Origin of the sequence: Citreicoccus inhibens, from assembly GCF_019039035.1 — a bacterium.
GTDB lineage: Bacteria > Myxococcota > Myxococcia > Myxococcales > Myxococcaceae > Citreicoccus > Citreicoccus inhibens.
Genome location: NZ_JAHNZT010000033.1, coordinates 1 through 57,671 on the forward strand (window position 1 = coordinate 1; position 57,671 = coordinate 57,671).

Consider the following 57,671-nt stretch of genomic DNA (forward strand, 5'->3'; position numbering starts at 1 on the left):
ATCGTCCACGACGGGAACTCCTCGGCTCCCCTGCCAGGGGGAGACCGTCTCGGTTGGTTTCTCCGAGGAGCTTCCCTCTTTCCCGCTCACCTCTGTTCGCCGACTACACACTTATAGGGACACGACCAAGATGGGCTTGGGGCCGTCGAAAGAGATCCCGACATGGCCGGTGTATACGAGGCATTCCCGTTCAGTCGGACCTGGGCTCTCATTGCTTCGGCTCAATTCCAACTTTGATTCGAACATACCTAGATAAGCCCTGTCCCGGTTGCCACGGAAGGCTTGCAGGTAGATTCGTTTGGGGTTGGGTGGTTCCTCTTCCAGTTCGATGATGTCGCCAAGCTGGGCAGCATGAATGTCTTACTGGCTACGAAGGCATCTGCACTGAGCGGATAGGCGCATCGGCGCCCTCAGTGTATGGGGCGGGATGACGCCGTTCTATCACTCCGAGGAGGTATGGCTTGGCTCAATCCTGTAGCGGGATGTTGCTCCCGTGCCCATCGCTCCCATTCCGTGCGCGGGTGATATCGCGCAGGTCCGCCATCGTCAGTATCTGGTCAACGAGGTCATTGCTCCTTCGGATGTCCGGGAGCAGCACACCCTCGTTCGTCTCACGTGTCTCGATGATGACTCACAGGGGCGCCCCCTGTCGGTCTTGTGGGAGCGTGAGCTTGCCGCTCGGGTCATCCGACCTGAACAGGGTGGACTGGGAACGCCGGAGCGTTTCGACGAGCCCCGTCACTTCGCCGCGTATCTGCACGCGCTCAAGTGGAGCTCCGTCACCGCCACCGACGCCCGGCTCTTCCAGGCGCCGTTCCGCGCGGGCATCCACTTGATGAATCACCAGCTCACGCCTCTCAAGAAGGCGCTTGAGCTGCCTCGGGTGAATCTCTTTATCGCCGATGACGTAGGTCTCGGAAAGACCATCGAGGCGGGGTTGGTGTTGCAGGAACTCATCCTCCGCCAGCGTGTGGACCGTGTCCTCATCGTCTGCCCGGCGTCAGTGACGCTCCAGTGGCGCGATGAGATGGAGAAGCGCTTCGGTCTGCGCTTCGAAATCTTCAACAGCGAGTTTGTCTCCCGCCGCCGTCAGGAGCGCGGCTTCCAGGTCCCAGTCTGGGCCACGCACTCACGCTTCATCGTGTCGTACCAGACGCTGCGGCGCAGCGAGTACTTCGAACCGCTGAAGACACTCCTGGAGGAGAAGGGGTACCACAAGTCCTTGTTGGTGCTCGACGAGGCGCACGTTGTCGCGCCCGCCTCGGCCAGCCGCTACGCCATCGACACGGAGACCACTCGCAGCATCCGCTCACTGGCGGAGCGCTTCGAGCACCGGCTCTTCCTCTCCGCTACGCCGCACAACGGCCACTCGAACAGTTTCTCCGCGCTGTTGGAGATGTTGGACCCACAGCGCTTCACGCGGGGCACCCGCGTCCGCGAATCACAGCTGGCTCCCGTCATGGTGCGCCGGCTCAAGGGCGACCTTCGCGCCTTGGGCAGTTCACAGCGCTACCCCGAGCGGCTCGTGGTGGGCGTGCGGCTAACGCATGAATTGGGACGCTGGCACGCCGAGTGGCTCGCCCCGGATGGACAGACCGCCGAGCAGCGTGTCGACCTGGGCGAGGCCGCCGCCCCGGAACTGGAGCTGTCCCAGAAGCTCGCTCGCTACACGGAGCTCATGGCGCCCGGCACGAAGCAGGGGCGTCTGGTCTTCATCAACCTCCAGAAGCGCCTCCTCTCGAGCATCGAGGCGTTCCATCGCACTCTCTCCATTCATGCGGCGGCCTTCGGCGCGGGGACGCTTGCTCCCGATGGCGGAGCGCTCACCGGCGACATGGCTCCTGAGTCCGAGGAGCATGGCGAAACGGACGAGGCGCTCGAGCTGTCGTTCGCGGAGAGCATCCGCGAGCACAGTGAGCATCTGTCCGCCAGCGTCCAGGCGCGCAAGCTCCTGGATGACATGCTCCAGTTGAGCGCCCGGTACCGCGCTGCCCGGGATGCGAAGCTGCGGGCCCTGCTTCACTGGATTCGCGAGCATCAATGCCCGCTTACCCGAGGCGCCGCGTGGATGCCCCGTCGGGTCATCCTTTTCACTGAGTATGGCGACACGCTCCGCTACCTCAAGGAGCAGCTCTCCTCCGCCTTCGAGGGGACCCAACGAGGGGATGAGCGCATCCTCACGCTGACGGGCGGCATCGATGACGTGAAGCGCGCGGAAGTGCAGGCCGCCTTCAACGGCTCGATGGAGGAGTTCCCCGTGCGGGTCCTCCTCGCGACCGACGCCGCGCGCGAAGGCATCAATCTGCAAGGTCACTGCGCGGACCTCTTCCACATCGACGTTCCGTGGAATCCCTCCCGCATGGAGCAGCGCAACGGTCGCATCGACCGTGCCCTGCAACCCGAGTCCACCGTGCGCTGTGGCTACTTCGTCTACGGCCAGCGCGCCGAGGATGCGGTGCTCGACACCCTCGCTCGCAAGGTCGAGACCATCACGCGTGAGTTGGGCAGCCTGGGTTGTGTGCTGATGGACCAGATGCACGATGCCCTCGCCTCGGGCATCACGAAGAGCACACTGGAGAGCCTCTCCCGTGCCGCGACCTCGACTCGTACGGAGGTGGCGAAGCGGGAACTGGAGTCCCAGCGCACGCTCCAATCCCTGCGCAAGGAACTGGATGCGATTGGAGAACTCCGCGAGCGCAGCGGCAAGGTCATGGACTTCAATCCCGTCCTGCTGCGCGATGCGCTGGACGTGGGGTTCGAATTGGCCGGCGCGGGCCGGTTGGAGCGGGAGGCCATCACGGAAGAGGGCCGGACGCTGGAGGCCTGGAAGGTCCCCGTCCTTCCCGCTTCGTGGAGCACGACCCTGGATTCCATTCGTCCGCGCCGGGAACACGACGAGGCCGCGTGGGAGTGGCGCAAGCGCCCCCTGTCTCCCGTCGTCTTCGAGGCGCCGCCGGGCGTTTCCAGCAAGCTCGTCCACCTGCATCTGTCCCATCCGCTCGTCCAGCGGGTGCTCCAGCGGTTCCTGGCGCAGGGGTTCTCCGCGAACGACCTGAGCCGTGTCACGGTGGTCCAGACCCAACGCGACGCAGTGGCGCGCGTCATTGTCTTCGGCCGGTTGTCTCTCTTTGGCGAGGGTGCCGCGCGGCTTCATGACGAGGTGGTCTCTGTTTCTGCAAGGTGGCTGGATGGCGGCGGCCGCGGGCACCTGAAGCCCTTCGCGGACGACGCGGACCGCAAGGCGATCGACCAACTGGAGACCACGCTGGCAGAGGCTCCCGCGCTCTCCGCGATCCCCAAAGCCGTCCAGAAGCGGTTGTTGGCCAGCGCCGAGTCCGACTTCTCGAAGCTCTGGTCCGCCGTCGAGGAACAGGCGTCGGTGCGAGAGCAGGGGGCTCGCAAGAAGCTGGCGGCGCGAGGGGCGGCCGAAGCCAAGGCGCTGACAGCAATTCTCCTGACACAGCAGGAGGCCATCCAGGAGGCACTGGGCGCGCAGCTCGAGCTCAAGCTCGACGCCCGAGTGGAGCAGGACCAATGGAGGAGGGACAAGGTCCATCTTGAACAGCGATTGACCGCGCTCGGAAGAGAGCTTGTCGAACAACCTGAATCCTTGAAGGCCACCTACGCCGTGCGGGTCGCCCGACTGGTTCCCGTGGGCATGGTCTATCTGTGGCCGGGGGCACGCTGATGAACGGGCAGAACTTTGGCGGGGACGTCGAGCGTCGCTATCACCAGACCTGGATGGGGATGGCTCAGCCCATCGAAGGCTTGGTGGTCTCCATTCCGGTCCTCGAGGACGCGCAGTGCATGCAGCGTCTGCCGGTGTCCGCGCAGTCGCGGTTTGTCCTGCTGACGGGCCGGGAGTCGCCTCGCGTGACGGATGTCCCGCGCTTCCTCCGGGAGGTGCTGGGCTACACCGAGGACGATTTCACCACGAGGTTTCCGGAGGACCTCCAGCTCGATATCGCGGAGGGGCACCAGACGCTCACGCCCACGCGGGGGCTGTTGCGACGAGGGCCTCCTCCCACGAAGCCGGAAGGACTGCCGGATGATTCCACGCCCATCAGCCGCGCCGCGGAAGGCTTCGCGCTCCTGACGTGGGAGTTGCCGGTCGGGTTGGACCTGGACAAGAAGGAGGACACCACGGGCGCATGGTTCTACGAGCCCACCGCCAAGTTCGAGCGCCTGCTACGCGCGGCCCGTGTCCCCATCGGTCTGCTGTTCAACGGGGACTCCGTGCGCCTCGTCTATGCGCCCCACGGAGAGACGTCAGGGCACATCACCTTCCGGTTCAAGGACCTCGTCACCGCCAGCGGCCGTCCGCTGTTCGACGCGATGGTGATGCTCCTGCATGCGCGCCGCTTCTTCGGCGTGCTGCCCGAGCATCAGCTTCCCGCGCTCCTGGAGCAGTCACGCCGCCGGCAGGCGGATGTCACCGACGAACTGGCCGACCAGGTCCTGGAGGCGCTCGGCATCCTTCTCACGGGTTTCGAGACGGCCGCTGAACGGGATGGCTCCCGGGCCTTGGCCGAGGCGTTCTCGCGAGGTGAGGACCACGTTTATGGCGGGCTCCTCTCCACGCTCTTGCGGCTCGTCTTCATCCTCTACGCGGAGGACCAGGGTCTGCTTCCCGTCGACCAGGAGCCCTACCGCGATGATTTGTCGGTGAAGGCACTTCACGCGCAGCTCGTCGAGGACTCCAGCCAATACCCCGATTCGATGAACCGGCGGTTCGGTGCGTGGCCACGGTTGTTGGCGCTCTTCCGGTGCATCTACTTAGGCGCCTCGCATGACAAGCTGCGAATGCCGGCACGGCGTGGACAGCTCTTCGACCCTGACGCGTTCCCCTTCCTGGGAGGTGCGAGTTCCGCCGAGGTGGGCACGGATGTGCGGGTGCCTCCCATTGATGACGAGACGGTCCTCCAGGTCCTGGAACGGCTCATCTTTCTCAAGGGACAGCGCCTGAGCTTCAAGTCGCTCGACGTGGAGCAGATTGGCTCCGTGTACGAGGGCCTGATGGGCTTCCACGTGAAGCGCCTGAGTGGCGCTGGAATCTGCCTCAAGCCTTCACGGGTATGGGTCTCGGTGCCCGAGGTGCTGGCCCAGCCCGCGAAGCGGCGTGCGGCATGGCTGGAAGGGGAGGTGGGCCTCGATGCGAAGGCGGTGAAAGCCCTGTCGAAGACGTTGGAGCAGGCTACGACGCAGCAGTTGGTCCTGGCCGCGCTGGAGCCGTACCGCGTGAAGGGGACCGAGACACGGCGAGACCAGTGGGTACTCCAGCCTGGCGACGAGCGGCGACGGACCAGCAGTCACTACACGCCTCGTAGTCTGTCAGCGCCCATCGTCCGTCGGGCTCTGGAGCCTTTGCTCAAGACGATGGGGCCGCAGCCGTCTTCAGAGAGACTCCTCAACCTGAAGATCTGCGACCCGGCCATGGGGTCGGGTGCGTTCCTGGTGGAGTCCTGCCGTTTTCTCGCGGACCAGGTTGTCGCCGCTTGGACACGTGAGGGCGTGCTGAAGCGTGACAAGCATGAGGACGAGGTGATGCGGGCACGCAGGCTGGTGGCTCAGCGATGCCTGTACGGCGTGGACAAGAATCCATGGGCCGTGAAGCTCGCGAAGCTGTCGCTGTGGCTCGTGACGTTGGCGAAGACGGAGCCCTTCACCTTCCTGGACCATGCACTCAAGTGTGGGGATTCACTGGTCGGGCTCGATCTGGATCAGCTTCAATCATTTCACTGGGCCCCGACCCGCAAGAAGCAGTCGGAGCTGTCCTGGGCGTTCATCTCGAAGGCGCTGAAGAGCTCGCTGGAGAAGCGCGAGAAGATCCTCCAACTCGCGCTCGACCTGGAAGGACCGGAGCGCAAGCCGCTGCAACTGGACTTGGAGCCCGGCCGGGTGAAGGAGGGGCTTCTGCGCGACGCGGACGTGGCGTTGGAGGACATCAAGCGGATCGCCAATGCGTGCGTCGGGGCGTTCTTCGCGCATGGCTCGGACAAGGAGCGGGAGAAGGAGCGCGTCCGCCGGTTGGACCTGATTGGGGTGTGGTTGTCCAAGGCGAAGAATGGTGTTCCGCCGCCCATGCCTGCGGACATCGCGGAGTTCTCCGCGCCGTCGTGGACGTTCCACTGGCCGCTGGAGTTCCCGGAGGTTTTCCACGGGAGCCGGCCGGATCCGCTCGACAACGAGCAGCCCAACAAGGCTGCATGGGTGGATGGGTTCGTGGGGAACCCTCCGTTCGCGGGAAAGAACGCCATCATTGAGGCGGGCGGAGCGAGCTATCTCCCTTGGCTCCAGGCGATTCATGAGGGGGCGCATGGCAACGCGGATCTCTCCGCGCACTTCTTCCGCCGTGCGTTTCATCTGTTGGGCGAACACGGTAGCTTCGGATTCATCGCAACGAACACCATCGCGCAGGGGGACACGAGGGCCACGGGGCTGAAGCACTTGGTGGACCATGGTGGCCACCTCTACGACGCTGTGCGCTCCATGAAATGGCCGGTGGCTGGCGCCAACGTCTCGGTGTCCGTGGTGCATTTGGCGAAGGGCCACGTCTCCGACCTGCAGTTGGAGCCGCGGCTGGACCATCTGCCCGTAACTCACCTGAACTCTCGACTGAGAGGAAAACCCGAGCGATCAGATCCAGAGATACTCACCGCCAATGCGGGGAAGAGCTTCCAGGGATGCATCGTCCTTGGGATGGGGTTCGTTCTCAGCTCCGAGCAGCGATCAGCGCTCGTCGCGAAATCACCGAGGAACGTGGAACGCATCTTTCGCTATGTGGGCGGAGAAGAAATCAACTCCGACCCGAGTCCCGAACTCGAAAGGCACGTCATCAACTTCGGGCAGATGGAATTACAGAAGGCGGAGCACTGGTCGGAACTCATTCGTATCGTACGGGAGTTGGTGAAACCTGAGCGAGACAAGAACAATAGGGAAAGCTACCGCAAGTGGTGGTGGCAGTTTGGCGAGAAGCGCATTGAACTACAGGAAGCACTTCGCCCCGTCGCTCGTTGCCTCACGACCTCTCGAGTCTCGAAGCACTTGATGTTCTCATGGCAGCCGTCGTCCGTTGTCTTCAGCGAGCAAGTCATTGTCATCCCCGTAGAGCAGGACTGCTGGCAGACGGTGCTTCAATCGCGAGTTCATGAGGTCTGGGCCCGGCTTCTGTCGTCATCTCTCGAGGACCGCCTTCGTTACGCACCAAGCGACTGCTTCGAGACATTCCCCTTTCCTGACTTCGGGAATGCATCGGCGCTCGACCGCATCGGCGAGCGGCTCCACTTTGAGCGCAGCCAGTACATGCAGGCCCACAACATCGGTCTGACGACGACTTACAACCGGCTCAAGGACAAGTCCGTCACCGACACCGCGACGCAGTGCCTGCGGGACCTGCACGTGGCCGTAGACCAGTCCGTCCTGGACGCCTACGGATGGAAGGACATCCACGTCCCTTTGTACTGCGGCGCCACTCCCAAACAGCTCGAAGTCTTCGAAGACGAAGTGCTCGACCGCCTCTTCGACCTGAACGCCCAGCGCGCACACGAGGAAGCCCATCCCACCGCCCGCCATCCCTCGAAATCCCGCGCCCAGACCGCGTGAGGCTTCCCATGCATGCTGCTGACACGGGAGCGGTCCGCTCCCACCTCATCGATGCGCTCGAAGCGGACCTCGTCGGTCCGTTCCACAAGCCTCCAGGTGCTGCCGTCTCGGACACCCCGGAAGTGCTCCGCACGCCACCGTCTCGCTGGTACCTGACGGGCTTCCTCGTTCCGCTCGACCAGGGTGTCATCGAGGATGACCCTGACGACGAGGAAGACGACCTGGCCGCGGGCAATGACGAGGACCACGAGGACGCCTCCCGACCTGATCCGACCGCCAAGAAGGTGCGCCGCCTGCCCGCATCCATGGGCCTGTCCGTCTTCGTCCCCGCGGGCGCATCCCAGCTCGCCGCCCATGTCTGTTGGGCGGACTATCAGCGCATCGAAGCAGAGGGTCGCAAGCACTGGAGCCGCACCTTCCACCAACGCACCGTCACCCTGTCACTGAACGACGCGACACTGCGGGAAGGCATGTACCTCCAGGACGGTCGGGGCCTGCGCCTGGAAGGCCACGTGGAGAAGACGCGCGAAGGCGAGCTCGCGGTCGCCATCTTCCTCGTCAACGCGCGTCCGCCCACCAGCACCGCCGCCGACCGGGACGAGGCCTATGCCTTCCAGACCCACCTCGCCCTGGAATGCGAGCAAGGCTTCGTCAGCCGACAGGACTCCAGCGACGCCATGAGCGAGGACGACGACGACCGCGTCAACGACCTCCAGTTCCGCGACCGCCAGCGGTGGGCCGTGGGTCATGGCATCTCCGTGCGCATCCCATCAGTCTCCGTCCCCGTCATCCGCGTGGAAACGGATTGGCTGCCACGCGTCGAGGTGCTCCCTGTCGAAGCGCGGCAGATTCACGAAGTCACGGTCGGCATGGAGCTGCTCGCCGCGTTCGCAACCCCCGCAGAGGCCGTTGCGGCCCTGCTCCCTCTGGTCCGGACCTACCGTGAATGGGTGGCCACCCAGGCCACTCTCGCTGTCGGCAGTGAACGCCGCGAGGAGACACGGGATGAGCTCATCCGCAGGGCTCGACGCGCGGCTGATCGCATCGAGGAGGGTATCCAACTCCTGACTCGGGAGCCTCTCGCCTTCGACGCCTTCCGCTGGATGAACAGCGTCATGGCCCAGGCGGAGCGAAAGGTGCGGCAGGGAGAAGCGCCCCAATGGCGTCTCTTCCAGCTCGCCTTCATCCTGCTCAACCTCCCCTCCGTTGAGCACGAAGGCCACGCGGACCGTGAGCTCGTGGAGCTCATCTTCTTCCCCACCGGAGGCGGAAAGACGCAGGCCTACCTGGGGCTGATTGCCTTCACCTTGCTCCTGCGCCGTCTCCGCGGTCAGGCCTACCTCCACGGCGGCCTGGGTGTGGCCGTGCTGCTGCGCTACACGCTGCGGTTGCTCACTCTCGACCAACTGGGGCGCGCCGCGACACTCATCTGTGCGCTCGAAGTGCTCCGCCAACAAGAGCCGAAGCGCCTGGGCGCAGTGCGCTTCTCCATCGGCCTGTGGGTCGGCCGCTCCGCGACTGCCAACACGCTGGAGCAGGCATCCACGCAGATTACCGAGTACAAGAATGACAACAGCCCCCGCGCGCAATCGCCGTTCCCGCTCGCCACCTGCCCCTGGTGCGCCACACCGTTCGAACGGGAGTGCTTCATCCTCCGGCCGTCCAAGTCCAGACCCGAGGAAGTGCTCGTCGGCTGCGCCAACATCGCGTGCGCCTTCAACCTCGGCCGCAACCCGGAAGGGCTCCCCGTCCTCTTCGTCGACGAGCAGATCTACCGCGAGCTGCCGTGCTTCCTCGTCGCCACCGTGGACAAGTTCGCCATGCTGCCGTGGCGTGGAGAGACGGGATTGCTCTTCGGTCGCGTCTTGGGGCGCACCGGAAAGCGCTTCGTCGGCCCGTGCAACGCTGCCGCGGACGTGAAGGCGGCGCTCGTGACGCTCCCGAAGGGGCTGCCTCCTCCCGAGCTCATCGTCCAGGACGAACTGCACCTCATCTCCGGCCCATTGGGCTCCATGGTGGGCCTCTACGAAGGCGCCGTCCTGACGCTCGCGCCTCGGGCGAAGTTGGTGGCCTCCACCGCCACCGTCCGCCGCTCCCGGCAACAGGTGAGTCGCCTCTATGGGCGGGACGTCGCGCTCTTCCCTCCGCCAGGGGTGGATGCCTCCGAGACGTTCTTCGCCTCCGTGGGCAAGAAGGGCGCGCGCCAATACGTGGGCGTGGCGGCACCGGGGCGGCCCATGAAGGCCATCCTGCTGCGCGTCTATGTCAGCCTGCTCGCCGCCGCCTCGCGCGGCGAGCAGCTTCACGGCGCCGTGAGCGCGGACCCGTACCTGACGCTCGTCGGCTACTTCAACAGCTTGCGCGAACTGGGCGGCATGCGCCGGCTGGTCGAGGACGAGGTTCGCCGACTGGTGATGGACCGCGTTCGCCGTCGTCCAGAGGACTTCGGCAGAGAGGCCGAGCATCCCTGGTATCGGGGCAGGACCATCCGCGGCGAGCCCATCGAGCTGACCAGCCGGGAGAAGACCGCTGACATCAAGGCCTCGAAGAGCCGCCTGGAGCTCACGCACGGCCAGCCCCAGAGCATCGACGTCGTGCTCGCCAGCAACATGATCTCCGTCGGCGTGGACATCGACAGGTTGGGACTCATGGTCGTGGCGGGACAGCCCAAGACGACCAGCGAGTACATCCAGGCGTCCAGCCGCGTGGGCCGCAAGATGAACAAGCCCGGCCTCGTGGTGACGTGCCTCAACGCGGCCAAGCCCCGCGACCGCAGCCACTACGAGCGCTTCGGGACGTATCACGAGTCGTTCTATCGCTTCGTCGAAGCCACCTCGGTGACACCCTTCTCGGCTCCGGCGCTCGACCGGGGGCTCGCGGGCGTGGTGGTGGCGCTGGGCCGGCTGCTGGACACCGCCATGACCGCGCCCCTGGAGTGGAAGTCCCTTCAGGCACACCGCGACGCGCTGGAGCAGGCGCTCGAAACCCTGGCGAAGCGCGCTGGCCGCGGGCTGCCCAAGGCGGAGTCCGAGCGGGCCAGCGGCATCGTGATGCAGCGAGCGCGAAGCCTGCTCGACTCGTGGCGCAACATCATCGAGCAGGCGAAGAAGGACGCCGCGCAGCGCGCGTACTCGCCCTACGACCCGGAGGGAAAGGGGCTCAAGCCCCTGCTGCGCGGCTTCCTGGACCCCACTGACAACCTCACCCAGGACGAACTCAAGTTCGAGGCGCCGACGTCCATGCGTGACGTGGAGTCCTCGGTACACCTGTGGATTTCACGTCAACCCCTGGGCGGCTACCGCGCCCCGAAGGCCGCGACGGAGGAGGTAGCGCATGACGAATCGTAGGAAGTGGACCAAGGCCCGCTCGACGCGGCCGCCGGATGGGCGCGTGCGCCAGAGCCAAGTGGTCTCCACCTTCGGTCCGGGCAGCATGCTGGACCTGCTGAACGACGCAGTTCTCGTGGGCGGTCTGGACTTCTGGCGGCTCAAGGGCCAGGGCGAGGTGGTCAACGAGCCACGGCTGCTGGAGATCGTCGAACCGCTCTACCATCGCAACAAGTGGCCGCTCAGCAAGGAAGCCCCCTTCCGCAAGCCCCCTGCTGGGGATGAGCGAGAGCCGACCGAGTCCTGCGGCATCCAGGTGTATGAGTTTCCGCGCTGGTTTGTCTGCCAGAACCCCCACTGCCGCACGCTGGTGCGGGCCAACAGCTTGGAGCGCGTGAACCAGGAGTACCGCCATCGCTGTGCGGGGGTGGACGCGAAGCCCGAGCGCTGTGTGCCAGTGCGCTTCGTCGCGGCCTGTCCCCGGGGGCACCTGTCGGACATCGACTGGAGCTGGTGGATGCACGAGCGCAAACCTTGCGACGCCCCACAGCTCAAGCTCGAGGAGGGCGTGAGCGGTGACTTCAGTGACATCGAGGTCGCGTGCTCGACGTGCGGCAAGCGCAGGCGCCTCATCGACATGACCCACAAGGAGCAGCAGGACCGCTGCGAAGGGGAGCGGCCCTGGCTGGGATTGGAGGCGCGGGAGCGCTGCGACGAGAAGCAGCGACTGCTGGTCCGCACCGCCAGCAACGGCTACTTCGCGCAGACCACCAGCGCCATCACCATCCCTGAACCGGAGTCGCTCCGTCGCAAGGTGCAGTCCGCGTGGAGCATCCTCCAATCCGCCACCGCGGAGACCCTGCCGGCCTTCCGGACCATTGCCCAGGTGCAGGCGGCGCTCGGCTCCGCCTCCAACGCGGAGGTGCTGGGGGCCATCACCGCGGAGCGCGAGCACACGCCCGAAGTCGTCCCGGAGATCCGCACCGCGGAGTGGCTCCAGTTCCTCTCCCAGCCACAGGAGAAGCCTGGCGAGATGCCCCGGGACCGCACCGAGGTCTTCTGGGCCCGGCGCATCGCTCGGCCCCAGGGGCTGCCCTCGCTGGTCGAACGCGTGGTGCTGGCGCGACGGCTGCGGGAGGTCCAGGCCCAGGTCGGCTTCACGCGGCTGGAGCCCCTGTCGAAGGACCTCCAGGGCCGCTACGACCTGGACGTGGCGCTCGCGCCGATGTCGCTCCACCGGGACTGGATACCCGTCACGGAGATGCAGGGCGAGGGCATGCTGCTGGTGCTCGACGAGCAGCAGGTGCATGCGTGGGAGATGTCCGAGCCCGTGCTGCGGCGCGAGGAGGTTCTGAGGGCTGGGTATGAACGCTGGAAGCAGGGCTCCGGCTCGAAGCTCCTCTTCCCGGGCGTGCGGCTCTACCTGCTCCATTCGCTGGCGCACCTGTTGATGACGGAGGTGGCGTTGGAGTGTGGCTATCCCGCGAGCTCCATCCGCGAGCGGCTCTACTGCGCGCCGCACAGCGACGCGGTCCCCATGGCGGGCATGCTGTTGATGACGGGCACCACGGGCGCGGAAGGCACCCTGGGCGGACTGGTGGAGGAGGGGAGGCGACTGGGGCAGCACCTTGCCCGGGCGCTGGAAGACGCGCGCCTCTGCTCCAACGACCCCGTCTGCGCGCATCACGAACCCACGGGCCGTGACGACCGAGACCTGGAGGGCGCCGCGTGCCACGGGTGCCTCTTCCTCCCCGAGTGCTCCTGCGAGCGCTTCAATCAGTACCTCGATCGCGCGCTCGTCGTGCCCACGCTGGGCCACGAGGACGTCGCCTTCCTGAAGACGCCGTGGACCTGAGCGGCGTGGCGACGTTGGACCTGGAGCGGCTGATGGCCGTGGTGCGCACGCGGCGGCTCGGGTTTCCGTTGTCCCGACTGGCGCTCCAGGGAGAGGGGTTGGAGTGGCTGGCGGGGGAGGTCGCGGCGTTGAACGCGCTGGGACGAGAGGGAACGCTGGTGCTGCTGGACACGGTGCTCGTGGAACGGCGCGCGGGTGCCCGGCGGCCAGAGTTGGTCTGGACGGGACCCGAGGCCCGCTGGAGCGGCGCTCGCGACACGGCGGTGGTGCTGGCGGACCTGTTCCACAAGGCCACGAGCACGGTGCTGGTGGCCGGGTTCACGTTCGACCACGCGGCGGACGTGTTGGGGCCGCTGCACACAGCCCTCCAGCGAGGCGTGAGTGGCAGGCTCTATGCGAGCGCCTCGGTGGCCACGGCGTTCCTGCGAGAGCACTGGCCCTTCGGTCCCCCCTTTCCGGAGTGCCACGGCTTCTCACCCGGGAGGGAGGTCTTCGCCAGCCTGCATGCGAAATGTGTCGTGGTGGACGCACGTTGGGTCTTCGTGACGTCCGCGAACTTCACGAACCGAGGACAGACACGGAACATCGAAGTGGGCGTACTGCTGGAGGACACGCATCTGGCCGCGGTGCTGGAGGCCCAGTTCTCCACGGGGGAGTGGTTCTCACGGGTCGCCTGATCCGGCGTTGCGCCGGTGCGTAGCGGCAGTGGCCACTGCCAACGCGTCCTGTGCAGTCTGCTCCAGGCGGTCCGGCGGCCCACCGAGCGCATTCATTCGGGTTGTCCGCTCCTTCTGCGAGGCCGCATCGGGTCCATCATGTCCTGCTGGCTTCCTTTGGGGGCGTCGATGCGCCCATCTCTGACTTTCGTTCGCTCTCCTCGCTATGCTTTTGCGATGACCGGACCCCATTTCGTTGTTCGACACGTCCCCTCCTTGTTGGTGGGACGGCGTGGGGTGCTGGGCTGGTTGGCGCTGCTCGTGTCCGCCGCCTGTGGCCGGGATGGCCATACCGCTCGAATCAAGTCTGTCGAAGCCTCGGGCTGGCGTGGGTTGTTGTACCTCCGTCAAGAACGCCCTGGGGCCCCTCGAGACCTCTGGGTCCAATCGCTGGATGGAGCGCGTCGCGTCGCGCTTACGGACAGTGGCCTGGTAGCCGCCTGGGAGCGCCCCCGGGTCGAGGGCGCCATCAACGGAGCGGTGATCTCTCCGGATGGCGCGCGCGTGGCCTACGCGGAGCGTCATCCCGTCGCAGTGAAGGAGGGGGCGTCTGCTCCCGCGCAGGCGTGGAATGTCTTATTCGTGGTGAACGCCGACGGCACGGGCCGGCGAAAGCTGGTGGACCTGCGCGAGCCTCCGTTCTCGCCGGCCGCCGTGCGGGCCGGTAGCTTCATCTGGTCCTCGGACGGAGCGCGGCTGGCCTATGTCCTTGAGACCCTCGAGGGCGGCTGTGCGCGCGTGAGCCTTCACCAGGTGGAGGTCGATTCCGCCAGGGGGACCTCCCTTCCTCTTGACGTTCCCCTCGGGGACACCCAGTTGCTCGTCTGGGACACTTCTCGGGATGTGCTCTCATTCGCGAGTCTTTGCGGTGTGACGGAGGAGCAGCGGCTGGGGGGCCTGCGGATGTCCACGGGAGCCCTGTGGACCCTCCCCGCCGAGAGGCCCTCCGTCTCGCCTGATGGCGTGCGCGCTTTCGTGCCAGCCTCGGTGCTTCCCAGCGGAAAGGCAGCGTGGCTGACCTTCGATTCACAGGGCGATGGCTTCACGCGGGAGCCCGTGCTGGAAGCGCCCTCCTGGGGGCGGTTCAATTGGTACCAGACGCACGCCGGGGGGCTCTTCACGGCGGTGACGCCCGAGCGTCAATCCCTGGAGTGCACGGGCGTCACACCTCAGCCACAGCGCCTCTATCGTTGGGATGCCAATGCGCGTGCCCTCCAACTGGTACGCCACGACGCGACGGCGTTCTCGACGCTGGCCTTCTCTCCTGATGACACGCAGGCACTGGTGAGCATTCTGGTCGGACGGGATGCCTCCCTCCCCGGCTTCTGTGGTGACGGCTGGCTCCGGCAGCTCTACCTCGTCCCAAGGGAGGCGCTGGAGAGCGAGCTTCCCCCCGAGCAACTTCTCGCGCGGAGCATCGCCTTGGAGCCCCCGACGATGTGGCCAGGAGCCTCGAGCTTCCACTTCATCGGTTGGCTGCGATGACGCTGGCCGTCGTGGGCCCTGTCCGCCTCGGCCAGTCTCCTCACCTCGCCCCGGCAATGTAGGAGCTGAAGCGTGTCGGCTGAATCCTCTCACGCGACAACGACCTTGACGCTCATCGAAGTCAAGGATGGTCCCGAGGACCTGGGCTGAGAATGCCCCATCGCTGGGGTATTCTTAACCCCTCACTTCGCTCCCGAATCCACCCAATGGGTATTCCTGGCAGTGTCCTGACTCGCGTATGCCCTTCATGCCGGCATTCCGGGTAGGCGCAAAATTCAGCTTATGCGTACCTTGACATGAAGTTGCGGGACGTTTAGAAGGCGACACGTCATCACCAATCGGCCGGGATGGTGTGCAGATTGACTGCGCATTGGCACGGGTGCGCGACGTTTGCGCCCTGTTGATGTGCGGTGGGTGGAGCAGTGACGGGGGATTGCCGTAAGGCAGCCTGCCCCGGGCGTAGCAGTCGGCAGAGGGGGAGCATCTCGTGATTCTTGGGGCGGCAGGACTCGTTCCGTTGCGGGCGCCAGATGCGGCGGACGGTTCGTTTGCCCCGTGGTTTCTCTTCTCCTCTCCGTTGCTCCCGATGCGCCACGATTCCCCCTCAGCCGAGTGGGCACGTCGGGTCTTGCTCTATCCGAAGTGGATTCCCGTAGCACCGAACAGGGGTTCCCGCCATGAGCAACACCAATCTTCCCATTGCATACGACTTCCACGGTGACGTCGCGTTCAACGTTCCCTTTGATCAGATCAAGCCGGAAGATATCCATATCTACCTGGACCTCGATACCAAGGTAGGCAAGACGACCTGTGGCCAGAACTGTAGCCACTGTTGGTTCGTCAATTACGAGCAGGCCTTCGACAAAGCGTTCGACATGAAGGAGGGCGTGCTGATCAAGGAGTCGCTCGAGAAGGCGGGCTACAAGATCTACCCGCGCTACGTCGACAGCTTCGCCTATAGCGGTGACTTCATGCGCCTCTATGGCCCGGCGCACAACCGAGAGTTCCGGCAGGAGTCCGACCACAAGCCCACGGAGACCATGCACAAGGGCGATGCGTGGACCAGCGGTCGCCCCTTGATGGGGGACAACTATGTCGAACTGCTGAACCTCGCCCGAGACAGCGGCTACGGCACCATCTCCATCACCTTCCACGGTCTGATCGACTCGGACCTGAACGTGCGCGACGGCAAGGACTACCCCATCAAGGGAGTGTTCGGCGGCTCGAAGTGCGAGGAGGTGGTGCGGCGTATCTTCAAGTACAACGCCGACGCCGGGGCCGAGATGTTCCGCGTCAACATCGGCATCACCGTTGGACGCCACAACAACTCGCGTGAATCGCTCGTGCGATATGCGCAGTACTTCAACAAGCTCGGCGTGCACACGGTCCGCTTCAACAACTTCTCGGACCATGGCGGGCGGCATACCGACCTCCAGATGTCGCGCGAGGAGATCGAGCAAGCCTACCGCGACATCAAGTGGCTCCACGAGAACGAGCCGATCAACTTCCAGCTCGCGGTCAGCGAGGATTTTGGCACCTTCGGCATCAAGGTGATGGGCTTCCCGGGCCATGTGGGCTGGTGCCGTGCTGGCCGGCAGCTGTTCGCCGTGGTCCCGACCCCCGAGTCGCTCCTGCGCGAATCCGCCGGGGAGCGCACGGTGAAGATTGGAGATGTGGTCGCCTGCGTCAACATGTTCGGGCCGCACATGGGCGAGCTGGTGCGCAAGACCCGCGCGGAGGGCACCACCTACGCGCTCGAGTTCAATCACCAGTCCATCACGGAGTTCTCCGAGAAGCGCATGCGCGGGGTCTACAAGAATGGTTGCTTCGCCCGTGAGCTGATCCAGGAGATGCCGCCGGCGCTGACCGCCCAGGCGCGCAATGCGCTCATCAACCGCTCGGCCGCGAACGAAGAGGCCGTCGACTGAGCCGGCTTGCGTGATAATTGCTTCACGGCGGCGCGGAGCAGCTGTTCGCCCTGCGCCGCATGCTTGGCAGGCCCCCACGCTCGCGCCGCGCGGAGGGAGTGGGCACTGACACGAGGCCGCGACACATGAGCAAGCAATACATCCTGATCTTCGCCAAGACGACCTACGCCAAGACGCCCTACGATCAGTGGCTGGCCGGGACCGGCATCGAGCCTATCATCCTGACCCCCGAGGAGTACGCCTCGGGCTACCGGCATCTCCCCCAGGTGCATGCCTTCGCGAACTACGATCACAACCAGCTCGTTGAAAAGACCGCGCTGCGGCTGGGGCGTCGATACCCCCTGGTTGGAGTCTTCGCCCGGGCGGAAGCCGACGTCATCCGCGCCGGCCAGCTGCGCGACGCGCTGGACCTTCCGGGGCAGCGGACCGCTAGCGCGCTGGCCTACCGCAACAAGGTGATCATGAAGGATCACCTCCGTGGCTCCGGTGTCCTCCTTCCGGATTATCGGCCCCTCGACTCCGCCTACACCGCCATTCAATTCGTCGAGGCGCACGGCTTCCCGGTGGTCATCAAGCCCCAGGCCGAGTCGGGCTCCTTTGGAACCCACATCATCCATGATGAGCGCGAACTCGACAGCTACCTGGCGAACGCGCAGCGCGGCAATCTGGAGATCGAGACATTCGTCGATGGGCAGATGTACCACGTGGACGGATTGATTATCGGAGGGAAGATCGCCTTCATTCATCCGTTCAAGTACGTCAACGACTGCCTCTCGTATCGAAAGAACGAGTTCGCGGGGACCCGCACCCTGTCCTCGACGGACCCGCTCTATCAGCCGCTGATTGATACGGCTCGGAAGGTCTTGGGCGCGTTGCCGTCACCCAGCAACATGGCCTTCCATTGCGAGCTGTGGCACACGAAGACGGGGGAGATCGTCTTCTGTGAGATCGCCAGCCGTACGGGTGGTGGGATGATCAGCTCGAACATCGTCTACAGCTTCGACTTGAACATCGACAAGGAGTGGCTGCTCGCGGAGTGTGGTCTGGCCCAACCGCTGGGGCCTCGGGCTTATCGGCCCGGTGGAGGAGTCGTCATCCCGCCGCTCAACGGCGTCTTGGAGCACCTGCCTCGCGGCAATGAGCCGGAGTATGTCCGCGAAGTGGTGTTCACGAGCAGCGAAGGCCAGCGCTTCCATGGCGGGGTCAAGTCCGGCCTCTTCTTGGCTGGGTACGTCATCGCGGGTGACTCCGAGGAGGAGGTGTCCACGAACATGTTTGGCGTGGCCGACTGGTTCGCGAAGAGCGCGAAGTGGCAGCTCTCCACCTAGCCTCACCTGGAGCCAGAGGGCCTCGCGCCCTTGTGCCGGCCTGTCCACGCTGCTCGCCAGCCTGGTTCCCGTTGATCTAGTCTCCCGGGCTCGAACCTCCACCCAAAGGGATGTTGATGAATCCGCTAGAGCTGCCGCGCCCCCTCGTGTCTGTCTCGTGGCTGGCCGAGCACCTCGGGCATCCCCAGTTGGTGGTGCTCGATGCCAGTCTGAAGCCTGCAACGGCCAGCGCGGGGGCCAGCACTGGGAACGCTTTGCATGTGCCCGGCACGCGGCTCTTCGATTTCGACAAGCGAATCTGTGATCAGACGACCTCGCTGCCCCACATGATGCCCTCACCGGAGCTCTTTGAGCGGGAGGTCCGTGCGCTGGGCATTCGTCGTGACAGCAGGATCGTCATTTATGACCGGGTCGGGGTCTACGCGAGTCCTCGCGCCTGGTGGATGTTCAAGGCCATGGGGCACGAGCACGTGGCGGTGCTGGATGGTGGCCTGCCGGCCTGGGTCGAGGCGAAGCATCCCTGTGCGCCAGTGGGCAGCGCAACGCCCGTCGAGCCAGGCGATTTCAGCGCGGCGCCGCGACCGGGTCTGTTCTGTGATGCCGAGCAAGTGGCCGCCGCGTTGTCGGACAATGGCTACGCGGTGCTCGATGCGCGCTCGGAGGGGCGCTTCCTGGGCCGAGAGCCGGAGCCCCGAGCGGGCCTGCGCCCCGGTCATATGCCGCGTGCGCTGAATCTGCCGTTCAACGCGGTTCTGGCCAACGGACGCATGCGCGACGCCGAGGAACTGGCCGTCCTCTTCGACGCCAAGGCGGCGCCGCAGCGGAAGCTGATTTTCAGCTGTGGCTCCGGAGTCACTGCCTGCATTCTGGCGTTGGCCGCCGTGCAGGCGGGCCGCCGCGAGCTTGCCGTCTACGATGGCTCCTGGAGCGAGTGGGGGCTTCCCTCGTCGCGGCCGGTGGTGACCGGTTAGCTCCCCTCCTCGACGGCGCAAGGAACTCCTCATGCTGGGCTACGTCGCACAGAAGTACCGGTTCTTCGCCTCGCTCTCGACGAGTTTGAAGTCGCTGATCCTCAGCTCGTTCGTGGTGGCGTTCGGAAGCTTCATGGTCACGCCCTTCCTCGCCATCTTCCTTGAGCGCGGCGTGGGGATGGAGCTCCATGCCATTGGGACGCTGGTCGCGGTGGCGACATTCGTCCAGTTCGGCGGCGGAGTCGTGGGTGGGGTGGTCGCCGACAGGTTTGGGCTCAAGCCCTCCATGGTGTTCGCGCTGGCCTTCCGCACGGTGGGCTTCGTGATGCTTGCCTTTGCGACGATCGTCCCCGCGGTGACCATCCCCGCCGTGCTGCTGGTGGCTGCTGGGCCGGCGGTGTATCTGCCGGCCAACAAAGCCTACATCTTGTCGAGTGTGTCTTCGGAGATGAAGCCCTTGTTCCTCTCCATCAGCAACGCCGCGCTGAACGCGGGCATGGCGCTGGGGCCCTTGGTGGCGGCCGTGTTCATCAACGATGACCCCCGGTTGCTGCTATTCGGGGTCGCAATCTTGTTCACCTTCATCACGCTCATCCATCAAGGGTTGTTGACTCCCATCGCGCCGGCCCCCGCGCAGGCTCGTCGCGTCTCCCTGGGGAACCTGTCTGACGTTCTGAAGCGGGTCTGGCGTCCGGTGGTGTTCAACACGCTGACGTTCTTCACCTACTTCTACTTCCAGAACTTCATGGGGCTCTACGCGGCCAACGTCTCCGGGGTGAAGGTGTTTGGCTGGGTCATGCTCCTCAACTTCGTGATGATGTTCGTGCTGCAGCCGATGCTGGCCGGATTCACCGCCCGGGCGAACTATCGGCTCTTGCTGGTGGGGGCGTTCTCGATGATGAGCCTCGGCATGCTGATCATGTCACTGGGCAGCCTCCTGGGGCTGCTGTTGGGCACGGCCTTCATGACCGTCGGAGAGATCTTCCTGTTCCTGCGGGGGGACCTCGAGCTCGTCGCGCAACTGCCTGAACAGCCGGCGATTGCTTTTGGCATCCAGCGATTGACCGCGGGAGTGGGCGGCTTGCTGAGCGGCATCGCGGGCGGGTCGCTCTTCGCGCACTACAAGGCCGCCAACACGTTGGGGATGTTCTGGGTGGCGGTTGCTTCGCAGTGCGCGCTGGCCGCGCTCCTGAGCCTGGCGTTCGCTCGCGCGCCCGCTCCGGCCATGCCCGCGCTCGCGGAGCCGTCACGCTGAACCACGCCGGGCCGCGTCTCGCGGTCCGCTCGGTCCGACATCTCATTGGAGCAACCCATGAAGCGCGACGCGGACGACGGGGCCGAGTGCGGCGGTGCCGCGTCCCCGGCGTTGGACACCACGCTCATTCACGTGGGAAGCAATCCCGCGCAACAGCACGGGTTCGTGAATCCTCCGCTCTATCGGGGCTCCACCGTCCTGTATGGCAGCGTCCAGTCCATGGAGGAGACCGCTAGAGACCGGCTGAAGCGCACGCTGCCAGCCTACGGGCGCTTTGGCTCGCCGACGTGCCGGGCATTGGAGTCGGCGCTGGCCGAGCTGGAGGGGGGCTATGCTTCCGTGTGCACGGTCTCGGGACTGGCGGCCATCACCACGGCCATCCTGGCCTTCGTGGAGACTGGCGACCATATCCTGGTGAGTGATTCAGCCTACATGCCCACCCGCAACTTCTGTGACTCCCTGCGGCGGTTCGGTATCGAGGCTCAGTATTATGACCCTTGTATCGGGGGGGCGATCGAGGCGCTGCTCCGGCCCAATACCCGGCTGGTGTTCCTGGAGTCGCCCGGCTCGATGACCTTCGAGGTGCAGGACATCCCGGCGATCAGCGAGGTCTGCCGGGCGCGGGGCATTGTCACCCTGGTGGACAACACCTGGGCGACGCCCTTGTTCCTCAATCCCTTGACGCTGGGAGTGGATGTCGTCATCCATTCCGCGACCAAATACATCACGGGCCACGCGGACAGCCTTCTGGGCGCGATTGTCTGCAACGAGGCCATCTATCCGCTCGTGCGCGCCAGTTCCATCCGCTTGGGGCAATGCGCGGGGGCCGATGATGTCTATCTCGGCCTGCGTGGACTCAGGACGCTGACGGTCCGGCTGCGTCAGCATCAGCACCAGGCGCTGACCTTGGCGCATTGGTTGGTCGAGCGCCGGGAGGTCGCCGAGGTGCTCTATCCGGCCCTGCCGGGAGACCGCGGCCATGCGCTCTGGAAGCGGGATTTCAAGGGGGCCTCCGGGCTCTTGGGTGTCGTCTTGCAGCCCCATCATGACAAGGCATCGGTGGATGCGATGCTCAATGCCTTGCGGCTCTTCGGCCTGGGGCATAGCTGGGGCGGCTTCGAGAGTCTGATCGTCCCTGGGGATCCGTCCGCGTACCGCCTGCCTGGGCAGTGGCAGCGCAGCGGGGCGCTGCTGCGCATTCACGTAGGCCTGGAAGACATGGCCGACCTGAAGGCCGACCTGGCCGAGGGCTTCCGGCACCTGTCTCGGTAGCGAGAAGCGCGGCGGGGGCCGCGCGTTGACTCAGACCGCCCAGTAGTAGCTCCACTTGAGCATCACGGCATCCGTGGCGGGGCCCGAGCCCAGGTTCCGCGGCAACAAGGTGGTGGGCATCCGCTCGTCGTCGAAGACCTTCAGCCCCTGCTGCGAGCGCGTATAGACGAAGAAGAACGTCGAGCCCAATCGATACTCCCAGCGGAGCACCAGACTCAGGTTGAGTGCCGTGTCATAGAAGTCATCCGCCTGTCCCTCGGTGGGGCGCAGCGCGGCGAAGCGGATGGCCGTGCGCTCCTCATCCGAGGTCGCCTCGAAGAAGGGGCCGTAGATGCCATAGTCGGTGAAGAGCTGGGCATACCCCTGCAGGGTCAGGTTGGGACGCAGGACCCACTGCTGGCGGACGGTCATGGAGAGATAGTTGGACTGCAGGTTTCCGAGGAGGAACAGGTTGTTCCCCTGATTCGCCACGAATCGCGGGCCGTACTCGGTGCGGTCATCCAGTATCTCGAAGCGCGTCTCCAGCGCCGGGTGGGGCCGCAGCGTGAGAATGAGATCCGCCCCCCACGCCCACGCGCCCGGGGCGGGGCCGCGGTCGTGGTACGCCGCCGCCAAGTAGCCCTGTAGCTGGGCGACCCGGTTGCTATTGGTCTTCCAGTTCAAGAGCAGGAAGTCGCTGAACTCTTTCTGCAAGGGGATGCCCGTGCCCGCCAGCTCGCGGACGTCGTAGCCGCCCACGTTCATGCCCATCTGCATGCCCAGGGTGTCGGAGCTGGGCAACTGCGCGGTGACATCCAGGGTCACTCGACTGCCGCGATTGATGAGTCGTCCATCCGTCGTCCAGGCCGTGGAGCCAATGAGATTGACGGAGAAATCCCGCAGGGGGCCGAAGCCGTTGGGGCGCTGGTATCGCAGTTCGACACGCGGCGCCTGCTCGTTTTGAGTGCGCTGATAACCGGTGGCGTTCAGCTCCAGCGTGGGCGTGGAGAAGTCATAGCCCAGGTCCCATCGGAAACCCTCTCCACCGAACTTTCCCGCGCGCACGTAGCCGCCGTAGCCCCCATCCCCAGGGTGCAGGAGGGTTCCATCCCGGAGGGTCCGCTCTGGTAATCCTCCCACGACGCGGCTGGCGCTCACCTGTCCGAGCAGTCCGTATGCACTGTCGGCGGTCTTCAGATCGAAGTCGGCCGCGACCCCCATTCCTCCTTGGGCCAGGCACTCCGCGGGGCGCTGCTTGCCCAGCGCGGCTTTCTCGATCGTGCACTCCCCCACCACAGGGATGGCCGAGGCGACACTTGCGCCAATGCGAGAGTTCTCGCCCACCGAGCCGCGCACCACCGCGGCCAGGAAGTTGGTCGGAGCCTGGGGGCTGCTCGGCAGGGAGTCATTGGTTCCCAGGTGCAACGGGCGGCTGGCATGCAGACGCCACCGTCGATCGGGAACCTCATCATCTTGCGCCTGCCAGGGGCTCGTGACGAGCGCGTCCAGTACGCCCACCTCCACGCCCTTGCTGGCCGTGCCCGTCAACTTCGCCGCGCCGAAGATGGGCGTCTCCAGCCCGATGCGCCGCGAGTAGAAGAGCGACTGGGCGGGCTGCCCCAACTCGCTGCCCACCGGCTGGAAGAGCTCCAGGCCTTGCGTGAAGAAGGGGCGCTTCTCCGGGAAGAACGTTTCGAAGGTGGTCAGATTGAGGGTGAGTTGGTCCGCTTCGACTTGGCCGAAGTCCGGGTTGAGGGTGGCGTTGAGCGCCAGGTTGCTGGTGAGCGCCGCCTTCAGGTCCAACCCCAGGTCAAGCGTTGGATCCAACCGTCGAGGTTCGGGTCGGGTGACGTCCGAGAACTGGGGCCGCAAGAGGCTGCGGGTCGCCAGGTATGGCACCATCTCCAGCGAACGCTGGGGCCTCAATCCCTCCATGCCCGTCAGATGTCCGAGCCGCGAGACGTTCGCGTTGCTCGTGCGAGGGTTGTCGACCGATTCAATCTCCTCGTTGAGTCGGGCAATCTCCCGGCGCACCGAGAAGCCCCAGGTCTGCATTGGGGCCTCGGGAAATCGCAACACGGACAGGGGAATGGCGAACTCGGCGACCCAACCGTCGTTCACCGTGCGCGTCGCTCCGTCCCAGACGGCGTCCCAATCGGTGGTGAAGTTCCGGTCGTCGAAGAACAGCCCATCGCCGTGGACGCCGCCCGCGCTCAAGTAGAACGAGTACGCGGTACGGTGGTCATGCGTCGAGTCAATGATGAGCTGCACCGAGTCCGTGGTGGGGAAGGTATCTCGACGCGCCAGTCGCTGGTCAATGAGCGCAGGCTGCGAGTCTCGGGCGATGACGCCGAAGTAGACGTGGTCCGAGTCATAGAGAATACGGACCTCCGTGCGCTCGCTGGGAGCCGCCCCCGCGTTCGGGAAGCGTTGAACGAAGGCGTCGAAGACAGGCGCTTCCGCCCAGGCGGGTTCATTCAACTGCCCGTCCACCTGGATGCGCTCAGTCACGGGCGTCGCTTGGATGAACTGATTCCGGCCGGGGCCCTCCACGGCCGCGCCGGCCGCCATGGCATACAGCAGCACTGCGAACATCAGCCCGTGCTGCAGCACCTCAGCCCCCCTGTCTCTGCCACTCATGTCCTGGCTCCGAAGTGACGCGTGATTCCTCCGAGAGCAACTCGTGGCACGCGCGAGCAGGCCGCCTTCTTTCACAGCTTCATTCGTCTGTCATCACCTCACCGGCGCTGCTCGAGTCCTCGTTGCTTGACCGCGCTTTCATTCACCGCCGCTGATGCAGCGCTTGCCCATGCACACCCTGGTCGGCATGGGAGGGGGCTTCCGTTTCCGCGTCTCGGAGCGTGAGGGCATTGTGGATGCGCCACATGGACTCCCAAGCACTGCTTGGAGGGGGCCGCGCGACCATGACCCTGGGTCAGCCTGGACGTCGCGGCTCGGAGGGACAGTCGTCCAGGGGCGCCGCGGTGCGCGAACACGTGGTGGGCAGGAGGGGCGCATGCCCTGGCTGGGAAGAGGTGTTTCCTCGGTGCGCCTGCGCTTGCTTTGGGTCGCGTTGTCTCGTGATGGCGAGGTTGCCCCTGGGCTTCAGCGGGACCGTGAATCGAGGTGCGGACCTGATGTGCTGTTCGACCGGCGGTAGCGCGCGGGGGTTGTCCCCAGGTGCTGTTTGAACGCCTTGCCGAAGGCCGCTTCGGACCGGTAGCCGATACGCTCGCCGATCTCGCCCACGTTGTCCTGACCGTGGAGTAAGTGGTTGCAGGCCAGCGTCATCCTCACGCGCGTGAGGAATTCCCACATCGTCATGGCGGCGCGTGCCTTGAAGTGCCGCGCATAGGTGGCGCGTGACATGGCGGCAAGCTCGGCCAGGGCGTCGAGGGTCCAGGCTCGTTCGGGCGTTGTGAGCATGGCCTGCACGGAGGGGCCGAGGCGTGCATCCGAGAGGAGCGTCAGCGTGCCGGGCGCTGCGTCCTGGCGCTGGCCATGGACTCGCAGCGCCAGTGTCAACAGTGCCTGGCTGAGCGACGTGACGATCGCCAGCGCCCCCGGGGCGCGTGCGCCGGCTTCCTGGCGCATGAGCTCGATGACTGCTTGCAGCGCTGGAAACGCCGCGCTCTCACGCAAGGACACATGCAGTGGGTCGGGCAGGGTTCGCACGAGCAGCGTGGTCGAACCGGGTCCGTGGACGAAGCGGCCGCAGAGCAGGTCGACTTCGGCGGCGCCTCGGCCTGTCTGACGTAGCGGCAGCATGCCGTTGTGTCCGCCACGTGCCTTACGGTCTGGGGTGTTCGCGGTGCGCGCCGGAACTTGGAGCGTGTGTGCGTGGCCGCGCGGGAAGAGGATGAAGTCGCCTTCTCGAAGAGGGAACGTTCGGCCACCTGATTCCATCAGACAGCTTCCGGCGAGCACGAGATGGAACAGCACCTGTCCTTCTGGTGCCGCGTCGTGCGGAACCGAGAAGGGACCTTGAAACAGGCACCTCAGGTCGAGGCTGGCCTGGGGCCGGGTGAGCTGGATGAACTGGCTGAGTGCGTCCATTGAGACGATCTCGCTAGAAGTTGATTGAATCGAGCATTCAACGGCTCGGACCGGTGCGCAAGAGTGCATCCAACAGCGCGGCATCAGGGCCGGCGCGGTGACACTGGGAGCACACCTTGTTGGACTGGGTCGAGTATCGGAAGGAGTTGCTGGGGCGTATTGGCGAGATTGGCCGAATCTCGCCGGATACCGTCAAGGGCTATCAGACCTTGTCGGGCGCCAGGATCGGGAGCCTGGATGCCAAGACGCGCGAGTTGATTGCGCTGGCCGTGGCCGTGACGGCCCGCTGCGACGGCTGCATCACCGTTCATGCCGCCGAAGCGCTCAAGCACGGCGCCACACACGAGGAGATGGCGGATGCGCTGAGCGTGGCGATCTCAGTGAATGCCGGGGCCGCGTTGGTGTACTCGGCTCGGGTGATGGATGCGGTGCAGGCACACGCGAAGACCTGAGCGCATTGGCGACGTGCTGCCCGAGGCCCTCGATGCCCTGCGCTTCGTGGTCCGTGGAGCGCATGTCCCGGTTGACGCGGAGCTCGCACGCGGTCTGCTTGATGCTCGCTTCGCAGAGGAACGGGCGATGGCTTGGATGGCAGCTCGGCCCCCCGCTCACGCTTGCGTGGCGGCGAACCTGCGTTACGTCGAGTGCATGATTGAGCCACGCATCGCGACTCGCGACTACACGATCCCCGAGGGTTGCCCCAGCTGCTCGGCGGACCTCGCCGTGCGTGTCTCGGTCGCTGGGCCGAGCGGAGTCTGCAAGCACTGTGGATGGCTGGGACGACCCGTCATCACTGTGACGCACCAGGGGCTGCGCGTTAGCTATGAGGGCGCGCGTGCTTGATGGGGGCACAGGCGTGCTCGGACGGCGCCATCGTGTCGCCCGAGCACGCCTGGAGCGGCGAATCAGATACAGCGAGTCTTTCCTGGGACGATGGTCGAGCAGTAGAAGATGTAGCCGCCAGGGCAGCTGGACGAAGCCGCCCCACTCGTGGCGCACATTCCGGCGGGGCATCCATCCATGTTACAGGTCGTGGGGCCCGTTGGGAGCGTCAGAGACTGCGTGGCACCGGCGGTCTCGGGCGCCTGCGCTTCCTCGGGCGTCTGGGGACCGCACGCCGCCAAGCCCAACGACAGGCACAACGTTAGCAGCACCTTCTGCATTGTGGTGACCTCCTGCGGGGAGATGCCAGTGTACACGATGCAGACGCCTGAGAGGGATAGGGCCCGTTGAAGGACGCGCTGCCCCAGTGCGGAGATTCCCTTGAGTGGAAGAAAACCCTGTCGAGTTGCTGGGGCTTGCAAGGGGCCACGGCTGTGCGCGCTGCCTGTGGAGGTGAGCGGGCTGGGCCGAATTGACTGTCTGATTCCGGACAGTCCGGGGGCGCTTCACCCGGCTTGCTATAGGTCGAGGTGCAAGGTCTCGGGAAACCGGGAGACCTCCATGCATGCCAATGGCTTGTTCTTGTTGACAGGGGCGACGGTGCCTGGCCAGGGGTTCCAGGTCAGCAGCGAACCCACCGTGCTCAGCGGGGCATTCCATGCAGCGGCGCCAAAGCTCGGGGTGAGACCCGGTTGCGTGTAATTGAATTGCGCGCAGGTCTGGAAATAGAAGCTCCACTGGTCGGGACCCGTGCGAAACCCGTAGACCGTGGTGAATCCAAGCGTCGAGACGTTCTGGTACTCCTTGGCGCGCTTCCGATTCATGTAGACCAGGACCTGCCGGTTGTAGAGCGCGGGGTCGCAGCGTGAGATGAGTTGCGAGTTCGCTGGACGCGCGGCCATGTAGAGCCGGTCCATATAGTCCTGCGCGCCTTGGTCTCCACCGTGCTGGGTGAGCCGCATGCCGTTGGCATGATAGACGCGAAGACGGTTCGTGATCGTGTCGCGCTCGACGTAGACGCTGCATCCCGAGAGATTGGCGGTGAAGAAGAAGTTCGCCCGATCGCTGAGCTCCATTCCCACGATGAGGTTCTCTTTGAAGGGGAGATAGAACGCGGGTTTCCAACCACGACTGCCATTCTTCTCGAACTTGATCTTGTACTGGGCAATACCACCCGCATTGACGTCGAAGTAGCAGGTGGCCGGGACGTGCGGGTGGTCCGGTTGGACGGTGAAGCAGTGAAGGTTGGCGTTGATCCCCAGGTTGGCTGGAGTGGGCGCGTGATTCACGCTGGCCAGCGCTTGCCCTGCGCCGTTCGTGACGCCGTACCCGGCGAAGTCGCTACCCAACACGGTGTGCGCTGCGAGGAACTGTGCCTTCTGGGTCGCGAACTGCTGGGTGAGGAGCGCCGTCATGGGCTGGAATCTTCCCTGATGATAGGTCGGGATTCCCGTCAAATCTCGTTGGGGTGGATTTCTGTTCGTGGATGATTGCTCTCGTCCTCCCGATGGCCTCACCGTAATCTCCCTGGGATGACCTCTTCGCGCGCCGCGGATGCATTTGAAGAGCTGGCGTCGTTCCTGGAGGCGAACGGCAAGGGCCATTGGGTTCGGCGCGGGACGCCAGCCGATGACGCTCCGAGTCCGCTCTGGGCGCATTTGATCCCCGCCTCGCTGCGCGCATTCGTCGCGCGCTGTGGGTATCCGTCGCTCCTGGCTCCGAGAGTCCGCATCGCATTCGTGCCGTTGCGCTTGCAGCCAGCACTCGGGCTCGCGGAGCCAGGCTTCACCTGGAACCTGTACAAAGCGCTCCTTCAATCAGCGGTGCGTCGTGCCAATGGCGCCTTCTTCGCGGGCGCCGACTTCTCTGAAGTCGGCGGTTGGTGTCTGCGGCACGACGGAACTGGCGAGCGCGTGTGGCGCGTCGAGGACGGCCTCGTGTTTCCTCAGGAGGACGAGGGCTCCTTCGAGGAGTGGTTCGTGATGCAGCTCGAGTCCGTACGACGCGCGGCCAGCAAGAAAACCGTGACGGATGCTCCCACGCAGAAGCGCAAGGCTCGACCGGCGAGCGACCCTGCCGCCGATCTCCGCATGTACGAAGAGTTCGTGCCCGCGTATGCCGTGGCCGTGACTCCGGATGCCAGATGGACCAATGGGACGACCCAGTCAGAAGGAGCGTTCCGCGAGGACAAGCCCGAGGGGTTCTTTCGTTTCTTCTACGAAACGGGAGCACCCCTGGCCTCCGGTCACTTCGTGAACGGAGTTCGCCAGGGGCCCTGGCAGTACCATCTGCCGCCGAGCCATACCGAGGATGCTTCGGAGAAGCGGCTCTGGGGACGTGGCGAGGTCAAGGATGGGCTCGAGGAGGGCCCCTGGGTCGGCTCCGATGAATGGAGCCCGGTGGAGTTGACGCGCGTGTTTCGGGCAGGGGTCCTCGACGTACCCGAAGTGCTGGGTTCCGTCGCTCGAAAGGAGTGAGGTCGCCATGAACGTGGTCATCACTGGGGCCAGTCGAGGCATTGGCCTGGAGCTGGTTCGGCAATGCCTCGCCCGTGGTGATGTGGTCCATGCCGGGGTGCGTGCGCCCAGGCGGGCCACGGAGCTTGCCTCGCTCGTTCGGGGCTCCAGTGGACGGCTTCATGTCCACATGCTCGATGTGGCTGACGAAGCGAGCGTGCAAGTCTTCGCAGGCGCGCTCCCTGGCCCCGTGCACTTGCTCATCAACAACGCCGGTGTTCGAAGCCGTCCGGATGCGCTCGCGGGGTTGGACAGCGAGGACTTGATTCGGACCTTTCAGGTGAACGCCGTGGCGGCGCTCCGCGTGACCGTGGCACTGCTTCCGCAGTTGAGAGCGGCGGGTGGCGCGAAGGTGGCCAATCTCAGCTCGAACCTTGGCTCCATCACGGACAACAGCTGGGGTGGCGCCTATGGCTATCGGATGTCCAAGGCGGCGTTGAACATGGCCACTCGTTCGCTGGGGCATGACCTGAAGGAAGATGGCATCCTCGCGTTTGCCATGAGCCCCGGTTGGGTGCGAACAGACATGGGCGGCAGTGAGGCGCCCACGGCCGTGGAGGTCTCGGTGACGGGGTTGCTCACGGTGCTTGCCCGCCTGGGCGGCGAAGACACGGGTGGCTTCTTCGACTTCGAGGGACATCGCCTCTCGTGGTGACTGGCTTCGCACTCCGGCGCCTCTTGCTGTGGCGCCGGAGCGCGCGTGTCAGGGAGTTGCCGCGAGTCGCAGGGCGCGCAGGCGGAGTGGATCCGCGATGACGTCGATCTCGGTGATGCGGTCTCCGTCGAACTTGAGCCGGATGGCGAGCCGCAGCTTCCCCGCGGGCGCGATGACGGCTCCGGGAACTCCATCCACGAGCGCCACTCGGGCGAACCGGGCTCGGTCGGTGTGGAGTCGCGTCTCCTCGATGACTCGGTGGGCCCCGTGTACTTCGGTCGCGGCGTCTGCTCGGAGAACGAGGGGATCCGCGCGACGCACGACTCCAGGGGACAACACCGCGAGGAGTGCTTCGGCATCGCCCGCCCTTGTCGCGGCGAGGAAGCGCTCGACGATGGCGTAGCGCTGTGTCAGCTCTTCGCGCGAGGCCGTCGGGGCGCCCCTCACGCGATGACGGGCGCGGCTCGCCAGCTTCTTGGTCGCGACGGGCGTTCGCTCGACGACGGCGGCGATCTCCTCGAAGGGGAGTCCGAACAGGTCGTGCAGGACGAAGGCGATGCGCTCGGCGGGTCCCAGCCGGTCGAGGACCACGAGGAGCGCGAGCCCCACGGATTCGGCCCACGCGAACTGGTCCTCGGGGTGGGGGACACCTGATTCGACCTCGGCTCGCTCGTCCTCGGCAGGCTCCGCGTGCGCGTGGGCCCGGCGCTGACGTGTGCGCAGCATCTCCAGGCAGACCCGCGCGAGGAGGGTCGTCAGCCAGCCGGTCACGTTGAGGATGCCGCTGCTGTCGGCGTGGCTGGCCCGCAGCCACGTCTCCTGGACCGCGTCCTCCGCGTCATCGACGGAGCCGAGCATCCGGGATGCCATGGCGTGCAGCCGCTCTCGCGAGCGGTCGAACCGCTCGGCCAGTTCACTCTGATTTCGCACCGGTCACCTTTTCTCGCCTCGTTTCATCATCTCGTTGGGACGCGTGACGCGACGAGCGAGCGCAAGTGACACTGGAGACGAATATGCCCACCATGATGTTGCAGTACAAGGCAACAGAAGCGGCAGTGCCCGAAGTGATCAGCGCGGTCGAGGCGACCTTCGCGGCCTTGGAGCAGCGCAAACCCAAGGGCCTGGTTCGGTTCACCTACTATCGGAAGCCGGGGACCGCGGAGTTCGTGGGCGTGCTGGAGCTGGAGGAGGGCGTGGAGAATCCGCTCTTGGGCATTGAGGCAGCGAGGGCGCTGGTGGCCACCGTGACAAGGGTTGCCGTGGGGGCCGCGCCCATGCCTGTGCCCCTCGAACTGGTGGCCATGCACGACTCCCGCACCTGAGGTCTCGCCTCACACGGAGGGATGGCGCCCAACCGTTCGCCCGTCGGGCTGAGGGGCGTTGTCCCTCAATGGCTATCGGTGCCGCGCAACTTGCCGGTCATGACTCGCGCGACGACTTCTCCACGGCGTCTTCGCGCGGTGGAACTCGGGCACAGGCGCTTCGTCAGGGCGCCAATGCCTTCATCTTCCGCGTGCTCTCCGTGAGGAGATTGTCTCGCGACTCTGGGTTGAGGGCCGGGTCCTTGGGGGCTTTCTCAAGGGCTCGCGCGAAGGCTTGCCGCGCGGCTTCCTTCTGGCCCGCGGCCAGATAGCCATCTCCCAGACTGTCCGCCGCGTTGGCCGAGGCGGGGTGGAAGTGCTCCGCGAGTCGGAAGGCGAGGACGGCGCGCTCGGACTTTCCCTGGCCCAACAACTCGTAGCCCATCGCGACGAAGACGGATTCATCGACGAGGGGCTCCTCGGGAATCTCGCGCTCGAGTTGCTCGAGGGTGGTGATGGTCGCGTCGAACCCGCGGGCCTCTGCCTGGTCGAGGACGACGGTCGGAGGCGGCCGGGCGGGGAGGGCGGGCTCGTGCGCGAGAGTGGCCCTGGGGTTGTGGGCGACGAACTCGTTCATCCGCGTGAGCCCCGTGGCGTCCGCCTTGAGTTGGAGATCCAGGAACGCCTCGATGAGCCTGCAGCTCCAGGTGAAGCCCTCGCCGCTCGACGTGGGTGTCGTCCCCCCGGGGTTCGTGGGGAACTCCTTCGTGAAGCGCTGATGCAGATTGCCGTTGATGAAGCTGGAGTGGAACATCTGGGTCAGCGTCACCAGGTAGCGGTCGGAGTGTCGATAGGAGCGGACCGCGCTCAAATCAATCCACGGCTGCTGTCGTCGCAGGTCCAGGAGGGCGGCCTGCATCCTTCGCGGCGCATGGCGATATCCCTGGGTCACCGAGAGGATTCCAGGGTCGGCGGGTGGATGGGGGAACCCATAGGTCCCGTCCAGCCCCACGACCGCGGAGACGTTGGGGTTCTGCATCGCGAAGAGGACGGCCGCGCTGCCACCCATGCTGTGACCGACCATGGCGAGCCGAGTCGGGTCCACGTTGGGCAGGGCGCTCACCACGGAGGTTGCGAACTCGAAGTCCCGCACCGTGATGTCGACCTCGGCGGGGGTGAGGCCCAGGATGGGCTCATCGCTGCTCGGCCCCAGGGTGAGGACCGTGGCGACGACGTAGCCATGGCTGGCGAGGTACTCGGCCAGCGTGGCGTTCGTCGTGAGCATGGCTCCCTGTCCTCCCGTGGTGAGGACGAGGGGAAAGCGCCCGGCGGCGACAGGCGCGTTGGCGGAGGCGTTCACGGGTGTGGCGGCCAGGGCCGGATAGGACTCGGCCTGGCTTTGTCGGTAGACCCCGCCGTCTCGCTCGGCGAGGAGGGCCTCGATGTTCGCGAACGACTTCGGTGCGCTCCCACTCCCGCCTCGGAAGTAGTCCTCGAAGCGGAGCGGGTGGCCTAAACTTCGCGCGGCCGGATACCAGACGCTGATTCGCATCGGCCGGCCCTGGGTATCCGCCGTGAAGCCCTTTCCGTAGGGCCGCGTCGTGGCCCAGGCGCGGCTCGTGTCGAACCGGTAGAGGACCTGGTAGCCGACGGCATGGGGACCCGGGCGCAGGTCTCCCCAGAGGGGACTCGGCGCGGGGGGCGCTTCCTTGGCCGCCGTGGGCAGTCCCACCCCCAGCACCACGCACACGCTGAACGCCACGACGCTCGCTCGAGTCATTCCGGTCTCCCGGTCCGCGCCCCGCGGACGCCCCCTCTTCACGAAGAAGACGGGAGACGATTGCAGGGCGGTGGATGGGAGCCCGTGAGTCCGCGGAGCAGTCGAGACGGGCCAGCGGCAGGGCACGGCTTGCGTGCCCTTCAGCGCCGTGGCTCCTGGTGGAAGGGGGGCGTCAGAGCGCGGGCTGTTCGCGCAGCATCAACGGCTCCACCTGTCGTTGGAGGGCCTGGAGCTGGGTGAGCTTCTCCCGCAGCTTGATGCGCATGTCGCGCTCGTCGGTGTGGAGGACCTCGTCGTGCAAGTCCTCGATGCATTCCCCCAGACACGAATGGAGGAGGTGGATCTGCTGCTGGGAGAGCTCCAGAACCATGGGACACCTCTCGGTCAGCGAAACGGCGGTGGCACTCCTCCCCCCCACACCGGGAAGAGGGGGGCGAGCGTAGCGCGTGCGTGACGGCCACCCCGGCGACCCACCGGGTGAATCCCTGAGAGGTGTTGGATGCTGGACACTCGCACCCCGAGGCGCTGGCCAGAGTCCGCGCCGCTCTGGCGCACGACTCGATGGCGAGCTTCGTCCCGGTTCGCGACGAACCGCGCCCCGCCTGCTCGGAGACTCCGAGCGCGATGGGGCGCGGGGGCGCGCGATGCGGCACCTCGGTGAAGAGGCGCCGCACCTCGCGCGACGACTACCGCAGCGCGATGAGCGAGGCCACGAGCAGCGACACGACGCTCATGACCTTGATGAGGATGGCCACGCCCGGACCGGAGGTGTCCTTGAACGGGTCGCCCACCATGTCGCCGACGACGGCGGCCTTGTGGACCTGCGAGCCCTTCGCGTGGCCCGGCAGCTTGCCCTTCTCGATGAACTTCTTGGCGTTGTCCCACGCGCCGCCGGCGTTGGCCATGTAGAGGGCCATGGTGGCACCGACGACGAGCGCACCGGCCAGCAGACCCGCCAGCGCACCCGGGCCCAGCAGGTAGCCCACGAGCGGCGGAGCCACGACGGCCACGAGGCCCGGGAAGATCATCTCGCGCAGGGCGCTCTTGGTGGAGATGTCGACGATCTTCTTCGGATCCGGATCCGCCTTCAGCTCCATCAGGCCGGGAATCTCGCGGAACTGACGGCCAATCTCCTCGACGATGGCGCCAGCCGCGCGACCCACGGCGAGCATGGTGGAGGCGCCCACCAGGAACGGCAGGATGGAGCCGAGCAGCAGGCCCACGATGACGTTCGGGTTGGTCAGCATCAGGCTCATCTCGGGGAGACCCGCCGCGATGCGCGTGTGGTTGACCTCGAGGTTGAACGCGGAGAAGAGCGCGATGACGGTGAGCGTCGCGGAGCCGATGGCGAAGCCCTTGCCGATGGCCGCCGTGGTGTTACCCACCGCGTCCAACTCGTCGGTGATGGCACGAACCTCGGGACCCAGGCCGGACATCTCGGAGATGCCGCCCGCGTTGTCGGAGATGGGGCCGTAGGCGTCCACCGTCATCACGACGGCCGTGCCGCCCAGCATGCCCACCGCGGACATCGCGATGCCGTACAGGCCGAGCGCGCGGTCCGCGATGTACGCCACCAGCGCGATGGTGGCCATCGAGATGCCCACGCTCTCCATGCCCACGGCGAGGCCGCGGATGAGGTTGGTGCCCGCGCCCGTGATGGAGGCCTCGGCGATGCGCTGCACCGGCTTGGCCGACGTGTAGTAGTCCGTGACGAGGCCGATGATGGCACCGCCAAACGCGCCCGCGGCCAGCGCCACGGTGATGGCCTGCGACAGGCCGAACACCTGCATCATCACGTAGGCCAGACCCACCAGGATGACCGGGGGCATGATGAGCGCGCTGCGCAGCACCTGCGCCGGGTTCATGTGCTTGAGGGCGCGCGCGATGAAGATGCTCAGCACGCTGACCACCAGACCCACCGCGGAGAGCACCAGCGGCAGCACCACGCCCGCCAGCTTCGCGGTGCCCGTGGCCGACGCGTCCGCGACCAGACGGGACAGGTCCGCCGAGCTCGCGGTCAGCGCCATGGCCATGGCGGCGACGATGGCGGCGACCATGGACTCGTAGATGTCGGCGCCCATGCCCGCGACGTCGCCCACGTTGTCGCCCACGTTGTCGGCGATGACGCCCGGGTTGCGGGGGTCGTCCTCGGGGATGTTCTCGATGACCTTGCCGGCGATGTCGGAGCCGACGTCGGCCGCCTTGGTGTAGATGCCGCCACCCACGCGCGCGAAGAGCGCGATGGAGCTGGCGCCCACGGCGAACGAGTGGAGGATGGGCGAGAGCTGCTCATGGCCGCGGAAGAAGTAGTAGACGCCGCCCATGCCGATGAGGCCGAGGCCCGCGACCGCCAGGCCCATCACGGCGCCGCCGTCGAGGGCGACCAGCAGGGCGTTCGGCTTCGAACCCAAGCGCGCCGCCTGCGCGGTGCGGACGTTCGCGTACGTGGCGGCCTTCATGCCGATGTAGCCCGCGAGGAGCGACAAGCACGCGCCGACCACGAAGCTCGCGCTCGCGATCCACCCCAGCGCCAGGCCGATGATCACCGCGACGACCGCGCAGTACGCCGCGAGCACCTTGTACTCTCGGACGAGGAACGCCATCGCGCCCTCGCGGATGTAGCCCGCGATGCGGTTCATCGTCGCGTCGCCGTCCGGGAGCGCCTTGACGCGGAAGTAGAAGAACGCAGCGAACAGCAACCCCACGGCGCCGATGACGCCCGGTGCGACTGCCCAGAAATTCGATTCGAGACTCGACAACTCCATCCAATCCTCCAGAGCAATCCCGGGGCCCGACCTCCCCCTCTGGGGCGCTCGTACGCCGCACAGTGTGCGCGCATGGCCTATACGGGATTTCCGAGCCATCTGGGAGCCTTCTCGACAGATGCGGGCCGGATGACCGGCAGCCTGGGGGGCCCGGAGGTGAAGCTGTGGGGTCCGCTCCCTGGAATGAGCGGTTCCTGTGGGCCGCTCACCCCCTTTGGAGCACACGCACGGTGCTGGGCGCGCGCAACGCCGGCTCCTCCATTGGTTGGAGGGCCTACGAAGTCCCTTGGGCAGAGCGGGGTCTCCGTGGCGGGTGCGAATCACCCCGCTACGCTCCGGGGCGAGCCGTCATGAATCAACGGCGGGGCGGCAGCCGCGCCAGGGCTTGCTGGAACTTCTCGAACGCGCGCGCTGGGGTATCCGCCTCGGCCTTCTGCGGAGGATTGGGCTGGGGGACGAGGAGCTGGCGGCGCGCTTCTTGGATCTCTGCTGCTGACATCGAGGGCGTCTGGGCTTGAAGCCATGCGGACAGGGCCTGGCCCAGGGCCTCGGCGCTCTCGTAGCGGGCCGTCGGGTCGGCCCGCATCGCGCGTTGGAGAATCTCCGAGAGCCGGGCGTCCATCGTGGGCACGCGCGTGGTCAGCGGGATCAACTGGTCGTTCCGCGCGGAGTCGAACCACGCGGACTCATGCTCACCCATGAAGGGGAGCTGGTCGCACAGCAGGCGGTACAGCACCACGCCTGCGACGTACACATCCGAGCGAGCATCCAGGGCGCCTCCCCGAATCATCTCGGGCGAGAAGAACATGACCTTGGGGCCCATCACGCCCTCCGTGCGAGGAGGCGGAAGCCGGCCCGTGCCGAACCCGCCGAGCTTCACCTCGCCCGTGGAGAGGACATGGATGTGGGTGAGACACAGTGCGTCGTGGGTCATTCCCAGGGACTCGCCATGCTCGCCACGCAGGGTGTGCGCGAAGTGCAGCGCGCGGCACACGTCGATGAAGATGCTCACGGCAATGGGCGCGGGAATGCCTCGGTGTCCTTGCGTTCGTCTGACGTTGTGCAGGACGCCGACCAACTCCTTCCCGTCCAGTGCGGCGGTGCCCAGGAAGTACTCTCCGTCGATGACTCCGAACTCGAGCACTTGGACGATGTTGTTGTGCCGGAGCTGCATCGCGAGCTGTGCGCCCTGACGATACCTCTCCAGCCATGATTCCTCAGTGTTCGACTCGAGGGGGAGCCGCAGGAGCTCGAGGGTCCGAGCTCCCTCGGGCGCCGTGGTGTCGAGTGCCCGGTAGCGCACGCCATGCAATTCGAAGTTGAGCCGCTCCAGGAGTTCAAACCTGCCGAATCGGGTCGTCATGCGGAGGGCAGTCTGACCCGAGGCCGGAACGCATGGCAAATGCGAGCGCGGCGGGGGCCGGCGCGGCGACTGGCTACAGCGAGGTGCTGTAGAGCGGAATCTGCTGCTTGAGCCAGGGGATGTAATGGGAGACGCGCGCGTAGACGCCAGGGAGTCCTGCTCGTGCGCAGCCCACGCCGAAGCTGGTGATGCCTTGCAGGACGTACTTGCTCCCAGCCTTCACAATCAGGGGACCTCCGCTGTCACCCTGGCAGGAATCCTGTCCGCCCCGTGCGTAGCCGGCCCCGAACATGGCTGCCTTGTCGATGGAGATGCCTTGATTGCTGTAGTTGGCTCGGAGGGTCGCGTCGTTGACCACTGGGACCTCCACCTGCATCAGGATGGGCGAGGTCGAGAAGCCCCCTTCTCGCACCAGCCCCCAGCCCGCGGTGGTCATGAGCGTGCCCTCCGGGACGATCTCCCCTGAAGCCGGCAGGCAGATGGGGCCCACCACGAGCCCGGGCGTGGTGGCGGGCGCGGGGCGGATGCCGGAGGACAGGCCACAGGCGCTGGTCCCCGTGGGGAGCCCGACGAACTTGATGGGCTTCTCGAGCTTGAGGATGGCGATGTCGTTCAGCGTCGTGTCCGGGTTGTACTGCGGATGCGGAATGGCGCGGGTGACGCGGACACTGATTTGCGTGGACGAGGGCTTCTCCAAGTCGTGCGCACCCGCGACCGCGACGAGTCCGGTGCTTCCATCCGCGATGCAGTGCGCCGCCGTCACGACGATGTCGCTCTGCTCCTTGGCGCCGACGCGGAGCAACGAGCCGCCACAGAAGTGGATGCCATTGGACTGGAGGCTGATCATCCACGGGAAGGAGTTCGGGCGAGCCTCGACGCCCCCCACAATCGGCTGTCCTTGCGACGCCACCTCGGCGACCGGCTCCTGCTCCAGCCCCGTTCCACCACAGCCCAGCAGACCCACCGCGACAATCCAGCCACTGACGAAGCGCAAAGCGCCCTCCTGTTTCGAGTTGCCCGGCCCTTCGCAAGGCATGTGCCACGCTCGGGCGCGGATGCTGTCGAGGAGGGCTGGCCGCGCGATGGGGAACTCGGGGCTCGCTTGACACGTCACGCTGCACGCAATGCCGCGAGGTGACGCGTCAGGTGTGTGTCAATGGAGCACGCGGCACGGGCTCGGGGCTTGACCCCGGCGATGCCGAGCGCCGCCAGCAGCAACGCCGCGCCGGCGAACAGCCCCATGCGCAATGCGGAGAGCCGCCTCGCGCCGAGCGAGTCGTTCACCACGCGCGTGAGCGGCGCCACGTCATGGAGCGGGATGTCCTTGTCCACCGCGCGCGCCGCCTCGATGCTCGGGCGCAGGGATTCCAGGGGGACCGTCGTGGGGCGCACCACCAGCCCCAGGTGCAGCGCGGGCCGCTGCGTCAGCGCCCAGTACGCGGTCGGCTGGGCGGCGGTGGGGATTCCGGTCTCGTGCAGGTCGTCGAGGATGCCTACGATCGTCGCCCACTGGGCCTCCTTTGCGTGGACCCGCAGCCGCTTCCCCAGGGCATTGCCGTGCGGCCAGTAGAGCCGAGCGAAGGTCTGGTTGATGACGAGCGCCCAAGGCGCCTGCCGGTCGTCCGACTCCTGGAGCATGCGGCCTTGGAGCAGGCGCGCTCGCAGCGTCCGCAGGTAGTGGGCGGACACAGCGCGGTACTGCACCGCGGGCAGTTGCTCGCTGGGGTCGAGCGTGCGCCCTTCGATGTCGAAGCAGTTGTGTTGCTGCCCGGAGAGCGGAAGGAGGTTGGCGAGCCCGGCGGACTCAACCTCGAGCAGTGCCTGGATTCGTTCCAGCCAGGCGCGCTGAAAGGCTTCTTGTCGCGGGGCGTCCGGGTAGCTCTCCTGCGGCACCGAGACCCAGCCCGCGAGGACGCCTTCGGCGGTGAACCCAGGGTCGATGTGTTGCAGCGCGAGGAAGCTTCGCACGAACAGGCCCGGCGAGAACTCATGCAACGGCAAGCAGCCTGATTGCTACCAATCTGGTGTCTCAACAATCAGGTGCGGTACACTGGCTCGCCGTGTTCGATTCCGTGACGTGCGTTCCCCAGGAATGAACGCGCACCCGGGGCGCGGTGTCCCGCTTCGCGGGGCACCTTTGGCCCGGCGTGGCTTGTGGATTGGGCACCCTGGAGGGGCATCGCGCGGATGAAGCGTTGACTCCGTGCGGGTGATGGGGGACGGGGAGGCATGGCACTGCGCAAGGTCCTGGTACCCCGTGAGATTGCTGGCGACCGACTCGACCGGTTCCTCACGAAGCATGTCCCCGGGCTGACCCCGGAGCGGGCCCGTGCGCTCTTGGACTCGGGCCGCGTGCGCATCCGGGGCAAGAAGGCGCAGGCCACGCGCAAGCTCTGGGGTGGGGAGGAGCTGGAGATCGAAACGCTGGAGCCTCGCCTGTCGCCGCATCTGTCGAGCGAAGGGCCTCCGCTCCCGGTCTTGTATGACGACGCGGCGCTCGTGGTGGTGGACAAGCCGCCAGGGCTGGTGGTCGAGCCCGAGGGGCGGGCGCCTTCCGTGGTGGGGCTGCTCGCGGCGCGCTGTCCTCCGTTCGATGTGGAGGGGCTCGCGCAGCCCGGGGTGGTGCACCGGTTGGATCGCGAGACGAGTGGCTGTCTGGCGCTCACGCGCACGGACCTGGCGACGGCGGCGTTGCTCCAGGCGTTCCAGGCGAAGCGCGTGGACAAGCGCTACCAGACGTTGGTGCTGGGGCGCCCGCCGGACACGGGGCGGTTGGAAGGGCCGTATGCCAGGGACCCGAAGGATCCGCGTCGCTTCACGACCCGCGTGCCCTCGGCGCGGCGGGCGGCGCTGACCTTCTCGGTGCGGGAGCGCTTCGCGGAAGGCGCGCTGCTCGACATTGACCTGGACACGGGCCGCACGCACCAGATTCGCGTGCAACTCTCCGAGGCGGGCTTCCCGGTGCTGGGGGATTCCCTCTATGGCTCGGAGGCCGCGCGTCAGCACCCCGCCGCGCTCGCGGTGGGGCGGCAGGCGCTGCACGCGTGGCGCCTGGAGGTGCCCTCGTCCGCGACGGGCAAGGTCGTCCACGTGGAGTCGGCGCTGCCCGAGGACTTCCTGCGAGGGCTCGCGCTCCTCAGGGGATGACGGGCAGGGCTCAAGCCCTGGATGGACGTCAGACCTGCGGATCGTTGGTTGGGGAGACGCGGAAGAGGCTGGCCATTCCCGGCTTGGAGCGGCGCAGCAGGTCCTCCAAGGTGTAGCGGTCCAGCGTCTCCAGGAAGGCACTCTGGGCCTCCGCGAGCACGCCCTTGAGTCCACAGGCCGCCGCGATGGGGCAGGTGTTCCGCTCGCGGTCGAAGCACTCCACCAGGTTGAAGTCCGGCTCGGCCGCGCGCACGACCGCGCCCAGCCGGATGTCCCCGGGGGGACTGGCGAGGAGGACACCTCCCGCGCGCCCAGGCCGGATCTCGACGTGGCCCAGGCTCCCCAGCGTCTGGACGACGCGGACCAGGTGGTGCTTGGAGATGCCGTAGGCGTCCGCCATCTCCTGTGTGGACGTCGGACGGTCGGGGTGTGCCGCGAGGTACATGAGGACGCGCAGCGCGTAGTCGGCGTGAAGGGTGAGATGCAAGGTCAGGCGGCTCCAGCGAGGGGCCCCCCTGGTGGTGTGCTCGGGAGGAAGGCATCCGCGTGGATGTCCTTCAGGGAGAACCCCGCCAAGAAGAGCTTCTTGCGCAGGGATAGCACCCCTTCGACGTTGCCGCAGAGGTAGGCCCGCCACCCCAGTGGACGCTTGGGCAGAATGGTGCGGACGAGCGCCTCGATGCTCCCTTCCTCCACGCCATCGCCGCCGCCGCACAGCACGTTCGGGCGGTAGTGGAAGTTCGCGTGCCGCGCCGCCAGCTCGCGCAGCGTCTCCACGAGATACAGCCCGCCCGGCTCCCGTGCGCCGTGAAAGAGGAAGAGCGGCCCCGTGTGCCCTTGCTCCAGCGCGTCCCGGGCAATGCCATACAGCGGCGCGAGTCCGGTTCCCGTGCCCGCCAGGAGCAGCGGCGCCTCGGAGGCCCCCGGTACGTAGAAGCAATCTCCCGCGGGGCCCTGCAGCGCGACCTGCTCGCCGGGGCGGGCCTCGCGGGCCAACCAGCCGCTCATGGTGCCGCCCGGGACCTGGCGCACGTGCAGCTCCAGGTGTTTCTCCCGAGGCAGGCTCGCCAGCGAGTAGCTGCGCGCGAGTCCGTCCGCGCGCAGCAGGGTGATGTACTGGCCCGCGCGATAGTCGAGCGGCGCCTCGGGCTCCAGGCTGACGCGCAGCACATCCGCCGTGAGCTGCTCCACGGCGGTGATGCGCGCGGGGACGCGCAGGTCTTGCGCCCCCGCGACCTCCAGGCCCGTGCCCTCGGGCAGCTTGCACATGCAGGCGAGAAAGTAGCTTCGGGCCTTGAGCGTGTCCTTGAGTCCGCTCTGCGCCGTGGGCGGCACGTTGCCCGCCACGCCTCGCATCATGCAGGACTGGCAGGCCCCCGCTCGGCATGAATGGGGAACCGCCACCCCTTGCCGCAAGAGGCCGTCGAGGACCGACTCCTCGGGCTCCAGCGGGTACCACGTGGACTCGACTTTCACTCTCGCCATGGCGTGGGCCCGGGTGCTTCAGCGGTTCAACACATCCGCGCGGGCGCCCTCGGCGACCGCCATCACCTGCCTCACGAGGTCCGCGGAGACACCCAGCTCCTCCAGCGTCCCCTGGAGGTGCTCCGCCACCGCGTTGAAGTGGATGTCATTGAGGCCCCGCTTCACCAGGTGCCGGTGGCCCTCGCGCATGTCCTTGCCCGAGTAGTGCGAGGGGCCGCCGCACACCATCGTCAGGAACGCCTTCTGCTTCGCGGCCTGCCGGTCCATGTCCACGTCTTCGAAGTAGTGGCTGATGCGGTCGTCCGCCAGGACCTTCCGGTAGAAGAGCTCCACGGCCGCCGCCATCGCCGGTTCTCCGCCCAACTGCTCGTACACACTCGACATGTCCGCGCTCCCTCGCCCGAAACCGGGCGCATAAAGATGCATACTGAATGCATCGTTTTGGGCGAGGCGTCAATTCGCGCGGGAAAGGGCGGCTGCTCGCAGCGAGTTCTTGGGCTAACGGACTGCGTGTCGCAGGGAAGCGCGCGCCGCGTGTCAGCCCATCCGGGAGGGGGCCGTCCGCGCGCGCCGTACTCTTGCCAGTGGGAGTTCCGTGGGGGACTGGCGCGTCACACGTCGCGGGTCCGTCCACGGGAGACGCTATGGATTTGATTGTCGAGACCGACCTTGGACGTGACCCCGATGACTTCTTCGCCTTGCTTTACCTGGTCGCGGCGGGAGTCCGCATTCGCGCCATCACCCTGTCCCCGGGTGACAAGGACCAGGTGGCGGTCGCGCGCTTCCTCTGTCGTGAGCTGGGGCTGGACATCCCCATTGGCAGCGCGGGGCCGGAGCGAGAGAAGTCCAGCGTGGGCAGTGTCCACGTGGACCTGCTCAAGAAGTATCAGTGGCCGAGTCGCCTACCGACCGATGGACTGGGCCAGGACGTCTTGCGTGAGACCATGGCGCGCTACCCCGAGGCCGAGTGGTTCATCATCGGGCCGCTCCAGAATGTCGGCGGCTACCTCGCGGGGGATGCGCCTCGGCTTCCACGGCGCGCCACGATGCAGGGAGGCTTCGTGGGCTACCACCTGCACGCCCCGTCGGTGCGGCTCGAGAAGTTCGAGGGGCGCGAGTCCGTGGCGACCTTCAATCTGAACGGGGACGTGAAGAGCGCCCAGCGCTTCCTGGCCCACGACATCCCTCGGCGCTTCGTGGGGAAGAACGTCTGCCACACCATGGTCTACGACCGGGACATCCTGCGGCGGCATCGGGAGCATCCGCCGCGCTCTCGCGCCATGGAGCTGTTCCTGGAGGCCATGGCGATGTACCTCGCCCGCTCGCTGGAGAAGATGTTCCATGACCCCACGGCCGCGGTCTGCCTCCTGCATCCCGAGGTGGGCACGTGGCTCGAGGGCGAGCTCTTCCGAGAGAAGGGCGGCTGGGGGACGCGTCCGGGCGGCCGAGACGCGATGCTCGTCGAGCTTCAGCGCGAGGCCGTCTGGAATCACATCTTCACGGGCACCTGACCGCTCGTCGTCACGTCACGTCACGGCGTGCCGGCGAGTCGGCTCTCGCGAAGCTGTCCGGGGGCAATCACCGACACGAAACACCGCGCCGCGGGATGCCAGGCCGTGGGCTTCAGTGTGGAGTCGACGTGGAGGCGCTCTCCGGTCTCCCAATCCCAGACGGCCGTTCCCTCATCCCCGGCGCTGGTGAGCAGGAATTGCCCGTCGCAGTGGAAGTCTCCCTGTGGCCCCGGGAACCATCGGCGCAGCGCGCCGGTCTCGAGGTCGATGATGAGCGCCGCGGCGAAGAGGGTTCTGTCGGTGCCGCCGAATCCCCAGACCGCGAGGAGGCGCGGGCCGACGAAGCACCGAGGCCCATCCCAGAAGTACTCCACCTGCCGGAGCGACTTGCGCGAGGGGCCGTCCTCGGACTCCCACACGTTCTCGTGGAGCCACCGGCGCAGGGAGAGGCGGGTCAGGATGCCCACCGGGTGCCAGACCCAGCCGTCGTCCACGAGCCACTGCCCATCCGGGGAGACGCTCAGGCCACAGTGGAAGTAGTCGAGCCCGTGTGCTTCGGAGTCCTCGGTCGCCGCCGCCGCCGCCTCGGCTGGCCGTGGGGTCAGCCGCTCGCCCGTGGAGGGATCGGAGATGTCGAGCTGGTTCCAATCCGTTCCATGCACGAGCAGGGTGCGGTCGCCGTCGCGGAAGAACGCCAGGGGGAACTGGCAATGCGTCACATGGTACGTGCCGCGGTCCAGCTTCATCGTCACCGCGCCGGAGTCCAGTGCGATGACGACGCCGTGTGAGCCCGTCGCATTCGCCACCGCCGCGTAGTGGCCACAATCCGAGACGTGCACGGCCAGCGGCTCCGAGAGCGCGAGGGACTCCGCGGGCACCGCGCCGAGGCGGGTGGTGGTGGGCTTCTCGAGCTCCAGTCGCAGCAGGTCGCCGGTGGAGGTCACCGCGAGCCACTGGGAGCGCGGCGCGCTTCCGAGCGGTTCGAGCGCGAGCAGGGTGGCGCTCTCCAACTCGGGCAGGGAGTGCTCTCGGTGCTCGAAGCGCAGGGCCGACGCACGGGTGCGCACCTCGGGCCTTCCGAGCGCGTGGATGAGGTCATCCAGTCGTTCGAGGTGCGCTTGCTGGCAGGCCGCGCAGATGGGCCGGAGCTCCGCACGAGCCGGGGCGGTGGGACTGTCGCAGTCATCGCACAGGAGGTCGTGGTCCTGACCTTGTCCCGTGAACCGGACCGTGTAGGGCGCGCCCGGTGCTTCAACCAGGTGCGCGCACGCATGACCCGCGATGGGCGCGGCATGTCCACAGGCGAGCGGTTCCATTGTCGTCCTCCCAGGTGCGGTGGCTCGCGGCAGGCTTCGCATTCCGCGCGCTGGGTCGCAAGCCCGCGCGCCGCGCGGAGGGCTACGGTTTCGTGGGCGCGGCGGAGACCAGCTTCGCGATGCGGCCCTCCTCACCGACGGCGAACGCGGTGTCTCGCGAGCGCGGCGAGGACACCGCGTGGAAGCCCGTGGTGTCCAGCGCCTCCCAGGTGCGTCCGCCGTTGTGTGAGACATCGGAGCCCGTGGGGCCCACGGCGATGAGCCACATCTGCCGATTCCGCGTGAGGGCCGCGACGCAGGAGCGATAGCCTCCTGGGGGCGCATCCGTGGGGGCGCTCCAGGTCTTTCCCCCATCGAGCGTGAGGGCCGCGGTGCCGCCGCGCTCGTCCGGCTGCTTGTAGTTGCCGCCCAGCGCGATGCCCGCCTTCGAGGTCCAGAAGAAGAGCGAGAAGACCCCCGCGCCCTCGCCCGTGGCGAGCGGTGTCGTCGCGACAGTCCACGAGTGGCCTCGGTCCATGGAGCGAAGCACGCGCGCCACCGAGCCTCCCAGACCGAACCACGCGTTCTCCGTGCCCTGCACGGCGATGCTCGTGCCGCTGGCCGCGAAGCCCGCCTCTCCCGCGGTCGCGGGCGGGAGCGCCTCGGGGCGCACGGGCTTCCAGGTCGTTCCCCCATCCTCGGTGGTGATGACGACGAAGCGGCCATCCACCGGGTCACTGAAGGCCACGCCGTGGCGTTCATCCCAGAAGGCCATGCCGTCGAAGAACGCACCGGGCTGCGGATTGGTGAACTGGAGCGACCAGTGCGCACCGCCGTCGGTGGTCTTGTAGATGCGGGACTTGTCGCCGGGCCCGATGGACAGCACGTACGCGGTGCGCTCACTGAACGCATCCACGTCGCGGAAGTCGAGCGCGTCCGCACCCGGCACGGGCGCAGCGGACCAGGTCTTTCCCCCATCCGTCGTGCGCAGCACCGTGCCCTTGTCTCCGCTCGCCCATGCGACCCGCGCATCCACCGCGCTGACCCCGCGCAGCCGCACGGTCGTTCCGCTGCTCTGGGGCTCCCACTTCAGCTCCGCGCTCCCCAGCGCGAGTCCCATCGCCAGCCAGATGCTCGCTGTCACCATGTTCGTGTCTCCTGTCCACGCCTGAGTCGAGGAGGATCCTCCATCAAGCCGTGGGAGCAGGTTGAGGAATATTCACGCCCTCCGCCTTTCTCCTCGGACGCGTGCGCGAGTGCCCGTGACGCATGAACGTGCGCGTGCGCGGAGGTCGGCGGGGACCGCGACCGCCGTGACCAGGGACGGGCGGGGCAGGAGGGACCCGTGGGGTGCTCGTGTTTCACGGCGCCGCGGTGAATCAAGTCAGGGCTTGGCCCACGCGCGGCGTTCTGAATAGACGCCGCGGCTGACGTGTCTGAGTCGATGGGCGCGATATCGCCCCAGATGAAAGGTCTCCATGATGAGTCTTTCGAGAAAGCTGGCTGTGTCACGATGGAATTCCCTCTCACTCTCCTCGCTGGGATTGTTGGCCGCAGTGGCGTGCGGCCCGGCTCCTTCCGGCGAGGCTCCCGGAAACGAAGCCGCGCCTGCGATACAGACACGCACCGCGGCACTGGGGAGCACGACGGTGTCGCTCACGCCCGTCGCCGATGCGCAGGTCTCATCGGATACCCCCACCACGAACTACGGCACCAGCACGACCTGGCTCGTGAATCGACAGACCGGGATGAGCTATCTGCGCTTCGACCTCAGTGGCATTCCGACGAATGCGCATGTCACCGCCGTCACGCTGAGCGCCCAGGCCTATGATGGTTATGCCTACGGCGGGGATGGCAATGTCTACACGACCTTCGTTCCGGATGACACCTGGAGCGAGACAGGTATCACCTGGAACAACAAGCCCGCGACCTCGGGAAACACGCTGGGAGAATGGTTCCTCTGGTATGACTACACGCCGGTCGACAAGCTGGGCGTCAACTCGAGTCCGCTGCTCATCCCCGTGGTGCAGCAAGAGCTGGCGGGCGACAAGCGGGTGAGCTTCCGATTGAACTCCACGGGCTACAAGACGCGCTATCGCTCGCGTGAGTACGCCGATGCCACGCAGCGCCCGAAGCTCGTCATCACGTATGATTTGCCGGAAGTCACCACGGTGCTCGAGCCCGAGGCGGACACGTACGCCAATGGCGACTTCTGGGGAGAGCGGGATTGGAACTACGGCAGCTCGACCGAGCTGTTGATCCATCCCTACTTCGACCGGAGGGTCTTCCTGCGGTTCAACTTGGGAAGCATCCCCGCGAGCGCGACCATCAAGTCCGCGACGCTCTCCTCCACCGCGTTCTACGGCATGGCCGGGGGCGGGGACGGCAACGTGTACACGTACCTGGTGCCGGACAACACGTGGGGAGAGCTGACGCTGACGTACAACAACCAGCCCGCCGTCCAAGGCGAGCCCCTGGGCTCGTGGTTCCTCTGGTATCCCCAGGAGTCACCCTACTTCGACCAGGTCGGCAGCATGAGCGACCCGGCGCTCATCCCCGCCATCCAGAACGCCTCGCGCGGCGCGGATCGGCGCATCTCCTTCCGGCTCACCAACACGGGTAGCCCCGGCTATCAGACGTCCTATTACTCGCGAGAGTCGCCGGATGCGGCGAAGCACCCGAAGCTCACCGTGACGTATGCACCGTGATTGAGGTCCGCGGAGGGAGACCTCCGCGCACCTCCCCGTGAACGCTGCACCGGATGCTTCGATAGCTGATTGCGAAGTCCCCGTGCGCGTCGACCTGCGCGCACGGGGCTGTTCCCCATGGGTTCAGTTCTTGTTGGAGCGCTGTCCCGCGGCGTTCGTCATGACGCCGCCTTGTTCCAGTACTTCGAAGAGGGCGAGGAGCGCGTCCACCGGGAAGGCGTGGCCGTACTCGGCATAGGCCGCGTCTCGGATGTCCGCGACTGAGCGGTGGCCGTTGGCGTAGCTCGCGATGGCGTCGGCCAGCTCGTAGAAGCGCAGCTCGCTTTGGCCTCGCTCCCGCAGGGTCTGCGTCGCGGTCGTCATCGCGTCCTGGACGGCGGTGACCTGGGCTTTGGCCTCGGGGTTGGCTTTGCCCGCGATCTCGTCGAAGGAGGTCAGCTCCTGTCCCGGCACCCGCCGCGGAATGAAGGCCCGGGCGCGGCGCTCCGCTTCGGTGGGGGCGGGCTCGCGGGTGACTCCGCGCTCGCGTCCGTCCGCGTCCACGCGGCTCAGGGCCTGGGCCTCCGCGGTCTCCAGGGTCTTGACCATGCGCTGGATGGGCGCGGACGTGGCGCCCAAGGGCAGACACGTGCGGAGCGCCTCACGCTCGCGCTGATAACCCACGCGCACCGATGCTCGCGCCAGGGCATACGTGGTGGCGAGTTGCTCGGGAGTGGCCGAGGCCAGGTTGCGGCGCGCGGTGAACTCATCCTCCCCCACGCGCCGCGCTCCGTGCACCGCCACCAGCCGGGCCAGCTCCAGCGCCCCGGGGCCCTCTGCCCACGCGGCGACCGTGATGGACGCGAGGCCGGCGAACGCGGCGCGGTGAAGCTGCGTGGGGTCCACGAACTCGGGGCGATCTCCGCTCGTGTGATAGCCGTCATCGGGCCACGTGGCGAACGCGACCCCAGGGATGCCGTGGTCGTTGAAGAGCTGGTGGTCGGAGCCTCGGCCGTACCGCTCCATGTGCGCGTCCAGGACATCCCTCGACCCGTTCACCGAGGTGATGCGGAAGGCTTTCTGCGTGGGGTAGGCCACGCCGTTGAATCGGTTCATGAAGTCCACCGTGGACTCCGACACGGCGTTCACGAAGCTGGCATTCCAGTCTGGCGTGTAGGAGATCTGGAAGCGCGAGTGCGCCCGCGTCAGGCTCGCTCCGAGCATGTCGAAGTTGAACTGCGCCACGCGCCGCACGGGCTCGGTCCCATGGTGGGCGAACCATTCGCGCGTGCCCAGGAACTCGGGCAGCCACAAGACACGCAGGCTCCGCACGGGAGGCGGGAGCACCCCGCGGCGGATCAGCGTGGAGTACGTCCGCACCAACTCCAGCAGCGTGGCCGAGCCCGAGGCGTTGTCATCGGCGCCTGGCTTGTAGTGGTCCAGGTGCGCGGTGAGCACGACCTCCTCGCCAGCGCGCGTGCCCGGAATCACGCCGCTGACGATGCTGAAGTGTCCGTCGAACGTCTCGGCCTCGATGTGGACGTCCACCTTCACCGGGCCCGCTTGCGTCTGGATGCGCAGCTCGCGTCCCTGGCGATCCGACACCATGAACAAGAAGGGCGCGCGGCCCGTGGGGGTCTTCAGCGTGCGCGGAACCAGGGCCCAGCCGACCTGATCCGGGAAGTCTCCATCCATGCGGTTGGGCGCGTTCCAGGGCGGCGTCGAGTACGACGACACCATTCCGACCGCGCCACGCTCGAGGGCCTTGCGAAAGACCGCGCCGGGATGGCTCCGCGTGAGCACCACCTTGCCCGTGAGGTCCTTGCCGGCGAAGTCCGCGTCCTGGGTGCCCAGGCCCACGTCGACCAACTCGATGCCCGAGCCCTCGAAGGTGCCGCTGCCCGCCGCCAGCGACATGGGGAGGTCCGCGAACGACGTGACCTTGTAGCCCTGCGGACCGGAGACCCACAGCTCGCCCCGCGTCGCACGCCACTGCGGTCCGTCCTTCATCGCCTCCAGATGGACCGCTTGGAGTCCAGCGGCCTCGGCGGTGGTCTTCGTCCACTCGGCGGCCTCGGTGTAGCCGCCGTGCAAATCCCTGGCGATGAGCGACAGGCGCTGCACGCTGTCATGGATGCGGTCTCCCGAACTCTCCTGGATGAGCGCGCGGACGACGTCGTCACGCAGCACGAGTCCTGTGGTGGGGGAGATCGGCCCCAGCGGGGATGCGGCGGACTGCGCCGAAGCTGGGAGTGCGGCGAGGGCGAGGAGGACGAGCGGAGATAGGCGCATGGCCTCACTCCCTTACTCCAATCGCGCGCCGCGCGCCTCGAACAGCGCTCGCAGGAGGGCGCGATGGCAGCGCGCTTCGTCCTCGCAGTAGCACCCGACCGAGAAGTCCGCGGTGTGGGACAGCGCGGCGAGCAGGTCGAGGGTACGGCTCGCGGCGGGCTCGGCCATCTCGGCGCGATAGCGTTTCTTGAACGCCTCCCAGTCCTTGTCCGTCTGGGCTTGCTGACCGAGCTTCACCACCTCTGGACTGGGCGCCAGCTCCGGATACCAGACGTCATACCAATCATCCGAGGCGAAGCGGGCCGCGGGGACTCCGCGCGGAGGCCTGCGCACCGTGCCGATGCGCAGGCCCTCACCGGCGACGCGAGGAGCCCCCAGACGAACGATGCGGACGGTCATGGGGCCGCTTTTAGCACCGCGGCCTTGCGCTCCTCATGGAAGGACTTGTTGATGATGCGCCACTCGCCTTTCACCTGGAGCAGCGTCAGGTACGAGGTGTAGCGGCTCTCGGGCCCGTCCTCGACCACCGTGGCGACGGCGATGGTCCCCATGACTTCGAGCGCACGGACGTCGCGATGCCACGCGTGCTCGTCCGGTCTGGGCTTGCCCGCGAGCGAGCGGTAGTGGTCCGCGAAGCGCTGGAAGTGCTCGCTGATGCCCATGACTTGCACCGCGCCGTCGCGCACGAACGTCAGCCGCGCGTCGGGCCAGTACGCTTGCTGGAGGAATTCGACCTTGCCAGTGGAGTGTCCCTGGAGGAACGCCTCCAAGGGTTTGCGCACGGCCGCATCGTCGCTGGGGGTTGCCCGCGCGTCGCGGGGCGCGAGCGTCACGCCCCAGAGCAGCAGGCTCAAGCACAGCATCCAGGTCTTCATCGGGGGCTTCCTCGCAGGGGAGACGGGGACGTCGCCTCGTCGGGTGACGGGGCGGAAGTCTGGGCCGCGCGCGAGGGACGGGCCCGAGGGAATCGGTCAATGGACCGAACGCGTCGGTGAATCGTGCTGACGCGACGGTGAGGCGTCCATGCCTCGAAGGGGCTCGAGCAGGCGTGGGGACGCGCTCGGTTCGGTGGAGGGGGCGTGCGTGTGATGGCATCCATCCGGGAGGCCACGTCGATGCTCCTGGGCAGGGCAGGGGCTGCGTCGCGGGGCCGCTCCGCTCCGGGGGCCCGTGCATCGGGTCCCCGGAGGCGGTGGGGGGGCGCTGAGGCCGATGCGTGCGCCAGTGCACTACTGCGCGGCGGGCGCAGGGGCCAGGCGATCCGGGGTGGGCGTGGGCTCGCTGGTGGGCACCGCGTCCAGCCGCCCGAAGACACCGTGGGCCTCCTTCTCCGGACCCGCGGCGAAGAAGAGCGCGTTGCTGGGCTGGCCATGCACGCCATTGCCGAACGCAATCCCCCACAGGCCGTCGATGTGGACCGCGGTGCCATCCGGGCTTTCGAGTGAGCCCTCGGCGTGACCGGTCGCCAGGTCATAGGCGTTGATGGTCCCATCGCCAAAGTTGGCGACCAACAGTCGGTTGCTGAAGCTCCCGAAGTCGGCGGGCGCCAGCGCGACGCCCCATGGCGCGTTGAGCTTGCCTTGCGAGATGAGCCGCCGCAGGAAGTGGCCGTTCGCATCGAACACACTCACGAAGCCCAGCCCCTTGCCCTTGACGTCGTCATGGCGTTGCTCGTCTTGGCGGGCGTACGTCACATAGAGGCTGCCCTGGATGTTGTGGATGCCGAAGGGCGCGAAGCCATCCGGCAGCGACGGATCCACGAACGAGCCCTCCAGGTGGACAGGGGAGAAGTGGCGATCGAAGACGTCGATGCGACCGTGGTGGAAGTCGGTGGCGTACAGGTGCAGGCCCTCGCCGTTCCCGGCCATCGCCAGTCCCTTGTAGACGGCGTCCGAGCCGGAGTTATCCACCACGAGGAGCGCGTTCGTGCGGTCCACGTCGGGAGACCAGGCGCCCAGCGTTCCTTGCTCCGTCGCGAAGATGAAGCGACTGGGGCCCTCGGCGGAGCCGTGATGGATGACGAAGTCCTCGGAGCCGTTGAAGACGACGCCCGTGGGGCTGGCGTCGCCCGTGTCGCCGGGGGGCGTGGGAATGGTCACGACGGGCGACTGGGGCTTCCCATTGCCGTCGAGCGGCGTTGCGCGCCCTGTTCCGTTGTCCGCGACCCAGGCGAAGCCGAAGGGGTTGAACGCGACGCCCCATGGGTTCACCAGGCTCTTGTCAACGTGCTCCGCCGCTTGTGCGCCGTCGGAGGTGAGGTCGTGTTGCTCGTAGGCGTTGGGCTGAGCCCCGAGCCCCGCCGCGAGCGCGAGTCCCGACGTCGTTCCAAGGATGAGGCCGAGGGGAATCCAGTACCGCTGTCGCTGGCGTGGAGACCGTGCGGAAATCATGTGTTCCTCCCTTCGGAATCACGGGCGCGCAGCTCGCGTGCACCGCTGGGAGGTGAATGTGGGTTCCAGACTCGGGACACGGCAATGCGCCCCAATGGCCCGAGCGCTGGTCACTGGCCGCCAATGGCAGGGATTGGCGGGTGGGAGGCAAGGGCGCGCGAGGGCCCGTCGAGTCGCTCGGGTTCAGTTCACTGGATGGTGAGGTTGGCCCGGTTGAGCATCATGCTCGTGTGGATGGCACAGAAGTAGGGGACGAAGGTCCCGCTCACGGCGTCCGCGGGAATCGTGAACGTGGTCTGCCCCATGAAGGGCCCCGTGTCGAAGACGATGGTGCCGACCGGCCCTGGGACGAAGGTGTCCGCGACGGTCTGGCTCGTCACCGTGTGCGGGACGGGGTCCATGTTGATGACCGTGATGGTCGCGCCCGCGGGGACGATGAGGTTGGCCGGGCTGAAGGCGAAGTTCTGGATGGTGATGGTGGTGCCAATGACGCCCGCGTCACCGTCCGTGGTGGGGGGCGGCGTGGTGGTGGGCGGCGGGTAACTGGCGGGGTCGGTGTTCCGGTCGCTGCAGGCGGTCAATGTCAGACACGCCAGGAGAACGCTCCACGCCGCCCACGAACTTCTCTTCATGACTGTATCCCTCTCCAAGAGTCTCCGAGAAGAATGGCCCGTGGCACTCCGTGGGCAAGGTGCTCCCCAGGGGTACTCCGATGTCCCGTGGTGTGTGGACCCTTGCGCGTGCCGCGTCGGGGCGTGCACCGTCCCTCGGGCGGTGCGCGCTGTGCGGCCATCGAGGAGGTCGTTGCCGTTCGAAAGGTCCTCGGTGAGTGCGCGCGCAACGGTCCAAGCGCCCGTGGCTTCATGACCCGTGGCGAGGGATAAGCTCCGGACCTCTTTCTCCTGGAGCGCGCGCATGTCCACCCCTCTCGACCCCTCGTCCATCGACACCGAGCGCCTCACGCTGCGTCGGCCTCGCCTGGAGGACTTCGAGGAGGCGCTCGCGATGTGGGGGGATCCGGAGGTGACCCGCTACATCACGGGCAAGGCGGCCACCCGAGAGGAGATGTGGAGCCGGCTCTTGCGCTACGTGGGCCACTGGGAGCTGATGGGCTACGGGTTCTGGGTGGTGCGTGAGAAGAGCACCGGGAGGTTCGCGGGCGAGGTGGGGCTGGCGGACTTCCGCCGCGACATCGAGCTGTCCTTCGACGGGGCGAAGGAGATGGGCTGGGTGCTGTCCTCGGCGTTCCACGGCAAGGGCTTCGCCACGGAGGCGATCACCGCGGCGCTGAAGTGGGTGGAGGGGCGCTTCGGGCCGGAGCGCGTGGTCTGCATCATCGACCCGGCCAACGAGCCTTCCCGCAAGGTCGCGCTCAAGGTCGGGTTCCGCGAGTGCGCGCGAGGCAGCTACAAGGGCTCGCCCACGGTGATGTACGAGCGCCTCCCCAGTGGGAAGTGAGGGGCGCTACGTCGCTGACTGAAGGTCGGCGATGAAGGCCTCGGGCTCCTCCAGCGAGACGAAGATGAGGCGGGCCCGCACGGGAATTCCCAGGACGCTCACGCGCTGGGGCTCGCGCAGGCTCACCGCGACGATGTTCTGACGCGCGCCAACCAACCCCACGGTGCCCACCCCGACACGCCAGCCAATGCCTCCGAGCAGGGGCCACTGAGCGCGCGCCGCGTCGAGGATGTCGGTGCGCGGGATGCGGGCCTCGAAGAAGCCGAAGCGGAAGGTCACGACGTCCGGCGTCACGTCGACGAAGGAGCGCTCGCGCGTTCCTCCGAAGAGGACGAGCAACGGACTCCAGGCTCCGCGCTTCATGGCATGCCGCATGTCTTCCCTCCGAAGGAGACCGCGCGAACAGTAGCACCCGGCTCGGCGCGCGAACCGACGGGTGGGGCCTGCGGTGAGGTGGATGGGTTCTGCCAGGTCACTCCCGTGGGCTGCTCCTGGTGGCCCCGTCAGGAGTGAATCCTGTCGTGATGAGATGCGACGCACTTGTGCGTGATTTGCAAATTATCCTGCTTTGAAAGAGAGTGATTTGTGATTCATCGAAGCAGTGCCAGTCAACCAATCGACAGGAGTCCAACCATGAAGCGCTCTGCGATGTGGATGTGGGTGGGGATGACGGCGCTGGGGGTGGGATGTGGCGGCCCACCGGAGGAGGGGCCACCCGCGGAGGCTCCGGCCCCTCAAGAGGAGCGCATCTCTCAGACCATCCTGCGCCAGCTCCCCGGCGGCGAGCTGACCCAGGAGACGACGTACATCACCCGCGCCGAGCAGCTCGCGCAGATCGCCGCGCGCGAGGAGTATGTCCGCCAGATTCAGAGTGGGGCTCCGCGCCAGCTCATGGCGGGCCTCACCATCGACAGCGGCTGCGCGGGCTCCAGCCTCTGGCTGTTCGACCAGCCCAACCGGACGGGGCGCCAACTGTGTCTCTACAAGAACCCCGCTGAGGACTATGCCTTCATCGACCTGGGGCGGGTGATTCGGTACTACTCCCCGCAGCCGTTTCCCATCCTCCTCTTCTGGACCGCCGCCGTGCGAAGCCTCTGGGCGGGCGAGGACGCGGGCAACATGGCGACCTGCGATAACCAGACCATGGCCTGCTACAGCCACGCGCCCTATGTGCCATTCAACGCATGGCAGCAGCTCAATGACATCTCCATCGCGCAGATCCCGGGGGGCCCCACGGGACCCAACACCGTGTTCCTGGAGCTCTGAATCAAATCAGGTGTGCTCGGCGGAGTGACGCGCGGTGCTCGGGCGTCCTCCAGCTCTCCGAATCTGTCGGGGCGCCGCCGTCCAGGGCCTTGCTTCAGGGAGGGGCGCGGCTCGCAGCCTCCTCGTGTGGCCAGTGTCGGGCGGTGGCGTGCGCGGCGGCCGATTGTTCGGTGACGAATCCCTGCGCCAGCCCGCTTTGACGGCGCGGCATCCTCGCGCATGGAGATCCGCCAGGCGCATCGAGTTCAGTCAGCGCCCGTGAACTCGTCGCACGCGTCCCTATTTCACCCGGGTGGTTGGTGGGTGGACGGGCGAGCTGTGCGCTTCCCCCGGGGCTTCGGCCGTCGAGCATTGCCCGGGTGGATGCCGACGTGTCGTCGGCGCGAGCGGAACGCGGGGCGTGGCCGGTCGTGATGAATGCCCGGGCCCTTGCTCGCGGTTACACTCGCGCCCATGAACTCCAGCCCTTCCGGCCGTGCGTCCGTCGTCGTGGCGGAGCTGGGGCCCACCAATACCGGGAAGACCCATCGCGCCATCGAGCGCATGCTGGAGCATGACTCGGGGATGATGGGGCTGCCGCTCCGGTTGCTGGCTCGCGAGGTCTACGACCGGGTGTCCGCTCGGGTGGGCGAGGGCCGCGTGGCGCTGATGACGGGAGAGGAGAAGCGCCTGCCTCCCCGGCCGGACTATTGGATCTGCACAGTCGAGGCGATGCCGATGGACCGGCCCGTGGACTTCCTCGCCGTGGATGAAATCCAGCTCGCGGCGCACCGGGAGCGCGGGCATGTCTTCACGGACCGCCTGCTGCACGCGCGCGGTCGCAAGGAGACGTGGTTCCTGGGCGCGGAGACCCTGCGCCCCATGGTGCAGTCGCTCATCCCTCACGTCTCCGTGAAGCGCGCGACCCGCTTGTCCCAGCTCCGCTACTCCGGGCGCCGCTCCCTGAAGAGCCTGCCGCCGCGCTCGGCGGTGGTCGCGTTCTCCGCGGACCGGGTGTACGAGCTGGCCGAGTCGCTGCGCCGACTCCGAGGTGGCGTCGCGGTGGTGCTGGGTGCGCTGTCGCCCCGGACTCGCAACGCGCAGGTGGCGATGTACCAGTCGGGCGAAGTCCAATACCTGGTGGCCACGGATGCCATTGGCATGGGGCTCAACCTGGACCTGCATCACGTGGCGTTCGCGTCGCTCTCCAAATACGACGGCGCCGAGCAGCGCGACCTCTTCCCCGACGAACTGGCGCAGATCGCCGGGCGCGCGGGCCGCCACCTGAACGACGGCACCTTCGGGACCCTCAACACGCTGCCCGAGCTGTCACCGCGCATCGTGTCCGCCGTGGAGACCCACCAGTTCCCGGCGGTGCGCAGCCTCATCTGGCGCAACGCGCAGCTCGACTTCTCCACCCCAGAGGCCTTGCTCGACTCGCTGTCTCGCGCGCCCCAGCACTCGGCCTTCGTTCGCGTGGAGCGCGCGGATGACTTCGACGCGCTGAGAGACTTGTCGCAGGTGCCCGCCATCCGCGACCTCATCACCGAGTCCGCCTCGGTCGAGTTGCTGTGGCAGGTCTGCCAGATTCCTGACTTCCGCAAGGGGCTCTTCGGCCAGCACGTGGCGCTGCTTCGCGAGACGTTCCTTCAACTCTCCGAGGGTGACGGCACGCTGGAGACCTCGTGGCTGGCGAAGCAGGTCGCCCCGCTCGATGACGTCTCGGGAGACCTCCACACGCTGATGGACCGGCTGGCCGCCATCCGCATCTGGACGTACATCAGTCATCGGTCGAGCTGGCTGCATGACGCCGAGCACTGGCAGGAGCGCACCCGCCACATCGAGGATGCGCTGGGGGATGCGCTCCATGAACGGCTCGTGGAGCGCTTCGTTCAGCGGGCCGCGCGCCGCAGCGCTCGCCGATTCGTGCGCGCCGCCTCGCGACCGGCGCCTGCGTCGGACAGCCCCTTCGCGAAGCTGGGGCTCCTGTTGGGTGACACCGCTGGCGCGGATGGCACGACGCTGACCGAAGAGCAGTTCGTCCAACGCGTGGTGGACGCGACGCACGAGAGCTTCCAGGTGGACGTGGTGGGGAACATCTCGTTCGAGGAGCTGCCGCTGGCGCGACTGGTGCGGGGCGCGGACCGGCGCTCACCCCAGCTCGCGCTCGCGGAGCCCGAGGTGTGGACGGGCGGCGCGCGGCAGCGGCTCGAACGGCGCATGCTGGCATTGGCCAGAGACCTGGTCTCCGAGGCGATGGGCGGCTTCCCCGCGGAGTCCCTCACGGGCGCGGGTCGCTCGCCCGCGACGCGGGGGCTGGCGTACCGGCTGGCCGCGGGATTGGGGGTGGTGTCTCTCCATGAAGCGCGAGAGCAGTGGGAGCAACTCGACACCGAGTCACGCGAGCGGCTGCGGGCCTTGGGCGTCCGCGAGGGGCAGCGTTTCTTCTACGTCAGTGAGGCCTTGGCACCTCCCGCCCTGGAGCGCCGGAGCATGTTGATGGCGCTGTTCCACCAACGCGCGGTCCCTCCGGGGATTCCGCGTGAGCCTCTCCTGGAGGTTGCGACGCTGGGCGGTTGGGATGCGCGCGCGTTCGGCTACGAGGTCCTCGGGGCCGTGGCCCTGAGAATCGACATCGTCGAGCGGCTCACCGAGGCGCTGCGTCACCCGCACGGAGGGGCGCAGGTACAGCGACTCTTTCAGGAGCTGCGATTGGATGGCGCGGCGCGCGCGCGTGTCTTGCGTGAACTGGGGGGGCCTGTGAGCGCCGCCCAGAAGAAGCGGCGGCGCCGACGCAGAAGCAAGTCCGCGCCGCCGGTTCCGAACAAGGGCGATGCCCACGTGTGAGGCCCGTCAGGCTTGTGGCGTGGGCGCCGTGACGCGGTGCTGTCCCAGGACTTCGAGCAGGAACGCCGCGCCCACCGCCAGCAAGAGGAGGGACAGCAGCACCCCCTGCTCGAACTGGTACGACAAGGGCAGGTTGGGATTGGGCTCGAGCAGCGGCGCGCTGGCCCACGTCAGTCCACCGTACAGCACGAAGAAGAGTCCGGTCATCACGCCTGTCGGCAAGGATGGCCAGCGCGCGCGCACGGCCCAGAGCAGCGCGAGGAGCACGCACCCCTCCAG

Annotated in this window: 43 protein-coding genes (1 of these 43 running past the window's edge); 21 read left to right on the forward strand and 22 right to left on the reverse strand. The window is 66.9% G+C overall.

Going from position 1 to position 57,671, the window contains the following annotated elements:
- The first annotated feature begins 493 nt into the window (after nt 1-493).
- The 11 genes from drmD to metC all read left to right on the forward strand — a co-directional run bounded on the left by drmD (nt 494) and on the right by metC (nt 21,738).
- Nucleotides 494-3,688, forward strand: a complete 3,195-nt coding sequence (gene drmD / locus KRR26_RS28580; RefSeq protein ID WP_328707230.1) for a DISARM system SNF2-like helicase DrmD — start codon at nt 494-496, stop codon at nt 3,686-3,688.
- Complete coding sequence (locus KRR26_RS28585; RefSeq protein ID WP_217081337.1) at nt 3,688-7,602, forward strand: DNA methyltransferase; 3,915 nt, start codon at nt 3,688-3,690, stop codon at nt 7,600-7,602. The genes drmD and KRR26_RS28585 overlap by 1 nt, the downstream gene beginning before the upstream one ends.
- Before the next feature lie 8 nt (nt 7,603-7,610).
- Complete coding sequence (drmA, locus tag KRR26_RS28590) at nt 7,611-10,949, forward strand: DISARM system helicase DrmA (protein ID WP_217081338.1); 3,339 nt, start codon at nt 7,611-7,613, stop codon at nt 10,947-10,949.
- Complete coding sequence (gene drmB / locus KRR26_RS28595; RefSeq protein ID WP_120202016.1) at nt 10,936-12,783, forward strand: DUF1998 domain-containing protein; 1,848 nt, start codon at nt 10,936-10,938, stop codon at nt 12,781-12,783. Before drmA ends, drmB begins: the two co-directional genes overlap by 14 nt.
- Nucleotides 12,774-13,460, forward strand: coding sequence for a phospholipase D-like domain-containing protein (locus tag KRR26_RS28600; RefSeq protein WP_120202014.1), 687 nt, complete (start codon nt 12,774-12,776; stop codon nt 13,458-13,460). Before drmB ends, KRR26_RS28600 begins: the two co-directional genes overlap by 10 nt.
- 621 nt (nt 13,461-14,081) lie before the next feature.
- Nucleotides 14,082-14,984, forward strand: coding sequence for a hypothetical protein (locus tag KRR26_RS28605; RefSeq protein ID WP_217081339.1), 903 nt, complete (start codon nt 14,082-14,084; stop codon nt 14,982-14,984).
- Nucleotides 14,985-15,661: 677 nt separating this feature from the next.
- Nucleotides 15,662-16,912, forward strand: a complete 1,251-nt coding sequence (locus KRR26_RS28610; protein WP_217081340.1) for a radical SAM family protein — start codon at nt 15,662-15,664, stop codon at nt 16,910-16,912.
- A 125-nt stretch (nt 16,913-17,037) separates the two neighbouring features.
- Nucleotides 17,038-18,240, forward strand: a complete 1,203-nt coding sequence (locus KRR26_RS28615) for an ATP-grasp domain-containing protein (protein ID WP_217081341.1) — start codon at nt 17,038-17,040, stop codon at nt 18,238-18,240.
- 146 nt (nt 18,241-18,386) lie between these two features.
- Nucleotides 18,387-19,211 (forward strand): sulfurtransferase, encoded by an 825-nt coding sequence (locus KRR26_RS28620; RefSeq protein ID WP_217081342.1) that lies wholly within the window; start codon nt 18,387-18,389, stop codon nt 19,209-19,211.
- 31 nt (nt 19,212-19,242) lie between these two features.
- Nucleotides 19,243-20,466: an MFS transporter gene (locus KRR26_RS28625; protein WP_217081343.1), complete on the forward strand. Its 1,224-nt coding sequence runs from the start codon at nt 19,243-19,245 to the stop codon at nt 20,464-20,466.
- Between the two features lie 57 nt (nt 20,467-20,523).
- Complete coding sequence (metC, locus tag KRR26_RS28630) at nt 20,524-21,738, forward strand: cystathionine beta-lyase (protein WP_217081344.1); 1,215 nt, start codon at nt 20,524-20,526, stop codon at nt 21,736-21,738.
- A 30-nt stretch (nt 21,739-21,768) separates the two neighbouring features.
- Here metC and KRR26_RS28635 read toward each other — a convergent pair whose 3' ends face one another.
- Entirely contained in the window at nt 21,769-24,357 is a 2,589-nt protein-coding gene (locus KRR26_RS28635; protein ID WP_236069290.1) for a DUF5916 domain-containing protein, read from the reverse strand.
- Nucleotides 24,358-24,822: 465 nt separating this feature from the next.
- Nucleotides 24,823-25,773 carry a cupin domain-containing protein gene (locus KRR26_RS28640; protein ID WP_217081345.1) on the reverse strand — a complete coding sequence of 317 codons (951 nt, stop codon included), beginning with the start codon at nt 25,771-25,773 and terminating at the stop codon, nt 24,823-24,825.
- 116 nt (nt 25,774-25,889) lie between these two features.
- On the opposite strand from KRR26_RS28640, the gene KRR26_RS28645 reads away from it, so the two are divergent.
- A complete protein-coding gene (locus KRR26_RS28645) occupies nt 25,890-26,225 on the forward strand; it encodes a carboxymuconolactone decarboxylase family protein (protein WP_217081346.1) in 336 nt (111 codons plus the stop codon).
- 948 nt (nt 26,226-27,173) lie between these two features.
- On the opposite strand, the gene KRR26_RS28650 is transcribed toward KRR26_RS28645, so the two are convergent.
- Nucleotides 27,174-28,070 (reverse strand): hypothetical protein, encoded by an 897-nt coding sequence (locus tag KRR26_RS28650; RefSeq protein ID WP_120201996.1) that lies wholly within the window; start codon nt 28,068-28,070, stop codon nt 27,174-27,176.
- A 117-nt stretch (nt 28,071-28,187) separates the two neighbouring features.
- On the opposite strand from KRR26_RS28650, the gene KRR26_RS28655 reads away from it, so the two are divergent.
- Nucleotides 28,188-29,132: a toxin-antitoxin system YwqK family antitoxin gene (locus tag KRR26_RS28655; protein WP_217081347.1), complete on the forward strand. Its 945-nt coding sequence runs from the start codon at nt 28,188-28,190 to the stop codon at nt 29,130-29,132.
- A 7-nt stretch (nt 29,133-29,139) separates the two neighbouring features.
- Nucleotides 29,140-29,826, forward strand: a complete 687-nt coding sequence (locus KRR26_RS28660) for an SDR family oxidoreductase (protein WP_120201992.1) — start codon at nt 29,140-29,142, stop codon at nt 29,824-29,826.
- 48 nt (nt 29,827-29,874) lie between these two features.
- Here the strand turns inward: KRR26_RS28660 and KRR26_RS28665 are convergent, their stop codons facing one another.
- On the reverse strand, nt 29,875-30,756 hold the full coding sequence (locus KRR26_RS28665) for a sigma-70 family RNA polymerase sigma factor (RefSeq protein WP_217081348.1): 882 nt from the start codon (nt 30,754-30,756) through the stop codon (nt 29,875-29,877).
- An 83-nt stretch (nt 30,757-30,839) separates the two neighbouring features.
- Between KRR26_RS28665 and KRR26_RS28670 the strand changes: the two genes are divergently transcribed.
- Nucleotides 30,840-31,148 (forward strand): hypothetical protein, encoded by a 309-nt coding sequence (locus KRR26_RS28670; protein ID WP_217081349.1) that lies wholly within the window; start codon nt 30,840-30,842, stop codon nt 31,146-31,148.
- Between the two features lie 163 nt (nt 31,149-31,311).
- Here the strand turns inward: KRR26_RS28670 and KRR26_RS28675 are convergent, their stop codons facing one another.
- The 6 genes from KRR26_RS28675 to KRR26_RS28700 all read right to left on the reverse strand — a co-directional run bounded on the left by KRR26_RS28675 (nt 31,312) and on the right by KRR26_RS28700 (nt 39,030).
- On the reverse strand, nt 31,312-32,907 hold the full coding sequence (locus tag KRR26_RS28675) for a poly(ethylene terephthalate) hydrolase family protein (RefSeq protein ID WP_217081350.1): 1,596 nt from the start codon (nt 32,905-32,907) through the stop codon (nt 31,312-31,314).
- Between the two features lie 172 nt (nt 32,908-33,079).
- Entirely contained in the window at nt 33,080-33,277 is a 198-nt protein-coding gene (locus KRR26_RS28680) for a hypothetical protein (RefSeq protein WP_120201983.1), read from the reverse strand.
- Between the two features lie 316 nt (nt 33,278-33,593).
- On the reverse strand, nt 33,594-35,672 hold the full coding sequence (locus tag KRR26_RS28685; protein WP_120201981.1) for a sodium-translocating pyrophosphatase: 2,079 nt from the start codon (nt 35,670-35,672) through the stop codon (nt 33,594-33,596).
- A 355-nt stretch (nt 35,673-36,027) separates the two neighbouring features.
- Entirely contained in the window at nt 36,028-37,035 is a 1,008-nt protein-coding gene (locus tag KRR26_RS28690; protein WP_217081351.1) for a serine/threonine protein kinase, read from the reverse strand.
- A 73-nt stretch (nt 37,036-37,108) separates the two neighbouring features.
- Complete coding sequence (locus tag KRR26_RS28695; protein WP_233576574.1) at nt 37,109-38,029, reverse strand: serine protease; 921 nt, start codon at nt 38,027-38,029, stop codon at nt 37,109-37,111.
- Nucleotides 38,030-38,145: 116 nt separating this feature from the next.
- Entirely contained in the window at nt 38,146-39,030 is an 885-nt protein-coding gene (locus KRR26_RS28700; RefSeq protein ID WP_217081352.1) for an ABC transporter permease, read from the reverse strand.
- Nucleotides 39,031-39,264: 234 nt separating this feature from the next.
- Here KRR26_RS28700 and KRR26_RS28705 point away from each other — a divergent pair, with 234 nt between their 5' ends.
- Complete coding sequence (locus tag KRR26_RS28705; protein WP_120201972.1) at nt 39,265-40,182, forward strand: RluA family pseudouridine synthase; 918 nt, start codon at nt 39,265-39,267, stop codon at nt 40,180-40,182.
- A 28-nt stretch (nt 40,183-40,210) separates the two neighbouring features.
- Here the strand turns inward: KRR26_RS28705 and KRR26_RS28710 are convergent, their stop codons facing one another.
- The 3 genes from KRR26_RS28710 to KRR26_RS28720 are packed head-to-tail and all read right to left on the reverse strand — an operon-like array spanning nt 40,211 to nt 42,051.
- Entirely contained in the window at nt 40,211-40,669 is a 459-nt protein-coding gene (locus tag KRR26_RS28710) for an RrF2 family transcriptional regulator (protein WP_217081353.1), read from the reverse strand.
- A gap of 2 nt (nt 40,670-40,671) precedes the next feature.
- On the reverse strand, nt 40,672-41,667 hold the full coding sequence (locus KRR26_RS28715; protein ID WP_120201968.1) for a 2Fe-2S iron-sulfur cluster-binding protein: 996 nt from the start codon (nt 41,665-41,667) through the stop codon (nt 40,672-40,674).
- 18 nt (nt 41,668-41,685) lie between these two features.
- The gene (locus tag KRR26_RS28720) at nt 41,686-42,051 is read right to left on the reverse strand and encodes a group I truncated hemoglobin (protein ID WP_120201966.1); all 366 of its coding nucleotides are present in this window, start codon (nt 42,049-42,051) and stop codon (nt 41,686-41,688) included.
- 260 nt (nt 42,052-42,311) lie between these two features.
- Here KRR26_RS28720 and KRR26_RS28725 point away from each other — a divergent pair, with 260 nt between their 5' ends.
- Entirely contained in the window at nt 42,312-43,178 is an 867-nt protein-coding gene (locus KRR26_RS28725; protein WP_217081354.1) for a nucleoside hydrolase, read from the forward strand.
- A 20-nt stretch (nt 43,179-43,198) separates the two neighbouring features.
- Here KRR26_RS28725 and KRR26_RS28730 read toward each other — a convergent pair whose 3' ends face one another.
- Entirely contained in the window at nt 43,199-44,494 is a 1,296-nt protein-coding gene (locus KRR26_RS28730; RefSeq protein ID WP_217081355.1) for a WD40 repeat domain-containing protein, read from the reverse strand.
- Between the two features lie 82 nt (nt 44,495-44,576).
- The gene (locus tag KRR26_RS28735; RefSeq protein ID WP_217081356.1) at nt 44,577-45,620 is read right to left on the reverse strand and encodes a WD40/YVTN/BNR-like repeat-containing protein; all 1,044 of its coding nucleotides are present in this window, start codon (nt 45,618-45,620) and stop codon (nt 44,577-44,579) included.
- Between the two features lie 502 nt (nt 45,621-46,122).
- Between KRR26_RS28735 and KRR26_RS28740 the strand changes: the two genes are divergently transcribed.
- Nucleotides 46,123-47,181, forward strand: a complete 1,059-nt coding sequence (locus KRR26_RS28740) for a CBM96 family carbohydrate-binding protein (RefSeq protein WP_217081357.1) — start codon at nt 46,123-46,125, stop codon at nt 47,179-47,181.
- A gap of 123 nt (nt 47,182-47,304) precedes the next feature.
- Here KRR26_RS28740 and KRR26_RS28745 read toward each other — a convergent pair whose 3' ends face one another.
- From KRR26_RS28745 to KRR26_RS28765, 5 genes are all read right to left on the reverse strand, one after another.
- Nucleotides 47,305-49,452, reverse strand: coding sequence for a M28 family peptidase (locus tag KRR26_RS28745; RefSeq protein WP_217081358.1), 2,148 nt, complete (start codon nt 49,450-49,452; stop codon nt 47,305-47,307).
- Nucleotides 49,453-49,464: 12 nt separating this feature from the next.
- The gene (locus tag KRR26_RS28750) at nt 49,465-49,851 is read right to left on the reverse strand and encodes a DUF488 domain-containing protein (protein ID WP_120201953.1); all 387 of its coding nucleotides are present in this window, start codon (nt 49,849-49,851) and stop codon (nt 49,465-49,467) included.
- Entirely contained in the window at nt 49,848-50,327 is a 480-nt protein-coding gene (locus KRR26_RS28755) for a nuclear transport factor 2 family protein (protein WP_120201951.1), read from the reverse strand. The genes KRR26_RS28750 and KRR26_RS28755 overlap by 4 nt, the downstream gene beginning before the upstream one ends.
- Nucleotides 50,328-50,681: 354 nt before the next feature.
- Nucleotides 50,682-51,842 carry a TIGR03118 family protein gene (locus KRR26_RS28760; RefSeq protein WP_120201949.1) on the reverse strand — a complete coding sequence of 387 codons (1,161 nt, stop codon included), beginning with the start codon at nt 51,840-51,842 and terminating at the stop codon, nt 50,682-50,684.
- Between the two features lie 188 nt (nt 51,843-52,030).
- Nucleotides 52,031-52,474 (reverse strand): cupredoxin domain-containing protein, encoded by a 444-nt coding sequence (locus tag KRR26_RS28765; protein WP_147422865.1) that lies wholly within the window; start codon nt 52,472-52,474, stop codon nt 52,031-52,033.
- A 283-nt stretch (nt 52,475-52,757) separates the two neighbouring features.
- On the opposite strand from KRR26_RS28765, the gene KRR26_RS28770 reads away from it, so the two are divergent.
- The gene (locus KRR26_RS28770; protein ID WP_120201944.1) at nt 52,758-53,300 is read left to right on the forward strand and encodes a GNAT family N-acetyltransferase; all 543 of its coding nucleotides are present in this window, start codon (nt 52,758-52,760) and stop codon (nt 53,298-53,300) included.
- Nucleotides 53,301-53,306: 6 nt separating this feature from the next.
- Here KRR26_RS28770 and KRR26_RS28775 read toward each other — a convergent pair whose 3' ends face one another.
- Nucleotides 53,307-53,663 (reverse strand): hypothetical protein, encoded by a 357-nt coding sequence (locus tag KRR26_RS28775; protein ID WP_147422864.1) that lies wholly within the window; start codon nt 53,661-53,663, stop codon nt 53,307-53,309.
- Between the two features lie 270 nt (nt 53,664-53,933).
- On the opposite strand from KRR26_RS28775, the gene KRR26_RS28780 reads away from it, so the two are divergent.
- Both KRR26_RS28780 and KRR26_RS28785 read left to right on the forward strand, forming a co-directional pair.
- Nucleotides 53,934-54,566 (forward strand): hypothetical protein, encoded by a 633-nt coding sequence (locus tag KRR26_RS28780; RefSeq protein ID WP_217081359.1) that lies wholly within the window; start codon nt 53,934-53,936, stop codon nt 54,564-54,566.
- A gap of 453 nt (nt 54,567-55,019) precedes the next feature.
- Entirely contained in the window at nt 55,020-57,392 is a 2,373-nt protein-coding gene (locus KRR26_RS28785; protein ID WP_217081360.1) for a helicase-related protein, read from the forward strand.
- A 6-nt stretch (nt 57,393-57,398) separates the two neighbouring features.
- Here KRR26_RS28785 and KRR26_RS28790 read toward each other — a convergent pair whose 3' ends face one another.
- Nucleotides 57,399-57,671: the 3' portion of a prolipoprotein diacylglyceryl transferase gene (locus KRR26_RS28790; RefSeq protein ID WP_217081361.1), read on the reverse strand. The gene runs 675 nt beyond the window's last position; only the last 273 of its 948 coding nucleotides appear in the window; its start codon lies beyond the right edge, outside the window; it ends in the stop codon at nt 57,399-57,401.

What these genes read in the sequence shown, in the direction of transcription:
- KRR26_RS28585 (WP_217081337.1), top strand. Translation starts at nt 3,688, where the DNA reads ATGAACGGGCAGAACTTTGGCGGGGACGTCGAGCGTCGCTATCACCAG.
- drmA (WP_217081338.1), top strand. Translation starts at nt 7,611, where the DNA reads ATGCATGCTGCTGACACGGGAGCGGTCCGCTCCCACCTCATCGATGCG.
- drmB (WP_120202016.1), top strand. Translation starts at nt 10,936, where the DNA reads ATGACGAATCGTAGGAAGTGGACCAAGGCCCGCTCGACGCGGCCGCCG.
- KRR26_RS28610 (WP_217081340.1), top strand. Translation starts at nt 15,662, where the DNA reads ATGAGCAACACCAATCTTCCCATTGCATACGACTTCCACGGTGACGTC.
- KRR26_RS28615 (WP_217081341.1), top strand. Translation starts at nt 17,038, where the DNA reads ATGAGCAAGCAATACATCCTGATCTTCGCCAAGACGACCTACGCCAAG.
- KRR26_RS28625 (WP_217081343.1), top strand. Translation starts at nt 19,243, where the DNA reads ATGCTGGGCTACGTCGCACAGAAGTACCGGTTCTTCGCCTCGCTCTCG.
- metC (WP_217081344.1), top strand. Translation starts at nt 20,524, where the DNA reads ATGAAGCGCGACGCGGACGACGGGGCCGAGTGCGGCGGTGCCGCGTCC.
- KRR26_RS28635 (WP_236069290.1), bottom strand. Translation starts at nt 24,357, where the DNA reads ATGAGTGGCAGAGACAGGGGGGCTGAGGTGCTGCAGCACGGGCTGATG.
- KRR26_RS28640 (WP_217081345.1), bottom strand. Translation starts at nt 25,773, where the DNA reads ATGGACGCACTCAGCCAGTTCATCCAGCTCACCCGGCCCCAGGCCAGC.
- KRR26_RS28650 (WP_120201996.1), bottom strand. Translation starts at nt 28,070, where the DNA reads ATGACGGCGCTCCTCACCCAGCAGTTCGCGACCCAGAAGGCACAGTTC.
- KRR26_RS28655 (WP_217081347.1), top strand. Translation starts at nt 28,188, where the DNA reads ATGACCTCTTCGCGCGCCGCGGATGCATTTGAAGAGCTGGCGTCGTTC.
- KRR26_RS28660 (WP_120201992.1), top strand. Translation starts at nt 29,140, where the DNA reads ATGAACGTGGTCATCACTGGGGCCAGTCGAGGCATTGGCCTGGAGCTG.
- KRR26_RS28670 (WP_217081349.1), top strand. Translation starts at nt 30,840, where the DNA reads ATGCCCACCATGATGTTGCAGTACAAGGCAACAGAAGCGGCAGTGCCC.
- KRR26_RS28675 (WP_217081350.1), bottom strand. Translation starts at nt 32,907, where the DNA reads ATGACTCGAGCGAGCGTCGTGGCGTTCAGCGTGTGCGTGGTGCTGGGG.
- KRR26_RS28680 (WP_120201983.1), bottom strand. Translation starts at nt 33,277, where the DNA reads ATGGTTCTGGAGCTCTCCCAGCAGCAGATCCACCTCCTCCATTCGTGT.
- KRR26_RS28685 (WP_120201981.1), bottom strand. Translation starts at nt 35,672, where the DNA reads ATGGAGTTGTCGAGTCTCGAATCGAATTTCTGGGCAGTCGCACCGGGC.
- KRR26_RS28690 (WP_217081351.1), bottom strand. Translation starts at nt 37,035, where the DNA reads ATGACGACCCGATTCGGCAGGTTTGAACTCCTGGAGCGGCTCAACTTC.
- KRR26_RS28705 (WP_120201972.1), top strand. Translation starts at nt 39,265, where the DNA reads ATGGCACTGCGCAAGGTCCTGGTACCCCGTGAGATTGCTGGCGACCGA.
- KRR26_RS28715 (WP_120201968.1), bottom strand. Translation starts at nt 41,667, where the DNA reads ATGGCGAGAGTGAAAGTCGAGTCCACGTGGTACCCGCTGGAGCCCGAG.
- KRR26_RS28720 (WP_120201966.1), bottom strand. Translation starts at nt 42,051, where the DNA reads ATGTCGAGTGTGTACGAGCAGTTGGGCGGAGAACCGGCGATGGCGGCG.
- KRR26_RS28725 (WP_217081354.1), top strand. Translation starts at nt 42,312, where the DNA reads ATGGATTTGATTGTCGAGACCGACCTTGGACGTGACCCCGATGACTTC.
- KRR26_RS28730 (WP_217081355.1), bottom strand. Translation starts at nt 44,494, where the DNA reads ATGGAACCGCTCGCCTGTGGACATGCCGCGCCCATCGCGGGTCATGCG.
- KRR26_RS28735 (WP_217081356.1), bottom strand. Translation starts at nt 45,620, where the DNA reads ATGGTGACAGCGAGCATCTGGCTGGCGATGGGACTCGCGCTGGGGAGC.
- KRR26_RS28745 (WP_217081358.1), bottom strand. Translation starts at nt 49,452, where the DNA reads ATGCGCCTATCTCCGCTCGTCCTCCTCGCCCTCGCCGCACTCCCAGCT.
- KRR26_RS28750 (WP_120201953.1), bottom strand. Translation starts at nt 49,851, where the DNA reads ATGACCGTCCGCATCGTTCGTCTGGGGGCTCCTCGCGTCGCCGGTGAG.
- KRR26_RS28755 (WP_120201951.1), bottom strand. Translation starts at nt 50,327, where the DNA reads ATGAAGACCTGGATGCTGTGCTTGAGCCTGCTGCTCTGGGGCGTGACG.
- KRR26_RS28760 (WP_120201949.1), bottom strand. Translation starts at nt 51,842, where the DNA reads ATGATTTCCGCACGGTCTCCACGCCAGCGACAGCGGTACTGGATTCCC.
- KRR26_RS28765 (WP_147422865.1), bottom strand. Translation starts at nt 52,474, where the DNA reads ATGAAGAGAAGTTCGTGGGCGGCGTGGAGCGTTCTCCTGGCGTGTCTG.
- KRR26_RS28770 (WP_120201944.1), top strand. Translation starts at nt 52,758, where the DNA reads ATGTCCACCCCTCTCGACCCCTCGTCCATCGACACCGAGCGCCTCACG.
- KRR26_RS28775 (WP_147422864.1), bottom strand. Translation starts at nt 53,663, where the DNA reads ATGAAGCGCGGAGCCTGGAGTCCGTTGCTCGTCCTCTTCGGAGGAACG.
- KRR26_RS28780 (WP_217081359.1), top strand. Translation starts at nt 53,934, where the DNA reads ATGAAGCGCTCTGCGATGTGGATGTGGGTGGGGATGACGGCGCTGGGG.
- KRR26_RS28785 (WP_217081360.1), top strand. Translation starts at nt 55,020, where the DNA reads ATGAACTCCAGCCCTTCCGGCCGTGCGTCCGTCGTCGTGGCGGAGCTG.